We start from the raw sequence: 57671 nt of genomic DNA on the forward strand, positions 1-57671 counted from the left end.
GCTATATAGACATGCTTTCAAGTTTGGTCGCCATTCCATCTATCAGTTTTGACAATTTTGACCAGAAATACGTTTTGGACTCCGCGAACGCCGTAAAGGCGATGTTTGAAAAAGCAGGACTCACGAACATCCAGTTTTTGATGCCGCCAAGCGGGCGCCCCAGCGTTTACGCCGAGAGCCTTACAAGCCCGGACAAGCCGACCATCCTTTTGTACGCACATCACGACGTGCAGCCGCCCATGAGAGAACCTCTGTGGGACACGCCGCCGTTTAAAGCCACACAAAAAGGCGACCGCCTCTTTGGACGCGGCACCGCTGACGACAAGGCCGGCATCATCGTGCATCTCGCTGCCCTTGAACAGGTCCGCCGAGAACTTGGCGAAAAAGGGCCGAACCTCAAGTTCATTATCGAAGGCGAAGAAGAATCCGGAAGCGCAGGCTTCGAAAGGATTCTCACGGAACATGCAGAACTCTTGAAGAGCGACGCAGTCATTATCGCAGATCTCGGAAACTTCGCCAAGGGGACGCCCTCCATCACGACGACGCTCCGCGGCATGAGCGCCATAAACGTAACGCTTCGCGCAACAAAGGCCCCGCTCCATTCCGGTTCCTGGTCCGGCCCGATTCCAGACCCTGCACAAGCTCTTTGCCGCATGATCGCAAGCCTTACCGACAAGGACGGCAAGATTCTCATCCCGCATTACGAAGACGACATTGTCCCGCCGACCAAGGAAGAGCTGGAATCTTACAAGTCACTCGGCATGACCGAAGAAATTTTCCGCAACGACGGCGGCGTTCTTGAACAAGTAAAGTTGAACGTGCCCGAAGAAGAAATTCTACTTTCGTTGTGGCGCCGCCCGAGCATCATCGTAAGCACAATTGAATCCGGCTCCCGCGTGAACGCCGGAAACGTTTTGCAAGACAGCGCTTACGCCCGCATCGGCATTCGCCTTGCTCCCGGCATGGATGCTGCAAAATGCACCGACATGCTCGCCGACTTCCTCAAATCCCAAGTTCCGAACAACATGGAAATCACCATCGACAAGGAAGACGGTGCCAATCCGTTCACGACCGACACGAATCACCCGTTCTTTAAAAAGATGAGCGAAGCCATGGCGGACGCTTACGCCTCCCCCACCAAGTTCATTGGCTGCGGCGCAAGCATCCCAGGCGCAGAACTTTTCCGCAACACGCTCGGCAACATCCCAATTTTGCTCACGGGCCTCGAAGACCCGGAATGCAATGCCCACGGCGAAAATGAAAGCCTTTACCTGCCCGATTTCGAAAGCGGCATCGTTGCAGAAGCGCTTTTCTTTGCATCCATTTCGTAAGGAGGATCTATGAAACGTAAAAGACTCGTCGTACTGACTGGCGCTGGAATCAGCGCCGAATCTGGACTTCGCACGTTCCGCGGAAACGACGGCATGTGGGAACACGAAAACATCGAGGACGTCTGCACGCCGGAAGCCCTTCGCCGTGATCCGAAACGCGTCAAGGATTTTTACAACTTCTTGCGAAAGGGCCTCCCCGAGCACCAGCCGAACGCGGCGCACATCGCGCTTGCCAAGCTCGAAGAGCGCCTCGGCGACGAATTCTTGCTGGTGACGCAGAATGTCGACGACCTCCACGAACGTGGAGGAAGCAAGCGCGTTTTGCACATGCACGGCGACTTGATGAAACTCCGTTGCACCCAGCACGAGCATGAATTTGAATTCACAGGTGAAGAAACAATGGACACCAAGTGTCCCATTTGCGATAGCCCCGTGCGCCCGGACATCGTGTTCTTTGGCGAAACGCCTTTGTACATGGACGAGATTCAGGAAGCCTTGATGAACTGCGACGAATTTGTCTACATCGGAACAAGTAGCGTCGTATATCCGGCCGCAGGATTCAAAAGTTTTGCACACTCGTATGGTGCGAAGGTCACCTGCTTAAACCTCGAAGCGCCTTATGGCGATCCGTACACGGACGTCGTCATTCAAGGGAAAGCGACCGAAGTCGTGCCCAAATGGTGCGAAGAATTCAAATAGAATTGCGCTCGAAATGCACGAAAAATGCGCGGGACAACCCGCGCACTTTTTATTTCTTTTCTGGTGTTTTTGTTTCCGGAGTATCGTCCTTGATCAAGCGCACATACGATTGCGAATGTGTGCTGAACGTTACTCGCCCAGGGAAAATTTCAAAGCAGAATTTATCTTCGGCAGTCCAAAAATGGCTAAAGTAATTATTGCTGATTCCCGTATTACTTTTAACTGGAGTCGCTTCAAAACCAAGGTTATCGGTCGGAGTCACGCTGCACTTTTCCCAGCCCTTGCGGGACATGAGCACACTCGACGGATCACCACAGCCCAAACTTGCTGCCGTCTGAGTCAATATTTCAAAATCTTTTTTCTTGGGAACGCGCCAGCCCCTTACAGCACAATACTTGTTCACCGCATTCCATTCATACACACCTTCACCGGCATACCCAACGCACTTGTACTTCAAGGGTTCCTTCATCCACACTTGGTTACCAATCCTCACGGTCTTATAGACCTGACCATCGCGAGGGTCGATAAACTGCGATTCGTAAAGATTCGGAGAAAGCGAGAATCTTTTTTGCCAAATGTACTCTTGCAAGATATCGAGCATTTGCGCACAAGGTTCAAAAGAGAGTCCTAAATCCACGCAAAGACGTCTTTGGCAAGCTTCCAACACTTCTTGCTGTTCGCCATCCGAAAAACTTTTGACTTCGTACATGCTTGATGGAATTTGCTTTAAAACAAGCAAGAACAAACGGTCCTTGGCATCAGCAAATTCGGGAGCATTCAAATCACGCAGTTCTTTTTCCAAAGTCGATTCGTTTGCAAAAATGGAATCACCGACTTTTTGTACAAGAGCATCACACAAAGTCTTGACATCTTTTTGCGCCACCTTGACCGGAGGGCGAACTAATTTGGCCCCGCAGAACGGGCAATTTTCCATTTTATCGATTAAAGCATCAAAATCCTTTAGATTCTTATGACACTCTTTACAGAACATAACGTTCTCCCCGAAAAGATTCTCGTATTTTCAATGATAATATTAAAAAACGAAAATGAAAGGGATGTAAAACTTATGCAAAAAACGATTGCAAGGCGGAGTTACTTGGCGCAAAAGCAATAAGCGAAATGGTCCGCTTCGGCAATTTTCGTCGGGAGTTCGGCGGAAAGGCATTTTTCGCGAACATCGGCTGAAGCCTGAGCGCATTTGCAGCAACGGTCCGCAAATCGGCAACCCTTCACAAAGTCCTTCGGATGCGGCACGGAGCCTGGAATCGAAACAAGCGTACGCAGGTCGCTGTGGCTTTCGGGAATAGCAGCCAGCAATCCTTGCGTGTAAGGATGGAGTGGGTGGTTAATGACTTCGCGGACAGGACCTTCTTCGACTATGCGGCCGGCATACATCACGGCAACACGGTGAGCGTACTGCGAAACGATGCCCATGTTGTGCGTAATAAGGAGAACTGCGGTTCCCGTTTTCTCGGCCATTTCCTTGAGGACGGCGAGAACTTGAGCCTGCACAGTCACATCCAAGGCCGTTGTCGGCTCATCGGCAATAATCAATTTGGGCTTTGGCAAAAGAGCCATCACGATGCAAACGCGCTGGAGCATGCCACCCGAAAGTTCGTGCGGGTAAGAATTCAGAACACGATCAGGATCAGTGAAACCGGCAAGACGGAGCTGCTCGCGAATAATCGCGAGAGGATCAGACGTTTCATCTTGGATTCTATCGGCCTTCGGCCTCCAGAATGACATGCTTGTAAAACGTCGTTGCGGCAATGATGTAGATTCTTGAACAGAACTCGTCTTTTCGTTGTCACCCTGGAGCGAACGCGATAGGGTCCATGATGGCTTTTGACTGGAATATTTAAAGACTTCGAGAAGTTGTTTTTTTATAGTGACGACGGGGTTCAGCGCTTGCATCGGTTCCTGGAAAATGCAAGCAATTTCGGAACCGCGAACGGATTGCAAGTCTTTGAGCGGGAGCTTCACCAAGTCGTGGGCATCTTGAGCCTGCGTATCATTCGCCCCCACATCAAACAAAATCTCGCCGTTCACAATTTTTGCGCTTGGCCACGGCAACAAGCGCAAAATGCTCATCGCGGTCACGCTCTTTCCGCAACCGGACTCGCCCACCAGCGCAAAAAATTCGCCCGGGAAAATGTCGAACGAGACGCGATCCGTCACTTGCAACGGCTGTTTGTCATCACGCGAGTTGCCGTTCTTGTCAAACCCGAACGCCACTGAAACATCTTTAACGCTTAAAACAGGATTAGACATATCTATCTCCCGACTTCGGGTCGGTTGACGACTCCGCAATCGACTTAATAACGCTACCAGAACTTCTGAAGTCGATTGCTCCGCGCTTCCACGGTTCGTCAATACGAGCCGTTCCAGCTTGGCATGGACCATTCAGTCGTATTGCATTAAACATATCTATCCCCCGACTTCGGGTCCATTGCATCCCTCACGCCTTCGCCGACGAATGTCGTGAGCAAAAGCGTCACAAACAGAGCGGCGACCGTGCTCACGGAAATCCACGGAGCATAGAGGTTGTTGAGCCCCTGGCTCATGAGTTCGCCCCAGCTCGGCGTAGGCGGCTGGAGTCCAAAACCCAAGAAGTCGAGCGACGTGAGGCTTCCGATTCCACCAATCAACGTGAACGGGAAAAGCGTCACCACGGGCGTCATCGCGTTCGGCAGGATTTCCTTGAAAAAGATATGGCGATGGCCAAGCCCAAGAACCTTTGCGGACATCACGTACGTCATGCTGCGGAGCTTCAAGAATTCCGCGCGCATGTAGTAGCTGAGCGAAAGCCAGTTGAACGCCGCCATGATGAGAATCAAAAGCCAGAAACTGCGGCCGTAAATACTGCCGATGAGAATCACCACGTAAAGCATCGGAAGCGACGACCAAATCTCGATCATACGTTGCATGCCCGTATCCCAGAACTTTCCGAGATAGCCTTGGATGCCGCCAATAACAATGCCAAGGAAAGTTCCGAGCACGGTCAAGAGCAAACTAAAGCTGATGCAAATGCGGAACCCGTGAATCAAGCGCGAAAGAACATCGCGCCCATTGCTGTCCGTGCCGAGCCAGTGCTTTGCGCTTGGCGCAAATGGAGGGGTTCCCTCCTCGCTCAGATCCGCCTTCAGCGGATCGTGCGGCACTGGCGGCATAAGCGTCCACATCTCGGGGCAGCCTCCAGCACGCGGGAATCCGTCTTCTTCGTCCTGCTTACATTCTGCGACATCTGCAAAAAGCTTTGCGTAATCCTGTTCCGTCTTGTATTCGCCACCAAAGTCCGCTTCGCTGTAACGCGCAAACGCCGGGAAATAACTCTTGCCGTTATAACGCAAATAGAACGGTTCATCATTTACCGTCCACGGACTCGTGAGCGAAAGCAAGTACGCCACCACCAAAATCACAAGCGACCAAAAGGCGCGCTTGTTCTTGCGGAAGCGCTTCAGGCGATTCAAAGTTTCTGTCGAAAGTCTAAGTTTCATAGATTAAACAAGGTTCGGCACATTTTTTGCGGCAGTCCCGACAGCGGCAAGCATTAAATACTCGACTCGATAAATTCCTTGCGGAACGTTCCGTTTCCAAGCAAAATATCAATCGGCAGCTTGTGGAATTCGTACTCGTACGGAGGCTGCTTCCACGCAAAATCCTTCGGGTATTCGTTGAAAATATACTGCAACAACTTCACCGCCATTTCAAAACTGCGGAACGAATTGCGGTCAGTCACGTGAATCTGCGCACCGCCACAAATCTGCCCCGCGCCCTTGTGGAACGTCGGCTGGAAGTAGTTTTCGCGGAAATACACGCCCGGGAGCTTGAGCCCGTTCATGTACTTGCAAAGCTTAACCGCATCAATAAACGGAGCGCCAAAGATTTCAAACGGGCGCGTTGTGCCGCGACCTTCGCTCACGTTGGTCGCTTCGAACAAACACATGCCCGGATACACAATTGCAGTATCGAGCGTAGGCATGTTCGGGCTCGGCAAAATCCACGGGAGTCCCGTTTCGTCAAACCACATGCGCTTATCGTAACCATCCATATGCATCACGTAAAGTTCGCACTTCGGGAATCGTTCGGCCTTGAACTGTTCGGCAAGTTCGCCAATCGTTTTTGCATGGCGAGTGCGGATGCTATGCAAGCCTACAAAGCTCGTGTAATTGAGGTCGAGCACCGGGCCTTCTTCGTCTACGCAGTTGATCGGATTCGGACGGTCCACCACGACCACCGGGATTCCCGCCTTTTCGCAGGCCTTCATGCAAAGGAAGAGCGTCCAGATGAACGTGTAATAACGCGCGCCCACATCCTGCAAATCGACAAGCATCGCATCCACGTGCGAAAGCATTTCTGCGGTCGGTTCGCGATGTTCACCATAAAGGCTGTAAACCGGAATATGCAATTCCGGGTCTTCGTAGCCTTCCCATTCAATCATGTTGTCTTGCGTATGCCCCTTGATGCCGTGCTGCGGGCCAAACAAAGCCGAAAGCTTAAAGAGCTTGCCGTCCAAATCCTTGAGCAAGTCAAGCGTATAACTCAAATCGGCACAGACCGAAGCCGGATGGAGAACCGCACCCAGGCGCTTACCACGAAGCGCTGCCGGAAAACTTTTTTCAAAATGAGAAAGAGCTAACGTAACCATGTTTTTAAAGGTAGTAAAACCACCTTTAAACGCCAGCCGCTTCAAGCCGTTTCACATGGCAATATGCAAGTTCTTTTGTCCGCTCGTCACGCAAATGCAGGCTGGAGCCCTCGCAATAGCGCCAATACTTGCAAGTTTTGCATTCGCCAATTCTAGCCCATTTGCGGTCACGCATCACCTGATAGCGGTTCTGCCATACATCCCACAAGTCATCCTTGTAGATATTCCCTTGAATGTAATCCCCACGCAAGCTCGGGCATGCCGAAATGCTTCCATCGCACAGCACCGACGCAATATTGACGCCCGCCCAGCAAAAGAACGGATTATCGCGAACGGCCTTTTCGTAACTGCCGAGAAAGCCTTCGCAATCGTAGTTCACATTCATGAGATTTTGCTTTTTGGCTTCACGGATAAATTCAAAGACTTGACGAAATTCCTGATTCGTAAGTTGGAATAGCGGATTGTCTTTTGCACGACCTTTTGCAAAGACATTCGAAACGCGCCAACGCTTGACGCCCAGATTTAAAAGCAAGTTATAAATTTTGGGCAATTCCTTAAGGTTCTTGCGATTCACGCAAGTCATCACGTCAAACGTAATGCCGTCCGTATGCGCAGCCATGTTGATGGCACGAACCGCACGTTCGAAGCTATGCGCATTGCCGCGGAAATGATTATGATTTTCTTCAAGGCCATCAAGGCTAATCGTCAACGCGCGCAATCCGGCATTCATGAGTTTCGTATAACGTTCCGGATTTAAAGCAAGTCCATTCGTCACCATTCCCCAAGGATATCCGCGCGACTTGATTTCTTTGCCGATTTCTTCGAGATCGGCACGCATCAATGGTTCACCGCCAGTAATCACCACAATAAAATTGTTAGGATCGACATGAGGAGCAACACCATCCAAGACGCGCATAAAATCTTCGCGTGGCATGTCCGGAATCGCTTCAGCAACGCAGTCGCTCCCGCAATGCAGGCAATGTAAATTGCAACGCAGCGTACATTCCCAAAAAAGGTATGTCAGCGGATGAGCCTTGATTTGGCTATGACGATAAAGGCGATGCGCTTCAAGCGCAAGAAACTTCTTAAAACCGAGATGCATACGGAATCAATTCCGAATTATTTATCTTTTCCGCAAGAGCCGTCAAACGCGCAAGGAGGGCCATAAAGAACAACAGTCTCATCAATTATAAGGGTATTATAATGAGCCTGAAATTCAGCTTCGTTGTAAACCTTGCCATCACTGCATGTATAAACTTTATCTTTTATATAAACAACACCATATTTGGCCGTAACCACGGGCTTGTAAACTACACCATATTTTGCAGTAACTTCAGTCGGATCGCTCGTTGCAGGAACATCTTCGGCATCAGCCGTAGATTCAACGCACGTCACCCCATCGGTACATTCATAAACTTTGTCGTCTTTATGAGCCGTGCAAGTTTCCTTATCCATATAAACACCGTACAAAGGCACGACTTCTATTCCGCCACTGGAGCTTTCGGCAATCGGAGAGGAACTTGAGGATTCTACGGAACTCGATGATTCAGCAGAGGAACTCAACTGTGCTTCCGAAGAACTAGACTGAACATCCGAAGAACTTGAAGACTGAGTTTCGGCAACCGAGCTTGAACTTGCATTTTCTACAGACGAGCTCAAATTTTGGCCATTGGTTGTACTTGAACTAGAATCCTGGATGACAGGAGCCACAGGCGATGCGGTGTTATCGCAAGCATTCCAAAAGAACGCCGTCAAAGCAAGTAGAAATTTTCTCCAGTGTTTATACATTTTGCAGCCTCCTTCAAAAGCCATTCAACCACATCATTAATATAAACAAACAAGCATGCGTTTTCAATTGTGGATAGACCTCTTCAGAACGTTTTTTTTGTCAAAAAATGCCCCAAAAAGCAAAAAATTTCCACGGATGTATTATATAGGCCTTTTTTACTTGAATTCCGGAGCAATCGTCAATACAAGGCTCAAGCCATGCCAACTGTGGAAAGCAAACTGCACGCGGAACAGATACATATCCGGTTTGCGAACGCGGACACCAAATCCCCACGAATTGTAAAGATTGTCCTTTGACCAACCATTTATCTTATCACTAATCATAGCGTATTCGTTAAACACGACGCCATCGACAAGTCGGTCCACCGGCCAACGGTATTCTGCAGAAAGCCCAAGCACGAACGGACTCATCCATGCATCCGTATAGCCGCGCAACGGGAATCTCGCATTCAAAGTCGGGAATGCCGAATACGGAGCGCCGCCCTTTTCCATTTCCCACATTCCCTGGAAGCGGAACTGGAAAGCAAGCACACGATGTTCAAAAAGTGTTTCGACCAAATTTTCAGGGCGCCACACACGTAGCACTTCATTCAAAGAAAAGTCCGTATAGAATTTTCTCGTCTTGCGGCCCTCTTTTGCCGAAAGCACATACTGGTCCGCCCGTCCAATGAAGAAATATATCTGGTAAAAGGCATCGACACTCACATAGTCATGGTTCTTGCCGCCATCTTTAATTGCTTCAGAACGGTCCAAATCAGCCAAAGTCAAATCTTTAGCATTGATTCCTCCATACTTGCCCGTCAGCACATACGAGGCCTTTATACTTAGACGCTGTCCCCGTGACGGAGCAAATGGGAAATCCAGGTTATCAAACACCAAGTTCACATAGAACGGTATTTCAAAGTGACTTTGATACAGACCGCGATCCACAATCGGGTATTTCGGGTCATCCAGCACAGAATCCTTCGTATCCGTAAAATCGGCTTTATGGTAAATAAACTCCGAACCTATACTCAAGTTCAAGTTTCTAGATTCCGTAATCGGGAACCCCAGTTGACCGCTAAAATTATACGTCGTGTCAGCCTGCTTAAACGATTCCTTGGAACCCGGTAAAATAAAACCATTGTCACGATCCATGTAAAGGTTAAAACTCATGACACCATACAGTTTTTTACCGAAAAGCGACTGTTTCGAGTAGCGCAGTTTCACATCCAAATCGCTATTCGCATAATAATGGCCTTCAAATACCCCATAATCCCCTTGCTGGAAAAGATTCCTGTGGCGGTAGCACATACCGATCATCGTGGAACTCCCCGGCTTGAGGTTAAACACCGGATAAATCAAGATATTACGATTTTCACCGAACGTAATGAGGTCCACCGCCTTGTCAGCAACACCATTATCGATTGCATAGTGCAAAGGGGCCGCCAACGGATAGACCAACATTCCAAAAACAGGCTGGATAACATGGATAAAGGGCCACGAAACAACATCAAGGAACGACATGGAACTTGAAGAAGTATCTTGCACGGCTTCGCGCGCCTTCTTCGCATGCGCTGGAAAACACAGCACACCTACAAGCACCAGTAATGTCACCAAACGTTTCATTTTCCCTTTAATATATAGTTATATTAAGGATGATGTTTTCACTCTTTGCAAAAATTATCAAAAAATTAGCAACCTATCCTAAGATAATCCTTACGATTTTCCTCACGATAGGACTTTTAAGCATTTACCCTATCTCGCATTTACGTTGGGACTTGCAATTGCAAGATACCATTACAAGTGCGCGTGAACCCAGCAACGTCCAAAAAATTGAGGACGAATTCGGCGGGCTCGGGAGCCTCATCGTCATTCTGCAATCCGAGGATTCAGTTGCGAATTACCACATCGCAAAAGACCTCGCGCAAAAAATGCAGCAAAACCCTTCGGTGCATTTTGCAGATTTCGAGACCGATATTGATTTTTACAAGAAGAACAAGTTCTTGTACGCGAGCGAAAACGATATCGATATCATGGTGCACCGCATTGAAGAACTCAAGCATAGCTACATCATGAAGAACAATCCGCTGTTCATAGACCTCAAAAGCGCGATAGATTCCATCACGCAAACGACATCGGAACAGCGCGAACAACTCTTGAGCGACCTCGAAAAGAAATATTTCGACAAGCTCGCCGTAAGCCATTCCAACAAGACCGGAACCATCCGCATTGTAGAGATCTATCCGACCCATTCTATTTCGGATTTGCAGGCAAACCGTAACTTGCTTTCTGACGTCAAGACGCAACTAGAAAAAGAAAGCAAGCCAAGCGATTTACGTGTCCATTTTGCGGGAAAAGTTTACGAATCCATCCAGACCGGAAGACGCCTCTTGCCCGAAGCGAAGATGGTGGGCATCGTCACCGCAGTCCTAATTATTTTACTTCTCATCTTGCATTTCTTTAGGCAGCCGCAACTTATTTTTATTTCGGCATTGCCGATTGCAACGCCTATCGTTACGACGCTCGCATGCTCCTACATTTTTTACGGACGCATCAACCTGTTTACACTTTTGCTTGCGATTGTTCTCCCAGGGCAGGCTTTGCAAATCATCAACCACGTTCTTAACCGTTACTTCTTGGAACGCGAACAGAACTTGAGCCCGCAACTTTGCATCGAAAGCGCACTTCTTGGCATTGGGCCTTCGACCGCTGTTTCCAGTTTTGCATTTGCCGCCTTGTTTGCATGTCTCATCTTGATTCCTCTGCCGGGGCTTCAAGAACTTGGCGTTCTCGGTTCCACAGGGTGCATCTTGAACTGGGCCATCACATTGCTTTTCTCTACCGCCCTCTTGCAAGTGACTCAACGCAAAAAACCTTTCTCGATTAGGCATGCGCAAATTCATTCGGAATACAGAATTTCGATGCTTTCCAATCGTGTAAACTGGATCATTTTTTCGATTATCATTACAGCAAGCCTTGTCGGGCTTTACATCGGCGGAACTAGAATCCATATCCGTAACGATTTTTCGGCAACAGAAATCAATTATAAAGATCCTGTCATCGATTCATTGATTGCAGAAACGGGATTCTTGAACAAGACCCCCATCATCATCATGCTTCCGGACAAATCCGAGAGCGAATTGCTATTAGAACAATTTAACAAGCTCAAGGAAAATGGATCCATTTCAACAGTCAATTCCATATTTACGCTGGCACAGTTTTCCCCAAACTTGCAACAACGCAAAATGGAAAAACTTCGCCAACTGCACAACACAGTAACCAAGGAATTCCGCGAAGCGCTTTCCAAGAGCGAACTGGAAAATCTTGAAAAAGTGGAACAGGCGCTCGAATTCGACGAAGGTGACGAATTTGAACCGCCCGAATACATCGCCAAGAAATTCCGCGATAAGCAAGGAACCCAAGGCAGGTTTGCCTTCGTTTTCACGGACATTCAAGAAAACTACGGCAGCGAAATTACAAAGCTATACAATGAGCTTCACCAAATTAAGGGTATTCAAAACGGGACATACCTCATTGCAGGAATCCCCATCACCCGCGCCATATTCTTAGACCGAATCACGAACCATATTCGCAGGCCATTACAAGCAGGCGGAGTACTCGTGTTCCTGTTCATGCTCGTTTATTACAACCGCTTTAGCCGCGCCTTGTTTACCGCACTCCCGTCTGTATTTGCTGCAAGCTGGTTCTTGGCTGCCCTCAACGCGTTTGACGTGCAAATTTCGGCATACAGCGCACTCACCTTCCCTATCTTGATTGGCGCAAGCATCGATGGATCCCTCCAGTTCTTCACCGCTTATTACGAGAAGCAAAAAGGGACCGCGCTCACGATTCTTAGGGACAAGTTCTTTACGATTTTCCTCTCGCAGATGGCAGCCTTCATCGGTACTTACGGCATGCTCGTTTCTTCCCATCCGGGGCTTCGCAGCATGGGTTACGTCTCGTTGACAGGCCTTATCTGCATATTCATCTCCCAATTCACCATTTTCCCCCTCATCGCTGGATCGCTCGACCAATACCGTCTGAGACAGAAGAAAAAAAAGGAAGCTAAAAAATGAAATCGCTTTCCGATAGAACACAAAATATCGCAGCATCGCTCACCGTCGCCATCGACACGATGGCAAAACAGATGATCGCAGACGGCAAGGACGTCGTAAGTTTAGGCGCAGGCGAACCCGATTTTGGAACTCCGACCCCCATTCAAGATGCAGCAATCGAAGCTATCCGCGCAGGCAAGACACGCTATACCGCACCCGTCGGGATTTTGGACGTGCGCAAGGCCGTTGCAAAGAAATTGGAAGAAGAAAACGGTCTCCATTACGATGCATCGCAAATCATCATGACTAGCGGTGCAAAGCACGCCGTGTTCAATGCACTCGCCGCCTTGATTAATCCGGGCGACGAAGTAATCATCCCCGCTCCGTACTGGGTTACCTATCCGGAACTTGTGAAATGGCTCGGCGGTACGCCAGTGTTTGTTGAAGCAGGCATCGAAAAGAATTTCAAGATTGACGCCGAAGATTTGCGCAAGGCTTGCACGCCGCGCACGAAGGCGATTCTTTTGAACAACCCGTGCAACCCGACTGGCGCTGTTTACAGCAAGAGCGAACTCGAAGCGCTCGCCAAAGAAATTGTCGCACAGGACATTTACTGCATCTCGGACGAAGTTTATGAATACTTTGTCTACGATACGGAATTTACGAGCGCCGCAGTTTTCCCGGGAATGGCAGAACGCACCATCGTGATTAACGGCTTTTCGAAATCACATTGCATGACCGGCTGGCGAATCGGTTACGATGCCGCCCCCGCTCCGATTGCAAAGATTATCGGCAAAATCCAGGGACAGGCCACGCACCATCCGAGCAATGTTGCACAGTATGCAGCACTCGGTGCGCTAAACATGGACAAGAGCAATGTGCACGCCATGCAGGCAGCTTTCCGCAAACGCAGAGCCTACATGCTCGAACGTACATCGTTCCTCTCGACCAAGCCGCGCGCACCCGAAGGTGCATTCTACCTATTTGCCCCCGTGAGCGATTACTACGGCAAAAAGACACCGGATGGCAAGGTGATTGCAGGCTCGATTGATTTTTGCAGCGCACTTTTGGAAAGCAAGGGCCTTGCAATTGTACCAGGCGCCGCTTTTGGCGACGACACTTGCGTTCGATTCTCGTACGCCGCAAGCGACGAAAATCTCGCAAAAGCTTGCGACCGTTTTGAAGCGTTCGTGAAAGAATTACAATAACGGGAAAACGCGATGTTTCCATTCCGTCTCGTCAATCCAGACCCTTCGAAACCATTTACCATCGGGCGCAAATCGGATAACCTTTTGCAATTCGATAACCTGATGGTTTCGAGGTATCATGCGGTTCTGAACTTTACCGACGGCAAATGGAATTTGCAGAATTTATCCCAAAACAGCATTACCATGCTGAACGGGAAAGATGTAAAAACCGCCGCCATTAACGATGGCGACGTGATTCTCATCGGACCGAGGCAGTTGCGAGCGACGCTCCGCGGAAGTGACCTTACGCTTCTCGTGATGGAGCGAGAAACCGAAAGCAACATGCAAACGATTCCTCTTTCGGCCGAATGGAGAGAAGTCGAAATACCGGGAATCGGCAAAGCCCGCGCTTCTAGCTACGCCCGCGAAAAACATGCCGAAATCAAATTTGCAAAAGCAATTGTAGACGAAAGCGGCAAACGCACGCGCACGATTACAATTGCAAACGGCGATGCATGCCGCTTTGAATCAGCCGTAATTGTTTTTCGCAACAACAACTTGCTCATCGAGGCTTCAGCAACAGGCTTTGATGTTTTCGCGCAAAACGTGAATGTCTTTGCCGGCAAAAAGCAATTACTAAAAGGGATTGATTTCGAACTCCCCGCAGGCGAGATTCTTGCGATTATCGGGCGTTCCGGACAAGGCAAGTCTTCACTTTTAAAGATGATTCAAGGCATCAACAGTTGCGACAAGCAAAGCATTGTGCGCATCGGCGGTGTCGATTACCGCAAAAGCGAGATTCGCAGACGCATTGCAATTCTGCCGCAAGACCCGCCGCTCCGCCCGGAGCTGACCGTCGAGGAAACTATTCTCGACGGTGCTAGGTCGTCGATGGACGTTCGGAACTTCAAGCAAGATGCACGCGCGAGGCTAGAAAAGTTCTGCGAACTTTTCGGGCTGAGCAACCGCCGGCAGAACCTCGTGAAAACGCTCAGCGGCGGCGAAATGCGCCGCGTAGCCCTCGCGCGCGAGCTCATGGGAAGCCCAGGCCTCGTTATCCTCGACGAACCGCTGTCGGGTCTTGATCCGTACAATTCAAGAATCCTTTGCACGCACTTGAAGCAGCTCGCGTTCCTCGGCCATACGATAATCCTCACCACGCACAGCTACGAGGCCTTGCAGATTGCAAATAAAGTTCTCGTACTGCACCAAGGCGAAGAAGCGTTCTACGGAACCATTCAGGCCGCATACACGCATTTCAACACGACCGACCCGCAAGCGCTCCTCACAAGCATCACGCAAAGCAAATCCGCCGAGTGGCGTGCATCTCAAGCCGCGTCGCGAGCTACCGAAAATTCGAGCAACGTCAAAAAGAAAGAATCCAAGTACTTCTTTGAACGCACCAAGCTCCCCCGCAATTTTGCTTACACCGTGTACATCACCGCCAAGCAGTGGTTCCGCGACAAGGGCCGCATTGCAGCGCTTTTTGTGCAACCTGCGATTATCGGATTTTTGCTTTCGCAGATATTCTCCGACCAATCCTCCCTTTGGACTGTCGCTTTTGCAATTATCCTTTGTGCCAACTGGTTTGCGCTCTCTCTTTCCATCCGCGAAATCGTGCAGGAGAAAGACATTCTCCGCGACAAGTTCCGCCGTGGCGTTTCGGCAATCTCGACACTAACAGCAAAATGCACGCTTCCTGTATTTTTTACGCTGATACAGACAGCCATTGTCTATGCGTTTATCAGTACCCGCATTACCCCCACCCCAAATATTGCGCTTATCGCTAGCATTTTCGCCTGCATCGCCATCCCCGCAACCACCGTCGGGCTATTCACGAGTACACTCGCCAAGAACACGAGCCAAGCGAACGCCTTCTTGCCGCTACTCATCATCCCGCAAGTTGCCCTCGCCGGAGCCCTCGTGCCACTCGACCAAATGCAGCCCATTGGCCGCGCGCTTTCCAGCGTCATCTGGTCACGTTACAACCAAGCGTCGCTCCTCAACATTTTACTAGAACGAAAAGACGACATTTTTAATGCGATTTTTGCCATCGCCATCGCTCTTAGTTTCTATATTGTAACTGCAATTTTACTACACAAATTAAAGAAGCCAAGATGATACGTCCAGAACAACCGCTAAATTTTCCGTACCCCTTTAACGAAAACTACGAACTATTGGGAACGCTCGGCAAAGGTGGAATGGGCTATGTCTACAAGGCTCTCGATAAAAGGCTAAACCGCGAAGTAGCCTTCAAGATTCTCGACTCGACCTCCGATGTCGAAGCTATCAAGCGTTTCTATCTCGAAGCGCAGGCCATGAAGGAACTCGACCACCAGAACATTGTTCACGTGTTCGACTTTGGTCAGCAGGGCAACCAGCTCTTTATTTCGATGACTTACGTGCAAGGTATTTCGCTTGCCGAAATTTTGCAAAACAAGAGCAAACTTTCGTTTGAGGCCATTGAAGTCATCATCAAGCAAATTGCACGCGGTCTCCTTTACGCGCACAGCAAGGGCATCGTCCACCGCGACGTGAAACCCTCGAACATTATGCTCACGCGCGATAACCGCGTCTACATCATGGACTTTGGCATTTCGTACATCCAGGAGATGGAAAAGGAACGTCTCACCCGCACCGGCATGACGATGGGCACGCCCGAATATATGTCGCCAGAACAGTGCCACGGTGACGAAGTCACGCTCCAGTCCGACATTTACAGCATGGGCGTAATCCTTTACGAAATGACTTGCGGACGCTTGCCGTTCGAAGGCAGTCGCCCTGTGGAAATTGCGCTCAAGCATGTGCAGGAACCGCCTCCAGCTCCAGAACTTTTCCGCGAAGACATCCCGGAAGGTCTTTCAGAACTTATCCTCAAGTGCTTAAAGAAAAAGCTCAACGAACGCTTCCACGACATGCAGGAATTTTTGGACGAATGTGACCAAGTATTCCCGCAGCACGATACGCCTCACCAGAACGCCTCCATTGCTCGCAAAACGGGATCGCAGCGTCGCGTTGCCCCCTCCATTGTAGAATCGGCAATAAACTTCGGACGCAACCTGGCTCCGCACAAACTTATCATCGTGGCTTTCTCGGTACTCTTCCCGATTATCGTTATTTTGCTCATGTTGCTTATGTTCACGCACAAGCCCATGAACACACTGCACGAACTCGAATGGAGCGAAATTCTAGGCAATCACGAGACTAGAGCAATCGAGCCTGAAAATTCGAAAGGCTACCCGCTATCGAACCTGACCGATGGAGACCTTTCCACCGCATGGCTCAATAAAATGCCATTAAAGCCATTGAATCCTGTACTTGCCATGTACTTTGACAAGAACACTCTCATTACGAATATCGGCATTGCCATTGGCTACCAAAAGTCCATCGACGACGCCTTCGGTGACCGTTTCCGCATTTTCAAAAAGCCCCGCACAATCACCGTTGAAACAAAGGATGGCTTTAAGCAGCGCCTCCATCTCGAAAACATCAAGGGAATGCAATACCCGAACATTCAAACAGTCGAAACAACCGAACTCCGGTTCTACCTCGACGATGTTTACGAAGCAGATAACGACGACTATGCAATTTCGGAAATCCGCCTATTAGGCATGGAAGTGAAATAAATTCTCCGTCATCCTGAGCAACGCGAAGGATCCAGTAAAATTCTAATATTGCAAATCAAAACTTAACTGGATTCTTCAGGCTTCGCCCTCAGAATGACGTAATAAAGACCAACAGTGTCATCCTGAGCGAAACGAAGTGGAGTCGAAGGATCTATGAAATTAAAAGGGGAGCAAATGATTTCGAAGAAATCACAGAACAAATCCAAGGGTAATTTTATCGAGACTCAAGCAGTCGCATTCTTGATGCGCGAAGGCTATGAAGTCGTGGCCCGCAATTATGCTTACCACGGCGGAGAGCTCGATATTGTAGCCCGTGATGGCTCCACCCTCGTATTTGTCGAAGTCAAATCCGTATGGAACAATCAACAGGGAAATCCCGCAGCCCGCGTGAATGTGCTCAAGCAAAAGAAAATTTGGCACACGGCCTGCCATTTTTTGGCAACGCAAAAAGAGATTGCACCCAAAGGATTTGATGAGCCATGCCGCTTTGATGTTCTGAGCGCCCGCGCTTACCAACAACCGCTCCAATTTGCCCATTACAAGAACGCGTTCGAAGGTTCACAAGTCATTCCGACTGTTTAAAACGCAGCTTTCGCACAGACTTTGTAAACACTAAGAAACATAACAACCTATTTTCAGATTATTCTCATTTGTATCGCAAAACACTACTTTTTGCACCCCCTAATTTTCTAAAATTAAGGTGTTAAACATTTCACCTGCGAAGTTTATTATGCGTTATTCGTTTGTAAATAAAAAGAGTTCCCTCGCCCGCTTGACTGTTGCATTCGGGCTTTTTTTCCTGTTTTCTTGCGCCGGTAACACACCCGATGTAAACACCACGCCCACGAACGAAGTTTCGGGCAACACCGATGGTTCCTATTACGATGATGAATCCTCGGAAACGGATTACACATCCGAAGAACCAGTCGCCCCGAGAGCAACCGGCGGCACCATCGAAACAAGCGGCTATACATTCACCGCACCCGACAATGGTTGGACAATCATCGGTGGCGAGGATAACGCCCCCTATGAATTCTATAACCCGCAAACAGGCCGCCGCGCTGTTCTCGTCGAAGTAACACTCCCCGAGGGCGAACCGTTGCGACTCATGGACCGCGCCCAAATCGAAATGCAGTCCTTTGAATCGAGCGGCAAAAAAGCATCGCTTGCCGAGACTTATCCCGAAGAAGCATTCGGCACCACCGGCGCATTCTTCGATGTTGCAGGCAAGCGCTACGACACGCCTTACGAAGCTGTCGGTCTCGTCATCGGTGCCGGTAACAAAGTCTTTACGCTCACGCTCTCCGCCAACGATGTTCAGCTTACGGCAGGCGCCCTCAAGCAAGAATGGAAAGAATTCTTCGCAACATTCAAACTCAAGGACGTTGTAAAGGAAGCAGTCTCGGAACTTTCTGACGAACGCATCACGCAATACTCTAGCGCAGACCTCGGCTATTCCTGGAGCACCAAGGATACGCTTTGGCACAACTGGACCGGAGTCGCCAAGCAGAACGAAGACCCCGATTTAGTGCTCAGCAACAAGAAAGAAGATATTTCCTTGTTCGTGTATGGAGCCATCGTCCCAAGCGAAGAAGTCAGCCAGCAAGACATGTTCAAGGTTCTCCTCAGCCGCCTCGGACTTTCAATGAACGATCCGTCCATTGAAGTTCAGCGAGTCAAGGTCGGTGACCGCTACGCTCAGGAATTTACCCTCACCCGCGTTGTCAACAACTTCGACTTCTACTACACCGGTCGATTCTTCTACGACAATGGCCGCGGCATCCTCATCGCGACATGGACTCAAGGCATCAATAAAAAGAAATACGTCTCGGTGATGAAGAACGCTGTCGAAGGCCTCAAGGTTGGCGCCATGCCGAAAATGGCAAGCGATGATGAAGCCCGTAAAAAACAGAACAAGTTTAATGCAGCAGTCATGAGCCAAGTGGGTATTCTCCGTTTGCTCGAAGACCAGCCGTTTGTGGCCCTCAGCTACTTTGAACGCGCCAACAAGATGGATCCGGAAGAACCGCTCTACCTCATCAACTGCGGATTTGTGTACCAAATGAAGGAACTCTACGGTCCGGGCATCAGCTACTTTACAAGCCAAATTGACCTTGTGCGCAAGAATGGCAAATTGCTCTCGATTCTCGGCGAAATGTACGAAGCACTGTTCGACTATGGTCACGCTCGCGAATGTGCCGAAGGCGCCCTCCGCTACACCCCCAACAATCCAGAATACGTCATCAACCTGAGTGATGCACTTTGGGGCCTCGGACAACGTCATCAGTCCCTCATCGTCGTGCAGCGCCTCTTTGACACACAGCCCAGTTCCCGTCTCGGAGTCTATCTCGCCAAGACCTACATGGGACTTGACCAATACGCCGAAGCAGTTGATATTTTGTACGGAGTCCGCGGACGTTTTGGCATGAGCAAGGATTTGGGCGAAACACTCATGGACGCTCTCATGTTCCTCGGCCGCTACGAAGAAGCTCGCGCCATCAGCGAAGAAACGCTCGCCAAGGCAAAGAACGACTATAAAATTTGGACAATGCACGGCAAAATCCTCTTCTATAGCCGTAACTACCGCGAAGCAGAAAAGGCTCTCACCAAGGCTCTCTCCCTCCGCCCGGATAACGAAGATGCCAAGAGTTTCCTTTCTGCAACCAAGGCTTATCTCGGCAAGGCAGACAACCGCACGCTTCAAAAGCCGATTACCCCAGTCGAAGATCGCACCGCTGACTTGAAGACGCTTCTCCGCCCGCAGGCAAAGCAGACCGCTGTCGAAGGCGACTTCCCAGCTGTAATCCATTACCAAAAAGAAGCCCTCAAGGCAGAAAAAGGCGCCAATTGGGTTCGCAGCGAAGAAATGCTCCTCGAAGTCTTGGACCAGCGCGGTGCAGCCATCTATCGTGAATTCACGTTCGACTTCTTGCCGGGCTTTGACCGCATTTACCTGAACGCACTCGAAGTTTACGACAGCAATTGGAAACTCAAGCAGAAGGCTACACTCAACGGAGCCTACATCACCTACGCGACAGAAATCGGCGGTGGCAATGAATCACAAACCGCACACTTCCCGCTTTCTGAAATTGCTCCGGGTGACTTCATTTACATGCAATTCAGCCGCACGAATCTCCAGAACAAGGGCATGATTCCGTACACCAACTACGAAAGTAGCCGCGAAGTGCCTGTCGGAGAATCCGTCTTCCGTATTTACGCCGACACAACACGCTTTGTCACTGAAGAATACGGTCCGCTCGAAAAGACCGCCATTAAGGGTGGCATTGAATGGAAGATTGAAAATCCCGTGATTGTCCGCAAGGAACTTTACATGCCCGTGTACCGTGACTTTGGCGCAGGCCTCATGCTCACGGGTAAGCAAGAATGGCGCGACGTTGGCGACGATTACCAGAACCTCATCAGCCACCAGTTCAAGCAGGCCGTCAAGGTTCGCGAGCAAGCGTTCGAAGTGCGCGGCAACAAGATTGGCGATGAAGCCGTCAAGGCTATTATCAACTTTGTCCGTCACGACATCCGTTACCGCGATGTGCGTTTCGGCGGTCACAGCCTTATTCCGCAAACTGCAGAAGTAACCCTCAAGGAACACCGCGGCGACTGCAAGGACATGGCACTCTTGCTCAAGGACATGCTCGAAGCCATCGGCGTCAAGAGCTACCTGACGGCAATCCACCTCACCGAAGAAGGATTCTCGCACTTGCCGACCATCCAGCAGTTCAACCACATGATTCTCTACATCCCGAAGCAGGGTAAGATTAGCGAACGCTGGGTCGATGCTACCGACAAGACCGGAAACGATCGCCCTGTACCGCTTGACATGGAAGGCAAAGTCGCCCTCGTCATCGATGGAGACCAGAGCCACGTTGTAACCACCCCGATTCTCGAAGACAATCAGGAACATCAAATTGCAATCCAGCACGACCTCTTTATCGGCGAAGACGGCAAATGCGAATTCCGCGATTCCGTGCAGCTCCAAGGCAAATTCGCAAGCGCCATCCGTAACAAGTTCTTTGGTCGCGATGTGAAGGACCAGGAAAAGCTCTTGGAACAGTTCCTCGCCGCAGGCGTACCTGATGTAAGCATCGGCAACATCCGCATCGAAAACCTTGAACAGTTCAACAAGCCGCTGATTATCGTGAACACATACTTATCCAAGGGTTACTTCGGTCAAGGCGGTTCCGAACTCAAGGGACGCTTCCCGAACGTGTGGGAAAGAAGCCTCTTTAAGCTCCCGAAAGTTGCAAAGCGCCATCACCCCATCCGTATGCCGCACGAAACTATTTTCAGCTTTAAGTTGAACATCAAGACAGCAAGCGGCCACTCGGTGACCATCACCGAAGCAAAACCGCTCAACCATACTCCAGACTACGTAAGTTTTGAAAAACAGCCGAAGTCCAAGGCTTCTAGCGGAATCAAGTGGACTACGTTCGCGCTCTACGCCGATCCGACCGAATACGAAAAGATTCGCGAAGAATGGAATTACCTCTTGAGCGAAACGAGCCCGATGATTACAGTGAAGTAGGAGTCACAATGCGCGCATTAATACTCTCTGACATTCATGGTTCAGCCTTGGCTGCAAGGCAAGCATTAACGTTCTTTGATAAGTTCAACTGCGACAAGATTATCTTGCTTGGCGACACGCTTTATCACGGGCCTAGAAACCCGCTCCCGGCAGGCCACGGCCCCATGCAAGTCGTCGAAGCACTCGCGCCTTATAAAGACCGCATAATTGCCGTCCGCGGGAACTGCGATGCCGATGTAGATTTGATGATGCTCGATTTTTCTATCGAAAACGAATACAAAGTCATCGAGGACAATGGTTTCCATTTATTCCTGAGCCACGGGCACATCTTTATGCCGGAATGTTTCCCGAAAGATGCGCTGAACGCCATCGAATCTACGGGTGCGGCGCAATCCTCAGCGCAGTCGACAATGCAGTCTAAAGCCGAGGCAAATAAAAAGCCGCAAATCGATGCCTACCTGTTCGGCCATACGCACGTCTGGAAACTCGAAAAGAACTTCCGCGATGTTCTCATGGTCAATCCCGGTTCTACAAGCCTCCCCAAAGGCGGGAATCCACCGACCTTCGGATTCTATGAATGTACGCCAGCAACAGCAAACGAGCCTGCACATGCGAAATTCAGCATACACACGCTGCAGGACGGCTCGGAAATTAAGTCCGTGACTTTATAGAAATACGAAACGGAGATGCCCGATCAAGTCGGGCATGACAACAAAAAGGAAATGTTTTTTACTGTCATGCCGGCCATAGTGCCGGCATCGCCTTTTATACCGTGTAAGATGATCCCGGAATAAAAGCAACCAAGGCGAACGCTGCGAAAATGCACGCATTTTCATAGCTGAGCCGAAGGGCTTTATACTTGTACAAATCCGGGGTGACAATGCGGGCATAACTATGCAGGGGGTATGGCGCACCACCTGCTATTTTTTTCTTACATTTGAGCCATGGTTTTAAACGTAATTTGGCTCGTCTTTTTCTTTGGTGCATTTATCGCATGCATCGTCCAATGGCTCGCATTCGGTGACTCCGGCATTTTCAATAAAGCTATTCTCGGGGCATTCGACATGTCTAAAACGGCTTTCGAAATCGCCCTCGGCCTCACGGGCATTTTGAGCCTTTGGCTCGGCATCCTCAAAATCGGAGAAAAAGCAGGCGCAGTCCAGATTCTCGCCAAGATTGTCCAACCGCTCTTTTCGAGACTTTTTCCGCAAATTCCAAAAGGACATCCGGTTGTAGGCACCATGCTCATGAACATCAGCGCGAACATGCTCGGCCTCGATAACGCAGCAACTCCGATGGGTCTCCAAGCCATGAAGCAGTTGCAAGAGCTCAACCCGAACGAAGACAAGACCGTCGCAAGCGATTCGCAAATCATGTTCCTTGTTTTAAACGCAAGTGGACTTACGCTAATTCCTGTTAGCATAATGACTTACCGTGCCCAGCTCGGCGCCGCAAACCCAAGCGATGTCTTTTTGCCGCTTTTGCTTTCCACATTCTTCAGCACCATCGCAGGTATTTTCGCACTCAGCTTTTTCCAGAAAATCAAGCTCAAGGATCCCGTAACCGTCGCATGGCTCGGCGGCATCAGTGCATGCGTCATCGCCATCATGTTCTACTTTAGTCATCTCACCGCAGAAGCTATCGGCACAACGAGTCTCTTTATTAGCGGAATTGTTCTATTCGGCATTATCGTTGCATTCCTCGGCCTCGCCTGCTATAAGAAAGTCCAGGCATACGAGGCTTTCGTGGAAGGCGCAAAAGAAGGTTTCAATACAGCCGTAATGATTATTCCGAACCTTGTTGCAATTCTCGTCGGTGTTGCAGTATTCCGCGCAAGCGGAGCCATGGATCTTGTAATGAATGGTATTTCAGCATTACTCGGCCTTATCGGAGTCGGAAACGACGTTGTACCCGCCCTCCCCACCGCCCTCATGAAGCCCCTCAGCGGTAGCGGTGCCCGCGGCATGATGATCGATGCCATGAAGAACCTCGGCCCGGACAGCTTTGCAGGCCGTCTCAGTTGCATGTTCCAGGGAGCTGCCGACACGACATTCTACATCATAGCAGTCTATTTTGGTTCCGTGGGCGTGAAAAAGACCCGCCACGCCGTCACATGTGCCCTCATTGCAGATGCTGTCGGAGTCATTGCGGCAATCATTATTGCCTACATATTCTTCCCACCAATCCACTAGTATTTGTAATCAAAATCAAGCGTTCTAAAATGGAATACATCCAAAACATATAAAAAAAATATTTTTTCCCTTTTATGAAATTTTTATTTACATTTAGAGCACTAATTCGGTGTATAATGTGTGGACATTAAGGGGCGGAAATGGACTACGTCATTTTCAGTAGCGTATATAAAGATTTTAGGGATGCTATTCTTGATAATGTGCCTGATATTTCAGCATTGATTAAGCGCGTTTCCAGCGCGATTCCTCCAGTTTGCAATATTCTAAACATTGGTTTCATCAAAATTAAACTTATAGCCCCAAGCTCCATTATATCCAAAGAAGGATTAAACGAAGAAAGAATTGTTTACGAAGATACCACCGGTTACGAGCAGTTCCCCTTAATCCAGACTTATCGAACGGGTGAAAATGGAATGGCCACCATCGAAGTCCGCGCCAAGAAAAACCACAAATTTACAACACCAGAACTCCAAGCTGCAAAACTCGTCTGCGACGACCTTTTCATCATGTTTGGCAGAGCTCGCCTTATGGGAGCAATCCACTATGCAAGCCAAACAGACACCATGACAGGCGCCCCCAACACGGCAAAACTTGTACACCACAGCATTGAGCTTAAATCCAAAAACAAGCTGCAGAATTTCAGCGGCATTTTTATCAATCTCAAGAACTACAAGTACATCAACCAGTCCAAATCCCCCGCTATTGGAGATAAGGGTATTACCATCTTTACGCATACAGTCATGGCAATGTGCCACGATGACGAAATGATTGCAAGACTGGGCGGCGACAACTTTTTTGTTCTTGTCAAAAAAGAGAACAGAGACGAATTCATCAAGAAATTGACCTCGGTGAACATAAACGTTCCGATACCGCAATCACAACCTATCCCGCTTACGCTACAAAGCCGCATGGGCATTTACGATATCCAGCCCAATGATTCGATGAACGAAATCATGCATTGCAGTTCCGTTGCGCTAAACGAGTCCAGAGTCCATCCCGGAAACGACATCGTCTTTTTCACAAGAAACATGCTCGACAAAGCCTACCACGAAAAGGAAATTTCTTCGCTTTTCCGCGAGGCTCTGCGCCGCAAGGAATTTATCGTCTATTACCAGCCCAAAGTGTCCGTCAAGGATCAAAAGCTTTGCGGTTGCGAAGCGCTTGTGCGCTGGAATCGCAATGGCAAAATAATCGCTCCCGTTGAATTTTTGCCGATTCTCGAAAAAGAAGCATCCATCTGCCAGCTCGACTTTTACGTATTCCGCAAAGTATGCGAAGACATCCGCTCCTGGATTGATGCAGGCATGGAACCCGTCCGCGTTTCTTCGAATTTCTCAAGGCACCATCTGCGCAACCCGCACCTTATGGAAAATATCTTGAACATCATGAAGGAATTCAAGATCGATAGCAAGTACATCGAAATTGAACTGACGGAAGCCTCCGATTTTGAAGATAAGGTTTCCATGCAGAAATTCGTAAATGGACTACGCGAGAACAACATTAACGTTTCTATCGATGACTTCGGTACAGGGTACTCCACATTCTCCGCCATCAAGGACTTGAACGTCAACGTCATCAAGCTCGACAAGTCGCTCCTCGACCACATTGGAGACGAAACACACCACGATGAAGTTGTCATCAAGAACATGGTGAACATGATCAACGAACTGAACCTCGAAGTCGTAGCCGAAGGTGTCGAAAACAGCAAGCAGCTAGATTTTCTACAAGACGCAAAATGCTCTACGATTCAGGGATTCCTTTTCGACAAGCCTCTCTCTAAGGAAGAATTCGAAAAGAGACTTTTGAACAAAATCACTTACACGCACATTTCCTAGAAGAACATCCAGACGGCCATCCACAAAACGATAAGCCCGAATTCTATTTCTCTAGAAATTCTTGCCATAAAGCAACAACCGAGAGCAATTTCGGCAATGGCGGCAAGGCGTATCCACGGGGCTTCGGCCCCCGCTTGACAAAGCGAGACATTCCCTACAAGTTCCACCCAAAGCCAGAATGTTTGAGCAAGCACCATAAAGCGCCTGCGGTTTTCGCGAAGTCCGGTCGTAAACACACACAACGCAAGTGCTAGCATACGGAACGGATAATTTTCAAGTACAGGGTTAAACAGATTCCCAACAAAGACCGTATAAAGGCAACTTGTCAGGACAATCAAGAACATCACGAGCGTAATGCGGAACATTCCCTTCATTTTCCAAAGGAACGCCGCAAAAATCAGGCACAAGAGGCATGCCACTGCATTTGCAAACATGCTCATTTTCGATTTCCCCTACGCCTTTTTACGCCAAGATGCACAAAGGGTTGCAAACAGACTAACAAGCAGCTCACGTACGCCCCAAACGGGCCAGCAAGAGTAATCCAGTCCGAAGAAAAATAGCCATACGTTACTGCAGCAAGGACTCCACACAGCACAGGCAAACGAACCACCTTGAATTCCGGAGCCGAAAATGGAGAGTAATACTTTTTCTCTTCCACATCGGGCACTTCGCCATCCGAGTTGCCGCTTTCTTCGCCCATCAGGATTTCATCGTTTTCAAAGAACCGCGAAAGCAAAAAACGCACGCCAAAGAACAAAGCGACAAACAGCGTACCCCCTGCAAACATAAGACTTGCATTGGCAAAATTCGCGTTGGCGAAAAAATGATAATCGTTGTGGTTCACCACGAAATCGCACTTTAGCAAAATACCGAACAAAATACTCAAGACAACTAGCAGGCGTCCCCAGAGGTTTTCGCGAACAACCTCAAAGAACAGCAACTGCGGGATAGCGCAGGCAAATATAAACGAAGCAAAACTGCCCCCGCCCTTCAATAAAATCAACCAAAGGAACAACAGCGACATAAACCAGCTACAGAGCATCAGAAATCGCCCAATCATACGGTTGTAGTAATTCTCGAACGAAAGCAGTATAATCGAATTGGCAAGCCCCATATAGAATACACACGCAACAACGTTCACTGGGAAAAACGAGCCCTGCCATACGGAATTTTCAAACTGCGCAAAGCCAAGCGCAAAAGACGAAACCACCCAAAACACCGTCGGAAGGATAATCCATGCAAGCGGCCGCCTAATCTTTGCGAGTTCCTTGCAGAGCGCCAAATCTTCAGCCGAATCCGCCGCCACAAGATGCGTCACAAAAAACAAAAGCGAGATAAAGCCTACAATACCAATGCTATACACTCCGCTATCGATCATGATTGAGTTCGAATAAAGCATCGCAAGCGCAATAGCGACAACAAGGCTGCACAGGGAGCTCAGTTCCAACAAAAGCGACGTACGCCGGTGGATTTTCACCTTCATGATGAGCAAGAATGCCGAAAGGAGAACACCCGCCTGGGACATTCCCATCCAAAAGATGAAGAGTGTCTTGGGGAATTTCCAGTTACCGCCATTATGCAAAAGCAAATCAACCGAACCATCCCAGAACGTGCCGCCTACAGAAAGCAGGAGCAGCAAGCATAGCGCGATAAAAACAATTGTAACGACTTTGTTGTTCATTGTTAGTTACACCAAGAACGAACCTCCCCCTCTACAATATATTTTTTTATTTTTGATGTCGTTTTTCGCATTTTCAAAAAAGCGACTTTTCATGAGCACTATAGAGATTATCATTATCGCGATTGTCGAAGCGATGGACTGTTTTGCGGTCGCCATTTCGACCGGGCTTTGCAAATCGGGAATCAAGCGCTCGCGCGCAGGGCTCCAGGCTGTTTCTTTTGGCGTTTTTCAGGGCGGCATGACCATGCTCGGATACTTTCTCGGGAGCTTCGCGGAACGCTGGTTCAACACCGTCGGAACACCGATTGCCTGCGGAATCCTTTGCATTTTGGGCGGTCGCATGATTTTTGGAGCCATCAGGGGTGGCGATGAGGCGGTCTCGTGCAAGCACTTAAGCCTCACGAACATTTTGCTTTTGTCCATCGCCACAAGCATCGATGCCTTTGCCGTTGGAATTTCGTTTGCTTTTATGAGCGTCAACTTGAGTTTTGCCGTAAGCGCCATCGCATTTGCAAGTTTTGCAGCAGGGATTATCGGTTTTGAAATCGGACGACATACCGCCAAGCGCTTTAAGACGAAGATTCCCGAACTTATCGCAGGGATTATCCTCATTGCCATCGGCGTGAAGATGTTTATTTAGCAGCCACTCTTTCTATATTGCGTTACATGAGTGAGCAGAAAGATATTGACCGTACCCGCTATTTTGAATTAAAGAAACAACTGGAAGAAGCTAGCCGTCTTTATTACAAGGACGGGGTCTCCCCCATGAGCGACCAGGATTTTGACTTTGAGCTCAAGGAAATGGAAGCACTCGAGGCGAAGTATCCGGAATTGCGCGGCAAGGAATCACTCACGCAACGGGTCGGTAGCGACCTCACCAATGATTTTGCAAAAGTCGCACACGCCGTGCCGATGCTCAGCATTGCAAACGTGTACAGCGAAGAAGAAATGCGCGAATTTGTGAAGGCTGCGGAAGAAGGAATTGCCGATATCGAGAGTTCACTGGATCCTTCGACTCCGTTACACTCCGCTCAGGATGACAAATGCGCCGGGAATGACAAACACAACAGCGCGCAGGGTGAAAAGCGCGCGACGTGGATATGCGAGAGGAAGATCGATGGGGTTAGCCTTTCGGTGGTTTACGAGAATGGTCGTTTGAAGCAGGCGGCGACTCGTGGCGATGGTGCTCAGGGCGATGATGTGACGTTGAACGCCCTCACGATTGCAGATATTCCTGAATATTTTGACGCGAAGAAATTGAAGATTGACCCGTCGGAGATTCCGCTGGGAACGTTCGAAGTCCGCGGTGAAGTCTACATGGAACGCGAAGCATTTGAACGTTTGAACGAGCAGTTCATCTTGGAAAACAAGAAGACATTCCAGAACTGCCGCAATACGGTTTCGGGCTCGCTCAAGCTCAAGAGCGTTGCCGAATGCAAGACGCGCCCGATGCGCTTTTTTGCATACCACATTCCGCAAAGCAACAACAAAACTCACGAAGAGAACTTGAAGCAGCTCAAGCGTCTCGGTTTCCATACGAACGATTATTGGACCGCCGACACGGTCGATGAAATCATGGCGATTTCTGAGAAGATTGGAGCGAGCCGCGACAGTCTCCCGTTCGACATTGACGGCATGGTCGTGAAGCTGAACGATTTGCAACAGCAGCGAGAACTCGGCAGCACAAGCAAGAGCCCGCGCTGGGCCATCGCTTACAAGTTCAAGGCAGAACGTGCCTACACACCGCTTTTGTCTGTAGAATTTCAGGTCGGTCGCACCGGTGCCGTGACGCCTGTCGCAAATCTCTCACCCGTGCGCCTCGCAGGTACAACCGTGAAGCGCGCCACCCTCCACAACTTCGACGAAGTGGCAAGGCTTGACTTGCACTACGGCGACACAGTCGGCGTAGAGAAGGGTGGCGAGATCATCCCGAAAATCACCGATGTCAAGCGCGAGTTGCGCCCCGCAGGAGCCTCCCCCGTCGTTGCCCCCGAAAAATGCCCTGTGTGCGGTGAGCAACTCACGCACATCGACGGCGAAGTGATTCTCCGTTGCGAAAACATGCACTGCCAAGCGCAAGTGCAATGTTTGTTCGAGCATTTCGTAAGCCGTGAAGCGATGAACATCGAAAATCTCGGCCCCGCACTTATAGCAAGCCTCCTTGCCACCGGCAAAATCAAGCGAATTCCGGACCTTTACCGCCTTACGCTCGAAGACCTGGAATCGCAGGAACGCATGGCAAAGAAAAGCGCGAAAAACGTCTTTGATGCCATCGCCGCATCGAAACAGCGCAGCCTCGAAAATCTGTTGCATGGTCTTGGCATCCGCTTTGTCGGCCGCACCAGTGCCCGTAACATCGCAAAGCATTTCCGCACGCTTGAAAAAATCCGCACAGCGACTGTCGAAGAACTGCAAAACGTAACTGACGTCGGCGAGCGCATCGGAAAATCTGTCTACGAATTCTTCCACACGCCGCTTTACACGAACGAAATTGACGAACTCGTAGCGCTCGGACTCCCGACGGAATTCAAGGGCGTTGTCAAGACTTTATTCCAAGGGCAAACGGCGGTCATCACGGGAACGCTCCCGAACATGGACCGCGATGAAGCGCGCAAGCTCATCGAAGAGAATGGCGGCAAGGTCTCCGGTTCCGTCAGTAAAAAGACGAGCTGGGTTTTGGCAGGCGAAGCGGCTGGTTCCAAGCTCACCAAGGCAAACGAGCTCGGAATTCCCGTGCACGACGAAGCATGGCTTATGGCGCAAATTGCTAACGCCGACGAAAGTACTAACGAGGATGCCGGCAATTCAGCCGATAACAGCATCCCCGCTGATGCCGCGAGCAATACAGCAAAGTCCGCTGAAGATCAAATGACGCTGGATCTCTAGTCTTTAAGGCAGCGGACGTTGCAATTCGAAGTCGTTTTCTGAGCGTACTTGGTCAAATCAAATTCATCATGGCGAAGCATATAAATGTATGCAGAGCCTTCTTCATTCATGTCTGCGCTACAGAAATATGCCGAAGTCAATCGACCTGTAAAGAATCCATTTGCAGTTCGGTGTCCCGCATAGATTCCCGTAAAGCCAACAAGATCATCACCGACATGGACTATGTTATCAAATTCCTTGGGATCACTACTTAAAAGAACTTTTCTCGCCGAATAAGAATTGCCGTGGAACCATAAATTGACAAAAACATTGAGTTCATCCCATTCTTTATTAGACGGGACATGGAATCCTTCCGGGCATACATTTTCCACCTTGGCGCTAGCCCCAAGAATACCATCCCATTGATAAAGTCGCCCATACTTTTCGCAATATTCAAGAGAGTCGCCATAGCACCAGCTCGGTTCCACTTCATAGTTCAAGTTTTCGGCCATCCATACTTGATTACCGATTCCAATCGTCTTGTATTCCGAATTGTCGCGGCTATCCACCAAAACACCCTTTACAAGCGAATCTGTCGAATATTTCCACGTGAATTTGTTGCAATAATAAATGGAATTTTGATACTGGTGGTACCCCACATGATTAGCATTACAGCCATAGCCCAAAGTATATTCCATTTCGTTCGAATAGCCCATTTCTCCATTATTGCAATAGAAATAGAGCGTAGAATCGGTTTTACCACGGCGAACTTCTTCCTTTTCACCACACGGATTTGCGATTTTTTCCAGTTCCAGTACAGAACCCGTTTTATCAACATCTGTCGCCTTGCGGAATTTACCATCGACACACACCACTTCAACAGTTGAGTCATTGGGTAGTTTTTGAACAATACCTATCTCACATTTTAGATTACGAGACCAATATGCAATATAATCTTCCTCCGTACCCGTAGCAGCCCAATACAGATAATTTGGATTATCTTCACTCACCTTGCATACAAGATACGAAGGTTTTCCCATGGTCTCCGAAACGAGAACCATACCAAATCTTGAAGAAACACATGCAAATCCTTGTTCAACGTGAGCACTGACCCATTTTCCCTGAAGCGAATCATAGGCATAAGAAAACGATGTAAAATTCGCTTTTATCACTTCACCATCATGACCTTTTTCAATACCATACAATTCCTGAAAAGTACCGTTCGGACATATCCAGCCCGTATCTTTAGAGCACATGTAAGGTCTTTCAAAATAGCGGCTCAAAGGATTTGTAACCTTCTTTACTTCCCCATCGTTCTTGTCGGAACATTCTCCAAGACCATTTGTCTGTCCGAACACATAGCCACTCAGCTTAGTAACAAGGTAATCTGTTTTAGGAATAGACTTTACCCATAAATTTCCTTCTATCATATCAGCATATTTCGTTTTAAACGTATCGATTTTTGCTGAATCCGTTTCAAGCATCCAGAACACAGCAGTATCAGAGCTCAACTGGCTAGAAAGTCTTGTATAGGGGATACGCGAAAGCATTTGCCATACGGCTTGAAGTTCCGCATCTTTTTCGTTCCCTTCAATTTGATTAGACAGTTTAATATCAAGTGAAGTGGACAACATATACTCCATAATTTCATGCTGAGCGGTTCTTTCAGCAGAATCAGAAGGTATTCCCTTTTTCATCAAGTAGAGAATCCTGTTGTACTCCATATTTGTCATAAAATTCACATAGACAGAATCCACCCTGCTCAAGTCTGCAAAGCTCCAATATCCGCTTCTCGACATTTTATTCCTAACACACATTACAATATTAGACGATTGTAATTTGAGATTTTCAAATTTGAATACATTCGGATACGTCACATATGTTGTAAATTCGCGACCGGTCCAAGAAGCACTAGAATCCAGTTCATACAAAGTCACTTCGTACTTAGTGCCACCCCTATCAATAGAATTATAATCTTCACTTGAAATAAAAGACGCAACTCCAACTAATTTGTTTAATTCATATTCAGGAGCATTATCTTCGCTTTCGATATTAACACCTTTAGATACTTCACTACAGCCCATCAAAGCAAGCAAACAAAGCACTATTCCTAAAACATTCAGTTTCATATTCATCTCCCCTACTTCAATGGTTCCTGCTTTGGAAGGTTTTCATCGCATTCACTCATGTCAACAGCAGGCAAATAATATCCATAAGAATATTCGCAACGGTAGCACTTGCGTCCACTCTTTCCATAGCGATTCAACGTTTCTTTCGTACAAGCAAAGCCGACACCACTTTCGGCGGCACTAGCCTTAGTCCATCCAACAGAGCCGTCGTACATGCGCCCCCACTTGTAATAATCATCCGTACAATATGTTCCTTTAGTCAAATGGCCCGGAAGTGTATCGCCCACAGAAGAGTTCAGAACAATCATGTCCAAATCATAGCATCCATTTCTAGGAAGGGTCCACCCTAATGTATCGCAATACAGGAACTGCGTCTTGTTAGATTCGGTAGCCTTGATTTCATGATAGTTTTCCGCAGAGCAGTTTCCGAGATTATACTTCTTCTGCCAGATGTTATTCAAGTATTCCTTAACTTTGTATGCATCGGTTTTATAGCCGAATCCAGGCACGAAATCATCGAACTTATCGCAACTTGAATTATGATTAAAATAATACGCATAGCTCCAATAAGTCGAGAACAGCGAATCCGTCAAAACATCTTCTTTCAACAATTCGTCAAGTCCACCAGATTTCCACACATAAGTCTCGTTAAGGACATTCACGCCCAACAAGTAGTAATTGTAGTCCCGCAACGTCGAAAGATTCATCTTGCTAAAGTCTTCGTGCAAAGAATCGAGCAGGAACAAATCCGAAATTTCTTTTTGCAGCAAAGCCATCGACGAATCAAACGAAAGTCCACGATCAATATAGCGCTTTAAACGTTTCGCCTGCATATGCGTCAAAAGGTTCACGCTTATCGAATCGCCTTTACGAACATCCGCATAAGCTTCTAGAACCTTCCAGTTGGTCATCGGTTCTGTTTCATTCGCATCATAGCAATTGGAATAGAAATTGCCATTCACTTCAAGGTAAACATAGGGCTGTGTAAGTTTGACATTCTCAAGGGAAAAATGCCCCGAATAATCATCCACAAAACCATGGTACGCCACACCTGTTTGCGAAAGCGTGCTATCGACTTCACGCAAAACAACCTCAGTCATCGAATAACCACGCGTTCGATCAACATAGCCAACTATAGTCCGGGTATCCTCTTTTGCGCTTTCCACTTGCGGAACATTCGACGGAGAATCGTCACTGCAAGAGCTCAAAAAATTGCCCAAGCCAAGGATCATTGCAATGATCGGGATATACTTAATTCTGCAAAAAATATTCATTTAATTCACTCTCTTCCAATGATGTATAAAATAGAAATTTCAATAACCAAAAAAGCCCCCTCGTAAGAGGGAGCCCTTTATTCACAAACTGAATTTATGCGTTAGCGAATTAGCGAACTGCAATGCGCTTCGTTGCAAGAACCTTACGGCCTTCAGCGAGACGAACGATTACAGCACCCTTGCCCGCAAACCTAGACATATCGAGGCTCATAGAAGCGCCGGAGAACGTTTCAGAGAGGAGCATGTCGCCACGAACACTGAACACCTTAACAGACTTAGCACCGTTAGAGGTTGTTGCAATGCTCAAGGTGTTGTTGAAGAATGCAATGTTAGCCTTAGTTTCGACAGCTGCTGCAATAGCAGTCGTGCCATTGTCGCGGCCAAGAGCCTTATTAACAACAGTGGCATCGCACGGAACAACAGACCACCACCAAGTTTGGTTGGCTTCTTCGTTAATCCACTGCGGAACGCCTTCACGAACGCGATCCGGATTCATGGTATAGCACTTGCCGGCTGCCATGTTCCTCAAGCCAGAATTGTAGCAGTTCTTATCGTAATCACCCTTGCCGTTCACGAACTTGATGCACTTGGAAACGACAATTTCGCTAGAGCTTGATTGAACAGAACTGGAGGATTTTGCGCTAGAGCTGGATTGAACAGAACTGGAGGATTTCGCGCTGGAACTGGATCGAACAGAGCTGGAGGATTTCGCGCTGGAGCTGGATTGAACAGAGCTAGAGGATTTTGCGCTAGAGCTAGAAACAACAACTTCACCGCAAGACGTTTCGACCCACCACCAAGTTTGGTTGGCATCATCGTTAATCCACTGCGGAACGCCTTCACGAACGCGACCCGGATTCATGGTATAGCACTTGCCGGCTGCCATGTTCCTCAAGCCAGAATTGTAGCAGTTCTTGTCGTAATCACCCTTGCCGTTCTTGAATGCGATGCACTTGGAAACGACAATTTCGCTAGAGCTGGATTGAACAGAACTGGAGGATTTCGCGCTGGAACTGGATCGAACAGAGCTGGAGGATTTTGCGCTGGAGCTGGATTGAACAGAGCTGGAGGAAGCAACACTGGAGCTAGATTTGACAGAGCTAGAGGATGCAACACTGGAGCTAGAAGCGATAGAGCTGGAGGATTTCGCGCTGGAGCTGGAAACAACCACTTCACCGCAAGACGTTTCGACCCACCACCAAGTTTGGTTGACATCATCGTTGATCCACTGCGGAACGCCTTCACGAACGCGATCCGGATTCATGGTATAGCACTTGCCGGCTGCCATGTTCCTCAAGCCAGAATTGTAGCAGTTCTTGTCGTAGTCACCCTTGCCGTTCACGAACTTGATGCACTTGGAAACGACAACTTCGCTGGAACTAGAAGCAACGGAGCTAGAGGAAGCAACACTGGAGCTAGATTTGACAGAGCTAGAGGATGCAACACTGGAGCTAGAAGCGATAGAGCTGGAAGATACAACACTGGAGCTAGAAGCAACAGAGCTGGAGGATTTCGCACTGGAGCTGGAAACCTCTTCATAGCAAGGAGTTTCAAACCACCAGCTTCCATCAGAAGCATCCGTAACAAAATAGCCAAATAAAACACTACGAGGATGATTCGGGTTCAAAACATAGCACTTTCCCTCTTTCATGTTATCCAAACCGGACTTATAACAGTATTTTTCAACGTCGCCAACATTCCCCTTAAACTCAATACATCTTTCAACAAGATTTGGATTGTCAGAGCTGGAAGAAGACTCGATAAATGGTTCATTCTTGTCGACATTAAACGTAACATATTCGTGATTTTCGGACTCTTTGATGCCAGAAAGAGCAATATTCGCATTATACCCATCATAAAAGACAAACTTATTGAATTCCGTTACATTATCCCATCCCGGGAACGGATCACTATCTGAGCCATATCCGCTTGTTCTGGGAACAGCTTCAATAATATCAGCACGCAAATGGTTGCCATCAGCATTAATTCCATTATTATTCCAAACTCTCGCATCATAATCGATATGCCAAATCAACATCCCCGAATTCGGCAATTGAGCATCCCAACCTTTCATTGAACGATATTCAAGCAAATACATTTCATCTGGATTATTCGGATTAGTAACGCTATATGCTTGATTGTCATCTATTTTATCCAAGCGCAACGAACCGCTCTCTTTGATTTCCTCAGGAGTCAGCCAGCCCATCGACATTTTTTCGAATGCGGTATAAAGCACAGGCGCACAATTCGTCACGTGGTCCACATTACTAGGGCAAAGATTATCGCCATTCGCCATAACGCTCCAATAGCCAACACTTTCTCGATTACTCGTCTTATTCACATCATACATATCATTCAGGCCAAGAAGATGACTAAACTCGTGGATAAAAACGCCGATTCCCTCCAAAGCAGTCGTTGTGTTATCGTAAGCATACGCATGACTAGAAATTTCGTTTGAGCAAGAATAGTTGCCGATATTAGATCCACTTCCCATGTGAGGCCAAACAGCATCCGATATGCCCGAACCAGCCGAACTCGGACCTGCAAAAATCACAGATGTATACACACCATACAACGACATATCAATTCCACCCCGATCGAGCAAATTCATAGCTTCCCGTATAGGAGTCGGATCAATTTGTCCATAAGATGCGCGTGTTTTAGAAAGCGTCACTGGACCATAAACATCAAAAATCGGGCGGAATTTTCCATTCGAGTTCTTTATAAAGTAATCTCTAACACTTCCGGTATTATGATACTTATTATACCCTTCCTTATTCAGATACTCAGTAAATTGAGCCTTGGGGTCAGCGCTTGAAAACTTCACATCTTGATATTGCGCCAGAATGACTAGCACATGGACTTCACCGCTCTTATTGTAGTTGGGTAACCGCTGTATCGTAGATTTGGCAAATTTCGGTTTTTCATATCCAAAATTTTCTGCAATTTGAGCATTTTCACGCAACTTCTGGTAAATCAGATTTTGATTAAGACCTGCAAGGTATCGAATCTCGGTTTCGTTGCGTTCGCCCACATTTCGAGCGTACACTCCCGAAGATTTACCATTCTCATCTGCATAGGCATAAAAACCTAGAGCATCCTTTTGCAAGATGTAGCCATCAGCAGTTTCATAGAAATTAAACCGCTCATCGCCAACTTGACGAACCACAAGAATTGATCCATCAGGCTGTTTCATCGGAAAAGTGGCGTTGCTTGCAGGAATTGCAAAACTTTGCGCAGCCAAGAACAACAATAGTAACATAATCTGAATAATTTTCATTTTCTCCCTCCGTTTTATTTGAAATTATTACAGCGATACTTTATTCTATTTGTTGCAGACAAATATAATTACGTTTTTTAATTATTTCAAGGCCATTTAAACGTTTTTGCCTGTTTGTCACCAATTAATTAATCAAAAGCGTTTACCCCCCCCCAAAAAAAAGGTTTCCTCTTTCGAGGAAGCACATTTCACGAAAAATATTCATTTAATCTACTCACTTCTATGTAGTATAAAATAGAAAAATAGACATACAAAAAAGCCCCCTCGTAAGAGGGAGCCCTTTATTCACAAACTGAATTTATGCGTTAGCGAATTAGCGAACTGCAATGCGCTTCGTTGCGAGAACCTTACGGCCTTCAGCGAGACGAACGATTACAGCACCCTTGCCCGCAAACTTAGACATATCCAAGCTCATAGAAGCGCCGGAGAATGTTTCAGAGAGGAGCATGTCGCCACGGACACTGAACACCTTAACAGTCTTAGCACCGTTAGAGGTCGTTGCAATGCTCAAGGTGTTGTTCATGAATGCAATGTTGGACTTAGCTTCAACAGCTGCTGCGATTGCAGTCGTGCCATTGTCGCGACCGAGAACCTTTTCAATCGGCTTGATCTTGTCGTCGATGAGAATAATCGGTTCGTCATCGCAAGGAACTTCCGTCCACCACCAATCCTGAGTGGCAACATTGTTGATCCACTGCTGCTTGTACTGACCATCAGCAATACGATCCGGATTCAGAGCGTAGCACTTGCCTTCTGCCATTTCGAGAAGACCGTCGTTGTAGCAGTTGATGTCGTAGTTGCCAGAGCCGTTCACGAATTCGATGCACTTGGAAACGACAACTTCGCTAGAGCTAGAAATCGGTTCAACAGAGCTGGAAGATTCTTCGCTGGAGCTGGATTCTTCAACAGAGCTGGAGGATTCTTCGCTGGAGCTGGAGAGTTCTTCGCTAGAGCTAGAAACTTCTTCAGAGCTGGAGGATTCCACACTAGAGCTGGATTCTTCAACAGAGCTAGAAGATTCTACGACGGAGCTGGAGGATTCCGGTTCGTCGGAGCAAGCAGTTTCAACCCACCACCAGGAGTCAACGGCTCTGTTATTGATCCAGAGATCGTTAACCTGACCGCGTTCCGGGTTGAGCATGTAGCACTTGCCTTCTGCCATGTCGTTAAGACCAGCGTTGAAGCACTTGCCATTGTAGTTGCCAGAGCCGTTTACGAATTCAACGCACTTGGAAACAACGACAATTTCGCTGGAGCTGGATTCTTCAACAGAGCTGGAAGATTCTTCGCTAGAGCTGGAGACTTCTTCGGAGCTGGAAGAAACTTCTTCGCTGGAGCTGGAGACTTCTTCAGAGCTAGAAGAAACTTCTTCGCTGGAGCTGGAGATTTCTTCGGAGCTGGAAGAAACTTCTTCGCTGGAGCTGGAGATTTCTTCAGAGCTAGAAGAAACTTCTTCGCTGGAGCTGGAGACTTCTTCAGAGCTGGAAGAAACTTCTTCGCTAGAGCTGGAGACGATGATTTCAGCGGTGCACGGAGTTGTAATCCACCAATATTTATTATAACCACTCTTTTTCTTCGTCACATCAGTGCTATAACCCTCATATCCTCTACCATGCGTAGATTTTACTTCCGGGTTGATGGTATAGCACGTGTTCTTAGCCATATTCTTCAAGCCAGACTTATAGCAGTTATCTGCAACATTGTTTTTATTGATGGTTTTGCCATTATAATCGATGCAGAGTTCAACGATTTCTACCTGAACGCTAGAGCTGGAGACATCTTCAGAGCTGGAAGATTCTTCGCTGGAGCTGGAGACTTCTTCAGAGCTAGAAGATTCCACGCTAGAGCTGGATTCTTCGACAGAGCTAGAAGATTCTTCAACGGAGCTGGAGGATTCTTCGCTAGAGCTAGAAAGTTCTTCAGAGCTGGAAGATTCTACACTGGAGCTAGAGACTTCTTCAGAGCTAGAAGATTCCACGCTAGAGCTGGATTCTTCAACAGAGCTAGAAGATTCTGCGACGGAACTGGAGGATGCCGGTTCGTCTGCGCAAGGAGTTTCAACCCACCACCAGGCGTCAACGGCTCTGTTATTGATCCAGAGGTCGTTAACCTGACCGCGTTCCGGGTTGATCTTGTAGCACTTGCCTTCAGCCATGTCGTTAAGACCGGCATTGAAGCACTTGCCATTGTAGTTGCCCGAGCCGTTTACGAATTCAACGCACTTGGAAACAACGACAATTTCGCTGGAGCTGGAAACCGGTTCAGCAGAGCTAGAAGAAACAACTTCGCTAGAGCTGGATGCCGGTTCTTCGGAACTGGAAGAAGCAACTTCGCTGGAGCTGGATGCCGGTTCTTCAGAGCTAGAAGAAACGACTTCGCTGGAGCTAGATGCCGGAGCAACACTGGAGCTGGATTCTTCGACAGAGCTAGAAGATGCCGGAGCTTCAATGCAATCCGTTTCGACCCACCACCATGTCTGGGATGCAAAGTTGTTAATCCACTGCGGATTTTCAAGCTTGCGATCCGGATTCATAGTATAGCACTTGCCTTTCACCATGTCGTCAAGGCCGGCATTATAGCAATTATCGCCATAATGACCAGTGCCATTCACGAACGGAATGCAAGGGGCGCCGTCTTGAGCAAAAGCCATAGCAGAGGCTACGCCCAAGAGCAATGATGTACTCTTAATGTTTTTCATTTATTTGCCTTTTTTAGTTTATTTTAAGGTTGAATAAATGTAGTAAATCATTTATACATAATAACAAAAATCATACAACAATTATATCATATAGATACAAAACCGCCAAATTTGCAAAATTTCGGCATTTTCAGCACCGCTGTAATTTTATTTTTACAGCTTGAAAAGTCTACAATTTCGTTTAGATGTAAAAACAAGTTCACATAAACCCAAACAAATATTTACAAACAAAGATTATTCAAAAAAGTTCATTCAAAACAGACAAAGCGTATAAAAATTCAAACAAAAGCAAAAAAAAGTCCGAGAACTGACTGTTCCCGGACTTTTTCCTATTCACAATTTAGATTAAATGACTTAGTCTAACTTAATCTTCTTAAGGACTGCGGAATTAGCGTTCTTGACACGCACAACATAGAGACCGCTCGGAACGCCATTCAAGGAGATGGCGACAGTGCCCCTTGCGTCCTTATCGAACGACTTCAAAACGCTACCTGTCACAGAAATCAGGTCAACATGAACTTTTCCGTCAGTTTCAAGCTGGAGCGTTCTGCCCGAAAGCGTCATCTTCGGAGCGTTAGTCACCGCTGTAGGCAAGGCAATCGTGCCATTGCTAGAGCTAGATTCCACAGAGCTGGAGCTAGCCGGAACAGAGCTCGAAGAAACCGGGCCCGCAGGTGTTGCAGCGGCAAGATTCGGCATGTTGCCCGAAACGAGCAAACCGTTCAAAAGTTTGAGAGACTGGTTGAAGTAATTTTCATCACCAAGAGCGACGGCTTCTTTCCAGTATTCGTCAAGCTTAGACTGGTATTTAGCATCCGAAATCAAGGCCGTCATAAGAGAAGTCACAAACGTGCTGTTGTGATCACTGCCGAGACCGCCAGACGAACGATTAACCGATCCACTCATGCGCGAAGCAGACACTGTAGAAACAAATTCAGCCATTTTCTTGTCGAGAGCAAGAGCTCGCTGGTCACCATGCCAGCAAACGGCCTTGGCGTTACGCCACGGAGCGCGGGAAGCATCGTAGCTGTATTGGTCATCTTCGCTCTTGCCATTTTTGTCAGTCCAGTCATCGATAAGGCCGGTCGTAACTTCTGCAGAGCTAGCTTCATACAACTTCATGTTGGCATCGTAAGCAGTCTTGTTCCAGAAATCGGCATTTTCAGTATCGACCAAAGCAAAAAGCGGCATGTAAGCCGGGTCAAAATAGCCCGGATTCTTGCGGTTGTAACCGGCATCGCCCCACTTGTCGCCCGGCAAATGCAAACCGTTCGATTCGAATTCGAACTTTTTCATGGACTGAATGAGTTTCTTGGCATCTTCCTTGTACTTTTCATCGCCAAACTGATAGTAAGCCATCACGAGAGCGGCTGCAGCATCGATATCGCCATCGAGAGCGGCACCTTTATCGTAAGCCTGGTTGAGATTACCGACCTTCCACACCATCAGGCCGTTTTCGTTCATCATCTTTTTGTAGAAGTTCCAAATTTTATCGAATTGCGACTGATAGCTCGTAGTGTTGTCGCTAAAGTAGACCATCAAAAGCATGCCGTAACCGACACCTTCCGAGAAGTATTCGTTGGAACCCGGGTTAGAACGCACACCGGCCACATCGCCTTCTTCGTTGTACATGGTCTTGAGCCAATAAGCAAACTGGGACTTCAATTCTTCGGAAGCCTTAGCCTTGTCGCTCAAAAGCGTTGCGTTTCCACCATAATCGGACATCTGCGGAAACGGGAAGTTCACCTTAGCCTGAGCAAGACCAAAAGCAAAGAGGCCTGCAAGACCCAATTTTGCCAAACAATTCATACACAACTCCTATGCCCAATGGGCCGTTAAATCCATATAAAAATAAATTTTTAACAGCCAAATTTATATTATTTAACACATACGTTTTAACGATTTGTGCGGTCCATCACGACAAAAAACGGGTCATGATACGCCACGTGCCAATTTTCGGCAGAATCAAGCGTGGCAATCAATTTATCCCAGCGGGCATAATAGCGGAGCGGTAGCACAACGCGGTCCATGTTCTGCAATTCTGCTTCATGGAGGAATACACGCGGAGATTCTGCATACCGCAGGTAATTTTCGAAAAATTCCGCTGTTTTGAGGATAAAACGACCATCGATATACGTAGAATCGGATGGATTCACAAAAGCCAAATAGCCCCCGGCGCGGTCATCATTGAAAAGTCTCCCCGAATGCGGATGCGATTTCATCCATTCTGCAGCAGCGACTGGAACGCGCTGGTACGCCACCATGGAATCATAAGCCAATAGCGATTTCACCCAAAGCCCAAAGAGGAACGCAATGAGGAGCATAGGAAGTAGCGCATAGAGAGCCGACCGCTTACCTTCGGCAGAACTCAAACGAGCGAAGAATCGCGTTTTCAAGGCGACCGCAAAAAAAACAGGCAAAAAGAGCACAAAATTGCGTTCGGCAATAAGCGCAAGAACAGCCGTTACAACAAGGCAAAAAGGCTGCAAGCGGCAATCCAGTATGGCCTCGGTCCGTTCCGTCCTTTGCCAAACCAACCGCCCCGAAGAATAGGGTGATTTTCGAGAATACCACTGGACACACGCCAACGCAAGCCCCGCAAGAATAAGAACAATCATCAGCGCTGATTGCAATACATTCTCCCCCGCCATCAAAAGCGTTATGGGAGAGCGATTTTCAGCAATTTCACTTGCAAAAACGGCAGCAGAAGGAGAAAGCCCTACCAAACGATCAAACAATCCCACCGGATAAATGAACAAGTGCGGACCATCTCGATGCAAGAAGGGCATTACAAGCATAATCGCGACAAAAGCGAGTTGCCCCCAATACCTTTTATAATCCAATTTTTTCCAGCTCCAAACAACCATATTCCACACTTCAAACTCGAACGCGAACACCGTAAATGCAAAAAGCAACCCAAGAATATACAATCCCTGAAATCTGCACCAGAACCATTGAATGGCAAGAATCAACAAAGCCGATGCAATTAACCTTGCTTTATAAATTCGAACGCTATACTGATGTTCCTCCCCAAGACCTTTATGGCGAAGGTAGTGACTTTTCCCAGCTGTAATAAAAAGCCACGGCAAAACGTTCCAGTAAATGCCGAGGAAAATCAAGCTGAAAAGTACCGGTCGGATTTCAAATTGATAACGGAAAATAAAGAGGATTACCGCAAAAATTGCAAAGCAAATAATAGATTGCTTCACCCCTACGGGGTTCGCAATGACGTTGTCTTGACGAGTTCGTACCGAAGGCCACAAGAACAGTGCAAAAACGAGGCCCCACAGAATCGCCTTAAACGCAACGAGCAACCTCGCACCACCGAGGTTGTACACAAAAGCAACTATTTGCTGAAAATACTCGTGCACATTCACGACAGGCTCACGAACCGGAGTCCATGTAGTCACCCATTCGCGTGCACAAGCCAAATGCCACCAGATATCGGTATCTGTCAGCGGAAACACTGCAAAAAGCGCAACCGCTATAGACACCAATACCAAAAGCAACATCATCTAGCGCCTACTTCGAAGATTTCCCCGAATCAATCGACTTGACAAATTCATTCAAACGTTTCGAGAACTGTATTGCACCATCTTTGTTCAAATGGTCATAGTCGTTTGCCATCGAAGAGGGGTAATCATGGTCGCCAAACTTATTCTCGTCAAAGACAAAGAAATTCGACTTGGCCTCTGCAAATTCATTGATTTCATCAAGGATTTTCTTAGCATGGCTACGGAGCATGCCATGACGTGAATAAGCACCCGTCTTCTTATATTCCGGGCTCACCGGGAAAACGACACCGATTACAACGATATTGCGTTCCTTGGCAATGCGTACAAGGTCCTTCAGCTTATCAATATCACCCGTGAAAATTCCCAAGCATTGATCCAAGCTATGTTTGGCCAAGCACATGTTATAGTTCGTGTCTACAACATCATTCATGCAAACACTCATCGTATATTTCGAAAGGCACGTATTTTGGTCTTCATCCACAAGGCAATTGGACAAATTCTTATTGAACAAGCAGTTACTCCACGTAGAATCCGGGTCAATAACGACATGTCCGTTTTCATCGGCCCAGCCTCTATTATCCGAAGCCGCATACCAGCCGCGTTCCTTAATAACCGACTGCGCCTCATCTACGGCATTTTCCATGACGAGATCCACAAACGCATTATCGACTCCGTCCGGATAAAATTCATGTTTTTCGTCATATACAAAGCCTAGGGCATCGCCCCTGCACAAATTAATATCCATGCGTTTATCAATATTATACCACAAATCAATATCAAGACCCACAGCAACATACTTTACCTTGGATGCATGATTCACAACATAATTTTCAAAAAGGTAATGGATACAATGCATGTCGCACGGAACGACACCCATATTCATCGCCGAAACGCTCATTTGTGATGGATCAAAGCCTGCCCACATGTGCGAATTGCCAAGCCCGATAAATTCTACGGAATCCTTGAGTTTCCAGAACATCGGCATTTTGTGAGAAAGCAAATAGTTTGTTTGGTTCCCTGCCGAAACGTAGACACCGACGCTATCGGCATCCCAATTCGACGATTCCGAAGAATTACCCGTAGAAACCCAGAAACACGGATGCCAAATTTCTTCACCCTCGACAAGTACCGTCACCGAGCTATCCTTGGTATTCACCAAAGCAATTTTTTTGTGAGCGCCATCAGCATTAGCAAGCGTTACGACGGCAACATTTTCGTCATTCAGCACCCATTCACTATGGTCAAACGTATAACCCGACGGAGCCGCAACTGAAGAAACAAGCTTACCATTATTATCGGCAATAAGCAAGCGTTCGTGAGTACGGTACTTTTCACCAACAAACGTGCGACCCGTTTCTCCGCCAAAATCAAGGAACAACGTACGCTTGCTCTTTTTATTCAAAGAAGCATTGCAAGCTTGTTCGCCATTATACCACAAAGTATCTTTTGCATCCGATTTTGCAATCGAGCCCTTAGCAGCCACACGAGCGCGGAGCACGCGAGCACCTGTCACCGTCAACGATTCGTCATCACTAATACCGCCATGGTAAGCGCCATCAAACAATTTTTGCGGTTCGCCAAATTTTCCATTGGCAAACTTCACCTGCCATGTCGAAGCCGATTTAAATACGGATTCATCTTTGTTGTTACCGGCATCAGTTACATAGACAATCACCGTATCGCCATTTTCGAGAACGCGCCAGCGCGGAATCGCAGCCGATTTTACATCAAGCTTAACAAGATTGGAACCTTCGGCATTTAAGTCACGGACATAAACGCTAGAGGCACCGCTCAGGCCTTCCTCTCTCGTGCAGAAAGCAACGCGTTTTCCGTCCGGAGAAATGTCCGGGTGATAAACATCAATTGTATCCTTGATTTCTACAATTGTCGGCGAGACTCTTCTAAAATCAACAAACACCAAATTCTTGGTATTGTAGTTCCTAAACGCAAGTTTGGACTTTGAAGTTCCAAAAAGCGGCGTGATATTCTGGGAGCTAGCGACAAGGGAAAGATTAGAAGCAACCGCAGAACCCGATGCATCGAGCCAAACCGGATTTTCGATTTTTCCATAAGCCAAGCGGAATCCCAAATAATCCGAGGCGCTCGTTCCCGTCACGGTATAGACGTCGCCACGAGCATACAAGTTTATATCCGAAATTGCGGTTCTGTAATTTCCGCCCTTAATAACGCGTTCGCCAAGATTACCGCCATCGGCACCGCCCACGTAATTGGTAATTGACGTATCGCGGAAATTTCCAAGCCAGTCGTTCACCCATTCGGTCACGTTACCGAGCATATCGCACAAGCCGTTTTCATCTTTTTTCGTGCAAACTTCGTGCGCCTTAGAACCTGAATTTTCGACATTCCAGCTCTTATAAACATTGAACGACAAACCGGCAGCAAAACTCCATTCTGCTTCAGTCGGCAAACGGAACGCTTCAACATCCGGCTTAAACACAAAGCCATTCAAGAGGTTGCAATGGCCATTTTTGTCAAATTCTGCAGAGGAATACGTATAAGCAGTATCCATTCCAGCGGCTTTGCTTTTGGCATTTGCAAAAAGAACGGCATCGTAATAGGTCACGTTGACCGCAGGCAAAGATTCCTTTTCGCAATCCAACTTGACACCGCCTTTTTTGTCCATCAGCGCATTAAATTCGCCACAAGTAACTTCATGCTTGCCTAACTGGAAATCATAAGTGAACTTGACATCCATTTGCGGGCGTTCATTCGCCTTTGCGGACTTGGAATTTGTCCCCAATTCGGCAACTTTGCCCGAAGAACGGATTAATGCAAAATCTTCTTGCAACGTAACATCCGAACAATTTTCCTGCGAGCTGCAAACGAGCGATGAGCCCATTTCGGTCTGCGTAGGAGAATCGTCCGAACAAGAAAGTAAGAAAGAACCAACTAAAAAAGATGTACCGACAAAGACTGCTTTTTTCATTCCTAAAAAATACAAATTTATATAGGCAAAAGCAAATTATTTCATCGTCCGTAAAAGCGAATCCAAGCGTAATGTTACCTTACTTGCGCCCTGAATACTAAGATGGTCCGTATTCAAAGCACATTCATCGCCATAGTCATGATATCCGTTTTTATTTTCATCCAACAAGCGGAAATGCGGATATTCGCTTTGGTACCTGTTCAGAGAATCCAAAACAGCCATCGCTTTAGAACGGCGCGGACCATAACGGCCCCAAGCACCGGTTTCACGATACCCAGGATTCTGCGGGAACACAACGCCGACAACCTTAACACCCAAAGGGGCCGTCTTGATTATAAAGTTTTTGATGCGTTCCAAATTCCACTTAATCTTCGCATCGCCCGTAGCGCCACCCCAGCTAGAATCGAATTCTACCGTAGCAGGGCCCCAGGCAACGCCGTTATCACTGAAAAATCCTCGAGTCGGTTCATAAATCGTTCTTGCAATTTCTGAATACTGGGACGATTCTTCCACAGCATCCAAGAACCAATCCGGAATACCCGACACCCAAAAACCGTGGTTTGCATCATACACAAAGCCCGGCGTATTCGCCATCAAAATTTCCGTATATTCCGACGAATTGTGCCAAAGATCCAAATCAATAGAAACTACAATAAATTTCAGTTTCGACAAATGATTCAGCCCATAATTTTCGGCAACATACAGGGATGCGTTCATGTCGTTACCCGAATGCCCCGTATTCAGTGCAAAACCCGAAGTAAGAGCCGTTACCATAAGGCTGTTTTCGGTTCTAGAGCTCCCTACACACAAGATTTCAATATCATCTTTATACTTCCAGAGCATCGACATTTTATAGCCAAGCGATACGTGCGCCCAGTCCTGTCCATCCTTAAAGTAGACTCCGGCGCTATCAAGGTCGATGACGATATCGTCCCCCACATTCATTCCTTTTTTCACCCATAAACTCGGGTGCCACAATTCATCACCTTCCACAAGGTCAATGACACTATCATCCAGCAAATTAACCATAACGATTTTCGGATGGGCACCATTCACATTCGTAAGCGTTGCAACAGCAATGTTGCCTATTCCAGAAGCCCATTCGCTATGATCAAATGTAAAGCCGCTCGGAGCCCCCACAGAGTGAACCAAGTTTCCGCTCGAATCGGCAACCAACAAACGTTCATGCGTTATGTAACTTGTACCCGCAAAAGTTTGCCCCGTGACTCCGCCAAAATCAAGGAATAAAGTCCGCTTACTGCTATCCTTGGCAAGCGAAGCATTGCAAGCCTGTTCACCGCCATACCAGACTACATTCGTTCCAATCGCAGGTGATTGCCCATTCAGTGCAATATGCGCACGCAAAAGTCGAGCGCCCGTGACAGCAAGCATATTATCTTCGCTGATTCCGCCATGGAAAGCGCCATCCATTAACTTTTCCGGCATGCCGAACTGACCATTTGCAAATTTCACTTGCCATGTCGAATTTGTCATAAACACAGCATCATCCTTATTGTTCCCGACATCCGTTACATAAACAATGACAGTATCACCATTGGGAAGAACGCGCCAGCGAGGAATTGCCGCACTCGGCACATTCAATTTCACCAGATTCGAACCTTTTGCATTCAAATCGCGGACATAAACTTCTGATGTTCCTGCAATACCTTCAATTTTTGTACAGAACGCCACACGTTTACCATCTGGCGAAATTTCGGGATGGTACATTTCAAGCGTATCTTCAATTTCGATTACAGAAGGGACCGCGCTAGAAAAATCGATATAGGCCAAATTTCCAGTAACATCATTGCGGAATGCAAGTTTCGCCTTGGATGTACCAATCAAGGAACGCAAAAGCGAAGCATTTGCAAGCGCGGTAATTCTACTCGAGGCCGCATTACCATTAGAGCCCATCCAAACAGGATTCGGAATTTCACCGAAAGCAAGACGGAAACCGACGTAATCAGCTCGAGTCGCCGAAGTCACGGTATAAACATCGCCGCGATTGTACGAATTAATGGTTTTCACAGAATTACGGAAGCAACCGCCTTTGACAACTCGAAGTCCCAAGGTGCCGCCATCAGGAGCGCCAACATAATTCGTCAAAACAGTATCACGGAAATTTCCATTCCAATCATTCACCCACTCCATTGCATTTCCAATCATATCACAAACTCTTGCCGTATTATTCGTTCGGGAACAGACTTCATGGAGTTGGTAATCCGAATTTTCAGCAACCCAGCCTTCCGCCGTATTCCAGTTTGCGCCTGCGACAAGCACCCATTCAGCTTCGGTCGGCAAACGATAAGCTTTCTTTTCGGGGTGGAAAACAAAGCCTTCCAAATTGGTGCAATGATTTTCTGCATCGAATTGCGCATTGGCATAAGTGTAGGCCGTATCGAATCCTTCGGACTTGCTACGTTCATTTGCAAAAAGCACCGCATCATAGTAAGTCAAATCCGTCGCAGGATTTTTTCCATAAAGGCATTTCAAGGTAAGGCCAATTGCGGGCTTCATCAAAGCATTAAATTCATCGCAACGAACTTCATAACGGCCTATCGAAAAATCGTAGTCCAATTCGACCCTCATTTGCGGGCGTTCATTCGATTTTGCGGATGCATCATTCGTTCCCAAGCGAACAGCACCCTTACTTGAAATGCGCAACATTCCAGATAGGGAATCTACCGCAATATTTACATCTGGCCCATCTTGCCAAGATGCATGATTGGATTCAGTACATGCGCATAAAAACGCAATTAAAAGAATAAGAAAACATCTCATACTTGCTCCCCTTGCTAAAATATTTACTTATCTAATTTTAATTCAGACAATAATGAATCTAGCCTTCTTGTAAATTGTTTTGCGCCCAACGTACTCAAATGATCGACGTTATACGCCATTTCGTTCGTGTAATCGTGCGCGCCAAATTTATTTTCATCAAACAAAATGACATCCATTGCCTTTACAGAATCAATAATGTCCATGGCATAGCTGCGTTTGGGGCCATAAACGCCAAACGACCCAGTTTCGGCGTAGCCCGGATGTTGCGGATATACAGTCACAACAACCTTTATTCCCAATGTACGTGCAACCTTGATGACATACTTAAAGTACAGGTAATTTTCTTCAAAGACCGGTGAATTCTTTGGAGAATCCGTAGAATCCTTCAGGAATACAGGGAATCCCCAACTATTATCCGGCAGCAAGAAGTCTTCTAGCGTATAGGGATGTTGGAGTGCCGTTTCAGGACGCGGAGTCACCTTCACGGCATCGACAAAATGTTCCGGCAAACCGTTGACCCAGAATTCATGATTTTCATCGTACTTGAATCCAGGCACTTTATTGTAAATAACATTGATCCAAGTCGAAAAACCATCATACCACAAGAAGTCTGGAGACATTTCAAGAACGAGAACTTTTAAATTCTTGAGATGGTTCAATACATAATGGATAAACAGGTAAGACATTCCTGTCATCTGCCCTGCAGAATAAGCCATATTCAACATGTGATGCGACTTGATGCTTTTGTCATGCAAGGCAAACATTGTACGCGAAGAACCAAGAGCAACAGCGGTAATGCTATCACGTTCTTCCCAGAAGCGCTGCATTTTCACGCGAAGTTCCAAGGCACTGTAATAAGCGCTCGACAAATAATAAACGCCGGCACTATCTGTATCAAGTTCTTCGCTGCTGTAATTGTTTTTGGAATGCCACAAGCACGGATGCCAAAGTTCTTCGCCCTCGACAAGCGTTTTCACAGAATTGTCCGACAAGTTAATCAACACAATCTTTTCATGAGCGCCACTCGCATTTGCAAGTGTCGCGACAACATAGTTTGTACCGCCCAAGACCCATTCCGTATGATCAAACGTATAGCCTTTCGGGGCAGCAACACTCTGAATAAGGTTGCCCTTTACATCGGCAACGAGGAGACGTTCATGAGTGCGATAAGACTGCCCCACAAATTCTGCTCCAGTCTTGCCGCCAAAATCGAGAAACACGGTTCTATCGCTACCATCGTTAGCAAGAGACACATTGCAAGCCTGTTCACCGCCATACCAAACCGTATCAATTCCATTGAACACAGTCTTTCCTCTCGGGGCAACACGCGCACGCAAAAGCCTAGCACCAGAAACCGCAATTTGCTTTGTCAAACTCACGCCACCGTGATAGGCTCCATCAAACAGCTTTTGGGGCTTTCCGAATTTTCCATTATTGAACGGGACCTTCCAAGTGCTCATTGTTGCAAAAGTGGCATCATCCTTATTATTTGCAGCACTCGACACATAAACGATTGCCGTATCGCCATTTTCTAAAAGAGTCCAACGCGGAATGGCCGCATTTTCAACTTCCAACTTGACCAAGTCAGAACCTTTAGCATCAAGGTTTCGCACATATACACTCGACGGTCCATTCATGCCTTCGACGCCCGTGCTGTAAGCAACGCGTTTTCCATCCGGTGAAACATCCGGGTGGTAAGCTTTCTGCGTATCGTCAATTTCGACAACAGAAATAACACCACTTCCAAAATCAATAAAGGACAAGTTACTTGCAAGGTCATTACGGAACACAAGTTTCGATTCAAATGTTCCCGTAATTCGCTTCATTTCAAAAATAGCCACTTGCGATTTTACAACGGATTCCTTAACAGAGCCGTTTTCATCGAGCCAAGTCGGATTGGGAATTGCTCCCAAAGCAAGCCTAAAGCCGAGATAATCGCCCTTTGTCGAAGATATGACCGTATAGACATCGCCACGACTATGCAAGTTCGTTGTAGAAGGTTCGTTTCTATAGCTTCCGCCTTTTACAACACGTTCACCAAGGCTACCTTCATCGGCTCCACCGACAAAATTCGTTACAGGTTCCTTCTTAAAATACGTGAGCCAGTCATTGACCCATTCCAGGACATTCCCCGCCATGTCATAAACGCCAATTTCATTTGCAGGAGATGTACCCACGTCGTGGAACTTGTATTCAGAATTGATGCTATTCCAACCCTTTTCAGGATTCCAGCCTTGACTTGCCACATAAACCCATTCGGCTTCGGTCGGCAAGCGGTATCCCTTTACATTTTCATGGAATACAAGACCCGTTAAGTTGTCACAACTCCCCGACGCGTCAAAAGATGCACTGGTGTACGTATAAACGGTATCGAGTAAATCCTGCTTACTTTTGGCATTCGCATAAAGTACAGCATCGTAGAACGTCACATTCGTTATAGGGCTGTTATCGCCATACAAGCCTTCGCACTTGGCAGCAGCATCCTTACGCAAGGCATTATATTCACCGCAAGTGACCTCATGTTCGCCAATGTAAAAGTCATACGTAAAAAATGATTCCATCTGAGGCATATCGCTCTGACGGGCTCCACTCACATCGGTACCCAAGAAGGTGGATTGCCCATGAGCATCGACAAAGACAAAACCTTTGATTGGCACAATATTTTTTTCAGGTTCATCGTTCACGGGAGAACCACTGTTATCGCTACATGCGCTTAACAGTGCAAAAATGAACATGAAAAAACTAAAGTACCTCATTTTTTACTCTCCCAGGACAACAACAGGTTATTCAGCCGAGAAGTCAACATGACACTACCGCCATAGCACAAATGGTCTTCATCTACGGCCATTAAGTTCGTGTAATCATGTTCACCCATTTTATTTTCATCCATCACAACAAAATTCGGGTATTCTTTATTCAGCGATTCGAGTTCGCTAATCAACTTTTTCGCAGAACTGCGGCGCAAGCCATAACGTCCAAACGCACCCGTTTTCGCATAGCCCGGGCTCTGCGGGAAAATAAGGCCCACAACACGGATATTTTTCTTTGCAGCAGCCTTGATAATGGATACAAGAGCGGCCTTGCTATCGTCAATCAAATTCCTATGTTCATCGAGATAGCTGCTATCCTGTTCAATTTCAGGTTCATCACGCCACGAATGGCAAATCGCATTCGCATAGCGGCCACGATCTTTCATGTAATGGCTTTCATCCGACGAGCCCACAGCACTTTCGGTATATTCCAACAAGCCTTCCGGATAGCCATCGCTCCAGTAATCATGATTTGCATCATAGATGTAGCCAGGATAATTCAAGAAATCCGTATAGAAAAAGTTATCGCCATCAGGGCCATCTACTTTATGCCAAAAATCAATATCAAGCGAAACAACAATATACTTGAGATTCTTCATGTGCTTCAAAATATAGCGGTCCAAGAAATCTCGGGACATGTAAATGGAATTGGGCGTTTGTCCAAAATTCACGGCAAAGAATCGCTTGTCAAACAGCGAAGGCGTTACGCCAAACATCGGTCGCGACGAGCCCAAGATAACCACGTTCGCAGAATCGCGATACTTCCAAAGAAGGTTCATCTTGTAGCGCATGATAACAGATTCCCACTTGTCCGAAGGGCGCAAATAAACGCCTGCACTATCAGGATCAAGTTTACTCTTTTCGGGAACATAAACCTTTTGGCTCCAGACACTCGGGTGCCAAAGTTCATCGCCCTCCACCAAATCAGTCACGGTTCCATCGCCCACATTTATAAGGACCACTTTTGCATGGGCACCATTGGCATTCGTAAGCGTTGCGACGATAAAGCCGCCATTAGGCTCCGGACTTGTATAATTCAAAACCCATTCCGCATGGTCAAAGCTATAGCCAACCGGAGCCGCAATCGTCTTAATCAGTTTACCTGTGCTATCGGCAATCAGCAAACGTTCATGCGTTCCGTAGCTTTCCCCCACAAAATCGGCACCGGTCTTACCGCCAAAATCGAGGAACGAGACGCGTTTGGTACCATCATTGGCAAGCGACACATTGCAAGCCTGTTCCCCGTTATACCACACCGTATCGCGACCATTCGCAAGCGATCCATTTGCACCAGCAATACGCGCACGCAGCAACCGCGCGCCCGTCACGGCAAGTTTATTATCGCCAGAAATCCCGCCATGGTACGCACCATCAAAAAGTTTTTGCGGAGTTCCGAAACGACCATTGGCATACTTCACCTGCCAAGTACTCTTCGACTTGAACGAGGATTCATCCTTATTGTTTCCGGCATCGGACACATAGACAATCACCGTATCGCCATTTTCAAGCACTCGCCAACGCGGGATAGAAACATTCCCTTTCACATTGACTTTCAAAGGCTTTGCATAAACAGTCGAAAGCGCACGGATATAAGCCTCGGATTTTCCCGAGACACCTTCCATTCCCGTGCAGAACACGACAAGCCTTCCATCCGGAGAAATATCGGGATGGTAAGAATCAATCGTATCAGAAATTTCAGTAACCGAAAGCGTTCCGTTGACATAATCGACAAACGCCAAGTTGCCAGACACATCGTTACGGAACACGAGCTTTGTACGGTACGTTCCCAGATTATCCTTGATAAGCGTAGCACTTGCCATCGGGATGATTCGGCTATCACGCGCCTTGCCGTCGCGCCCCATCCACACCGCATTCGCAATTTTTCCAAACGCAATACGGAACCCCAAATACTCCGACTTTGCAGCCGACGTCACGATATAGACATCACCGCGATTGTAGAGTTTTATTGCCGACGGTTCATTGCGGTAGCTCCCGCCCTTAATAACACGTTCGCCAAGAACGCCGCCATCAGGGCCACCCACGTAATTCGTAATCGTCGTATCCTTGAAATAGCCAAGCCAATCAGAAACCCATTCCTTTACGTTTCCGCCCATATCGCAGAAATCTCCACGAAGGCGTGGGTACGAGCATACTTTTTGCGGTTCAAACCCAGAATTCTGGGCATTCCATTCACCGGAGGGGTTCCAGTCACGATCGGCAGCCATCAACCATTCCGCTTCGGTCGGCAAACGGTAAGCATCCACTTCGGGGTGAAAAACAAGCCCTTCCATTGAGATGCAATTCCCGTTGGCATCAAAAGCAGTCGAGGAGTAAGTGTAAGCGGTATCGTAGCCTTCGCGCTTGCTACGTTCGTTCGAAAACAGCACAGCATCGTAATAGGTCACTTTTGTCACAGGCAACAAATCTGAATTTTCGCCATTGCAACGTTCATCAAAAGTAGTCCCCATAATAGACTTGAACTCGGCACAAGTAACCTCGTGCATGCCCATGGAAAAATCATAATTCAAAGCAGCACGCAACTGCGGGCGTTCACTCGCCTTTGCTGCCGAAGCATACGTGCCCAAATACGAAAGCGTTCCGCCGCTCGAATTTCTGACCTTCGAGGCTTTGATAACAATCAATCCGTCATGGACATTATCATTTTCTACAGGAGCATTGAGCCAAACGTGATCACCATAAAAAGTGTCACAACCAGCAAGAACGAGCAAAAACGGTACTAAAAAAAGTACCTTTTCAAGGAAAAAAGGATGTGCAAAATACTTAGACATTTTCTCCTTAAAAATAGCTTTTTAGGCTAACCCAAACCACTCGTTCTCTAGCCGTTTTCCCCTTAAAAACAGCCTTTCATCAATTAAAATAAGTAATCAAAATGGATTTGGCAATCTATTTTTCGCTATAGTTTGATTTGCATCAATTCCCGGATATTCGGGGAAAAATTCTTCTGCCATGCGGTACCACGTGAGCGCGCGCGGAATGTCTGTTTCGAGGTAGAGATTGCCGATATCAAAAGCCGCAAGACCTACGAACTGTCGCGCTTCGAGCGGTTTAAATTCAAGACCGGTCCATCGCCCATCCTTGTATTTTTCGCGATATTCCGCATCTGTGTACGAATACCCTCGGAGATTCGGCTCCAAATTCACCAAACTATCCGCAAAATGATAGCGTAAAAAAACATGCCCCGGGAGGAGAATGGCGTCGAGATGCAAGCCGCGCGATTCCGCCACCATGAGCGCAAGCCACGAAAGCCCCATGCAACCGGATTTTTGATTTTCGAGAACGCGAAGCGGGAGCACAGACTCTTTTGCAATAGCAGCCTCGCCTGCCCCTGCAAATTCGATATTCCAGAATTCCCATAGCAATTTTTTGAGGGAACCCAACGTATCGCGGGAAGCGGCAACACTGCTATCAAAAAATGCAAGGCCCTTACTCCAATCACTGACGGAATCCAAGCAAGAAGGCGCACGCTCTTCGAAAACGCACGCCATTTCGCGATAGCTCATTTTATCGAAACGTCCGCTCCAAAGCAGAAGCGAAAGCGCAATCACGAACGCCGCAAGGAACAAAGGCCAGAAGAAACGCGCGAGCATAAATGCGCCGAAGACGCTACAGTCCGTCCCATTCCATCGGGCTTTGCCAGAAGTCGCGAGCAGTCATCATGTAAATCACAAGACGCTTGCTTAGCATGTCCTTCTTCATTTTCTTTAAGCGGGCACGGACACCAGGGCCGCCGCCCCAGCTCGTAAGCACTTGCACATCGAGCCCTGTTGCATACGCAAGCAAGGAACCCGGGCCACCGCTCTTCTGGTCCACAGATTCAAACACGCCCGTGAACGAATCGCCCATCAAAAGAATCGGTGCATTTTTGCCGCCCTTGTACGGCTTGTCGCCCTTGTAGATTTTCATTCCAGCAAGAGTGTCAGCCGGATATTTAGACTTTTCCTTATCGGCCAAGTGAGCGACCAAATCGCCTTCGCGGAGCACGACCGTATCCTTCATCACAAGGCTACCCGGTTGCGGGTTCGCATCAGCATACCAGCTGTACTGCGTCACGCGAGTTGCAAGCAGTTCCATCGCGGCAAGCATACCCGGCAACGCCCAATGCGTATCGTAACGCTGGTAGCTGTAATGAGGCGGTTCATCGCCCATGCGTGCAACCATCAATAACGGGTAAAGGTCCAACACATCAATGCCAGCAGCAAGCATTTCGCGGATAAATTCACGACCGTTCACATTCACGCACAAATCTGCAGGAGTCCCCTGCACAAGTTTGTCCGCATAAATTTCTTCTTTTACAGGAATCGGCACGACCAAGAGCTGAACGTTCATCGAATCCAGATACTGCTTGAGTTCAACCATTCGCGGGAGCGGGTTGTGAAGGCTATCCTGACCGCTAATTTTATCCGCAACGAGGTAGTTTGCATTACGGCGGAACCAAAGCATGCCGTTGTCAGACCAGGCATTCTGTTCCTTCGGGAGTTTTGCAAGTTTTTTCTTTAACGCTTCGCGGAACTTCTTGGTTGCAGGCGTTGCAGGGCAACTATTTTCAAGCGATGCAAGCGTTTCCAAACGGGCATAGGAACTCGTATCAAGCGTAAGGTTTACAGGTACAACTTCACCTGCAGCAGCCAAAGAATCTGCAACAACGGCAGCACGCAACTGTTCATCCGTCAAGCGGAATGCAGGCACTTCAAAAGCAACCCACATCGGGCTACCCATCGGGTTACCGCGCATCACGGCAAATGGACGATTTGCACGGGAATTTTCCCAAATAGCGCCTGGAGTATGTTGTTCCAAATCGGTATTCAAAGTCGGGTACCAATACGATGAAAGCGTGCGAGCCCAGTTCATCGCTTCTTCGCTATTCATTTCGGCAGTCATGTAATAATTCAAGACCTCAGCCGATTCGCCACCCGAAACAAACTTGAGTTTTCCGTAGAACGGAGCGCGGCCAGTCCAAACAGCAGGCATCACTTCGACCCACCATTCGATTTTGCCCTGATTATCACCCGTTCCGGGCACACCCCACAAACGGCTCACCGTCTGGAAAGCACGGAACACATCGGGCTCATCCCATTTAACCGCTTCGACTTCGTTCAAGGACTTTGCAAGCGAGTCATCCCCCGTTTGCGCATAGAGAATCTTTGCAAACGGTTCCCATGCAATCGGAGCTACACCCGCGACAGCCTCAGGCTCGTATTCCGAAATTGAATCGAGCATAGGGAACGGATAATCAGCAAGTTTTGCATTCGCGTTCTTGCCCGTGTAATTTTCAGGTTTTTCATCCATACCCGCCATGCGGATAGGGTTCGAAAAATACGCCGCGAAATCAAGAGCCGCAAGTGTCGGCTTTTCGACGACGCGTACCTGTTTATCCCTGTCGAGCACACGCATTTCGAATACGGTTACTGGAGCCGCATAAGTCGGAATGTGTACTGCCGGGGCTACAGATTCAGCAGCCTGCACAGAAGGATTGACAGACGGTGCAGCACAAGAGGCCGCAAGGAGCATGCCGGCCGAAAGCCCAGCAAAGCAAAGAACGGATGTAGATATTTTTTTCATTTTCACGTAAGGAATTATAATAAATGTTTAGCTATTAGTTATTGGATGTTAGTCAATAGTTACTTGTTACTAGTTACTAGTCGTTAGTTATTTGTTGATTTTCTGCTATTGGCTAATTGATCTTTTTGCAACGCAAATGGATTGACTTCGAAAAAAATTTTGCGGTCTTGTAATCCCCATATTTTCTAAATTATATATCATAAAAAAACAAGGAGTCTTTATGCCGTC

36 protein-coding genes (2 of these 36 only partly in view) are annotated in these 57671 nt (G+C 47.6%); 14 read left to right on the forward strand and 22 right to left on the reverse strand.

Annotated features, from left to right (window positions below):
• Both BUQ91_RS06780 and BUQ91_RS06785 read left to right on the forward strand, forming a co-directional pair.
• Positions 1 to 1331, forward strand: the 3' portion of a protein-coding gene (locus BUQ91_RS06780; protein ID WP_074208620.1) for a M20/M25/M40 family metallo-hydrolase. It extends 43 nt beyond the left edge of the window; the window shows 1331 of its 1374 coding nt (coding positions 44-1374); the start codon falls outside the window, past its left edge; it ends in the stop codon at positions 1329 to 1331.
• A gap of 9 nt (positions 1332 to 1340) precedes the next feature.
• The gene (locus BUQ91_RS06785) at positions 1341 to 2030 is read left to right on the forward strand and encodes an NAD-dependent deacylase (RefSeq protein ID WP_074208621.1); all 690 of its coding nucleotides are present in this window, start codon (positions 1341 to 1343) and stop codon (positions 2028 to 2030) included.
• Positions 2031 to 2079: 49 nt separating this feature from the next.
• Here the strand turns inward: BUQ91_RS06785 and BUQ91_RS06790 are convergent, their stop codons facing one another.
• From BUQ91_RS06790 to BUQ91_RS06820, 8 genes are all read right to left on the reverse strand, one after another.
• Positions 2080 to 3021: an FISUMP domain-containing protein gene (locus tag BUQ91_RS06790; RefSeq protein ID WP_074208622.1), complete on the reverse strand. Its 942-nt coding sequence runs from the start codon at positions 3019 to 3021 to the stop codon at positions 2080 to 2082.
• A gap of 101 nt (positions 3022 to 3122) precedes the next feature.
• Positions 3123 to 4301 (reverse strand): ABC transporter ATP-binding protein, encoded by a 1179-nt coding sequence (locus BUQ91_RS06795; RefSeq protein ID WP_083601167.1) that lies wholly within the window; start codon positions 4299 to 4301, stop codon positions 3123 to 3125.
• Positions 4294 to 4455 (reverse strand): hypothetical protein, encoded by a 162-nt coding sequence (locus BUQ91_RS15680; RefSeq protein ID WP_175566612.1) that lies wholly within the window; start codon positions 4453 to 4455, stop codon positions 4294 to 4296. Before BUQ91_RS15680 ends, BUQ91_RS06795 begins: the two co-directional genes overlap by 8 nt.
• Positions 4448 to 5527, reverse strand: coding sequence for an ABC transporter permease (locus BUQ91_RS06800; RefSeq protein ID WP_074208624.1), 1080 nt, complete (start codon positions 5525 to 5527; stop codon positions 4448 to 4450). Before BUQ91_RS06800 ends, BUQ91_RS15680 begins: the two co-directional genes overlap by 8 nt.
• Before the next feature lie 53 nt (positions 5528 to 5580).
• Positions 5581 to 6678 carry an exo-beta-N-acetylmuramidase NamZ family protein gene (locus BUQ91_RS06805; RefSeq protein ID WP_074208625.1) on the reverse strand — a complete coding sequence of 366 codons (1098 nt, stop codon included), beginning with the start codon at positions 6676 to 6678 and terminating at the stop codon, positions 5581 to 5583.
• Between the two features lie 25 nt (positions 6679 to 6703).
• On the reverse strand, positions 6704 to 7780 hold the full coding sequence (locus tag BUQ91_RS06810) for a TIGR04133 family radical SAM/SPASM protein (protein WP_074208626.1): 1077 nt from the start codon (positions 7778 to 7780) through the stop codon (positions 6704 to 6706).
• A 17-nt stretch (positions 7781 to 7797) separates the two neighbouring features.
• On the reverse strand, positions 7798 to 8466 hold the full coding sequence (locus tag BUQ91_RS06815) for a hypothetical protein (protein WP_072827119.1): 669 nt from the start codon (positions 8464 to 8466) through the stop codon (positions 7798 to 7800).
• A 156-nt stretch (positions 8467 to 8622) separates the two neighbouring features.
• Positions 8623 to 10074 (reverse strand): BamA/TamA family outer membrane protein, encoded by a 1452-nt coding sequence (locus BUQ91_RS06820; protein ID WP_072827118.1) that lies wholly within the window; start codon positions 10072 to 10074, stop codon positions 8623 to 8625.
• Between the two features lie 29 nt (positions 10075 to 10103).
• Here BUQ91_RS06820 and BUQ91_RS06825 point away from each other — a divergent pair, with 29 nt between their 5' ends.
• From BUQ91_RS06825 to BUQ91_RS06865, 9 genes are all read left to right on the forward strand, one after another.
• On the forward strand, positions 10104 to 12524 hold the full coding sequence (locus BUQ91_RS06825) for an MMPL family transporter (RefSeq protein WP_074208627.1): 2421 nt from the start codon (positions 10104 to 10106) through the stop codon (positions 12522 to 12524).
• Positions 12521 to 13711: a pyridoxal phosphate-dependent aminotransferase gene (locus BUQ91_RS06830; protein ID WP_072827116.1), complete on the forward strand. Its 1191-nt coding sequence runs from the start codon at positions 12521 to 12523 to the stop codon at positions 13709 to 13711. The genes BUQ91_RS06825 and BUQ91_RS06830 overlap by 4 nt, the downstream gene beginning before the upstream one ends.
• A 12-nt stretch (positions 13712 to 13723) precedes the next feature.
• Complete coding sequence (locus tag BUQ91_RS06835; protein WP_074208628.1) at positions 13724 to 15811, forward strand: ATP-binding cassette domain-containing protein; 2088 nt, start codon at positions 13724 to 13726, stop codon at positions 15809 to 15811.
• A complete protein-coding gene (locus tag BUQ91_RS06840; protein ID WP_074208629.1) occupies positions 15808 to 17316 on the forward strand; it encodes a serine/threonine-protein kinase in 1509 nt (502 codons plus the stop codon). The genes BUQ91_RS06835 and BUQ91_RS06840 overlap by 4 nt, the downstream gene beginning before the upstream one ends.
• A gap of 174 nt (positions 17317 to 17490) precedes the next feature.
• Entirely contained in the window at positions 17491 to 17898 is a 408-nt protein-coding gene (locus BUQ91_RS06845) for a YraN family protein (RefSeq protein ID WP_254842271.1), read from the forward strand.
• 148 nt (positions 17899 to 18046) lie between these two features.
• Entirely contained in the window at positions 18047 to 21856 is a 3810-nt protein-coding gene (locus BUQ91_RS06850; protein ID WP_074208631.1) for a transglutaminase domain-containing protein, read from the forward strand.
• An 8-nt stretch (positions 21857 to 21864) separates the two neighbouring features.
• Positions 21865 to 22527 carry a phosphodiesterase gene (gene yfcE, locus BUQ91_RS06855; protein ID WP_074208632.1) on the forward strand — a complete coding sequence of 221 codons (663 nt, stop codon included), beginning with the start codon at positions 21865 to 21867 and terminating at the stop codon, positions 22525 to 22527.
• 273 nt (positions 22528 to 22800) lie between these two features.
• Positions 22801 to 24048 carry a nucleoside recognition domain-containing protein gene (locus BUQ91_RS06860; protein ID WP_074208633.1) on the forward strand — a complete coding sequence of 416 codons (1248 nt, stop codon included), beginning with the start codon at positions 22801 to 22803 and terminating at the stop codon, positions 24046 to 24048.
• Between the two features lie 140 nt (positions 24049 to 24188).
• Positions 24189 to 25883 carry a bifunctional diguanylate cyclase/phosphodiesterase gene (locus tag BUQ91_RS06865; protein ID WP_074208634.1) on the forward strand — a complete coding sequence of 565 codons (1695 nt, stop codon included), beginning with the start codon at positions 24189 to 24191 and terminating at the stop codon, positions 25881 to 25883.
• Here the strand turns inward: BUQ91_RS06865 and BUQ91_RS06870 are convergent.
• The gene (locus BUQ91_RS06870) at positions 25880 to 26323 is read right to left on the reverse strand and encodes a hypothetical protein (RefSeq protein WP_074208635.1); all 444 of its coding nucleotides are present in this window, start codon (positions 26321 to 26323) and stop codon (positions 25880 to 25882) included. The two genes, BUQ91_RS06865 and BUQ91_RS06870, sit on opposite strands and share 4 nt — an antisense overlap.
• Positions 26320 to 27564 carry a hypothetical protein gene (locus BUQ91_RS06875; protein ID WP_074208636.1) on the reverse strand — a complete coding sequence of 415 codons (1245 nt, stop codon included), beginning with the start codon at positions 27562 to 27564 and terminating at the stop codon, positions 26320 to 26322. Before BUQ91_RS06875 ends, BUQ91_RS06870 begins: the two co-directional genes overlap by 4 nt.
• A gap of 91 nt (positions 27565 to 27655) precedes the next feature.
• On the opposite strand from BUQ91_RS06875, the gene BUQ91_RS06880 reads away from it, so the two are divergent.
• A complete protein-coding gene (locus BUQ91_RS06880) occupies positions 27656 to 28204 on the forward strand; it encodes a manganese efflux pump MntP (protein WP_074208637.1) in 549 nt (182 codons plus the stop codon).
• A gap of 26 nt (positions 28205 to 28230) precedes the next feature.
• Positions 28231 to 30450, forward strand: a complete 2220-nt coding sequence (gene ligA, locus BUQ91_RS06885; RefSeq protein WP_074208638.1) for an NAD-dependent DNA ligase LigA — start codon at positions 28231 to 28233, stop codon at positions 30448 to 30450.
• On the opposite strand, the gene BUQ91_RS06890 is transcribed toward ligA, so the two are convergent.
• The 12 genes from BUQ91_RS06890 to BUQ91_RS06945 all read right to left on the reverse strand — a co-directional run bounded on the left by BUQ91_RS06890 (position 30447) and on the right by BUQ91_RS06945 (position 57443).
• A complete protein-coding gene (locus tag BUQ91_RS06890) occupies positions 30447 to 32558 on the reverse strand; it encodes a fibrobacter succinogenes major paralogous domain-containing protein (RefSeq protein ID WP_074208639.1) in 2112 nt (703 codons plus the stop codon). The genes ligA and BUQ91_RS06890 overlap by 4 nt on opposite strands.
• Before the next feature lie 11 nt (positions 32559 to 32569).
• On the reverse strand, positions 32570 to 33832 hold the full coding sequence (locus BUQ91_RS06895) for a hypothetical protein (RefSeq protein ID WP_074208640.1): 1263 nt from the start codon (positions 33830 to 33832) through the stop codon (positions 32570 to 32572).
• Positions 33833 to 33941: 109 nt separating this feature from the next.
• Positions 33942 to 37112: a M6 family metalloprotease domain-containing protein gene (locus BUQ91_RS06900; protein ID WP_074208641.1), complete on the reverse strand. Its 3171-nt coding sequence runs from the start codon at positions 37110 to 37112 to the stop codon at positions 33942 to 33944.
• A gap of 313 nt (positions 37113 to 37425) precedes the next feature.
• A complete protein-coding gene (locus BUQ91_RS06905; protein WP_074208642.1) occupies positions 37426 to 39810 on the reverse strand; it encodes a hypothetical protein in 2385 nt (794 codons plus the stop codon).
• Positions 39811 to 40164: 354 nt separating this feature from the next.
• Entirely contained in the window at positions 40165 to 41619 is a 1455-nt protein-coding gene (locus BUQ91_RS06910; RefSeq protein ID WP_074208643.1) for a glycosyl hydrolase family 8, read from the reverse strand.
• Positions 41620 to 41705: 86 nt separating this feature from the next.
• Positions 41706 to 43325: a hypothetical protein gene (locus BUQ91_RS06915; RefSeq protein ID WP_074208644.1), complete on the reverse strand. Its 1620-nt coding sequence runs from the start codon at positions 43323 to 43325 to the stop codon at positions 41706 to 41708.
• A 7-nt stretch (positions 43326 to 43332) separates the two neighbouring features.
• The gene (locus tag BUQ91_RS06920; protein ID WP_074208645.1) at positions 43333 to 46272 is read right to left on the reverse strand and encodes a TIGR02171 family lipoprotein; all 2940 of its coding nucleotides are present in this window, start codon (positions 46270 to 46272) and stop codon (positions 43333 to 43335) included.
• A gap of 36 nt (positions 46273 to 46308) precedes the next feature.
• Positions 46309 to 49053: a TIGR02171 family lipoprotein gene (locus BUQ91_RS06925; RefSeq protein ID WP_074208646.1), complete on the reverse strand. Its 2745-nt coding sequence runs from the start codon at positions 49051 to 49053 to the stop codon at positions 46309 to 46311.
• 23 nt (positions 49054 to 49076) lie between these two features.
• Complete coding sequence (locus BUQ91_RS06930; protein ID WP_074208647.1) at positions 49077 to 51809, reverse strand: TIGR02171 family lipoprotein; 2733 nt, start codon at positions 51807 to 51809, stop codon at positions 49077 to 49079.
• Positions 51806 to 54652, reverse strand: coding sequence for a TIGR02171 family lipoprotein (locus BUQ91_RS06935; protein ID WP_074208648.1), 2847 nt, complete (start codon positions 54650 to 54652; stop codon positions 51806 to 51808). Before BUQ91_RS06935 ends, BUQ91_RS06930 begins: the two co-directional genes overlap by 4 nt.
• 96 nt (positions 54653 to 54748) lie before the next feature.
• On the reverse strand, positions 54749 to 55471 hold the full coding sequence (locus BUQ91_RS06940; RefSeq protein WP_074208649.1) for a transglutaminase family protein: 723 nt from the start codon (positions 55469 to 55471) through the stop codon (positions 54749 to 54751).
• Positions 55472 to 55487: 16 nt separating this feature from the next.
• Positions 55488 to 57443, reverse strand: a complete 1956-nt coding sequence (locus BUQ91_RS06945; RefSeq protein ID WP_074208650.1) for an alginate O-acetyltransferase AlgX-related protein — start codon at positions 57441 to 57443, stop codon at positions 55488 to 55490.
• Between the two features lie 220 nt (positions 57444 to 57663).
• Between BUQ91_RS06945 and BUQ91_RS06950 the strand changes: the two genes are divergently transcribed.
• Positions 57664 to 57671: the start of a TM2 domain-containing protein gene (locus BUQ91_RS06950; RefSeq protein WP_072827088.1), read on the forward strand. The gene runs 184 nt beyond the window's last position; only the first 8 of its 192 coding nucleotides appear in the window; its start codon is at positions 57664 to 57666; the stop codon falls past the right edge of the window.

Origin of the sequence: Fibrobacter sp. UWB11, from assembly GCF_900143015.1 — a bacterium.
In the GTDB taxonomy this organism is placed as follows: Bacteria; Fibrobacterota; Fibrobacteria; order Fibrobacterales; family Fibrobacteraceae; genus Fibrobacter.

Bases quoted from the DNA above. Each gene is read 5' to 3' on its own strand.
- BUQ91_RS06920 (WP_074208645.1), bottom strand. From the start codon at position 46,272: ATGAAAAAAGCAGTCTTTGTCGGTACATCTTTTTTAGTTGGTTCTTTC.
- BUQ91_RS06800 (WP_074208624.1), bottom strand. From the start codon at position 5,527: ATGAAACTTAGACTTTCGACAGAAACTTTGAATCGCCTGAAGCGCTTC.
- BUQ91_RS06810 (WP_074208626.1), bottom strand. From the start codon at position 7,780: ATGCATCTCGGTTTTAAGAAGTTTCTTGCGCTTGAAGCGCATCGCCTT.
- BUQ91_RS06785 (WP_074208621.1), top strand. From the start codon at position 1,341: ATGAAACGTAAAAGACTCGTCGTACTGACTGGCGCTGGAATCAGCGCC.
- BUQ91_RS06845 (WP_254842271.1), top strand. From the start codon at position 17,491: ATGATTTCGAAGAAATCACAGAACAAATCCAAGGGTAATTTTATCGAG.
- BUQ91_RS06795 (WP_083601167.1), bottom strand. From the start codon at position 4,301: ATGTCTAATCCTGTTTTAAGCGTTAAAGATGTTTCAGTGGCGTTCGGG.
- BUQ91_RS06875 (WP_074208636.1), bottom strand. From the start codon at position 27,564: ATGAACAACAAAGTCGTTACAATTGTTTTTATCGCGCTATGCTTGCTG.
- BUQ91_RS06890 (WP_074208639.1), bottom strand. From the start codon at position 32,558: ATGAAACTGAATGTTTTAGGAATAGTGCTTTGTTTGCTTGCTTTGATG.
- BUQ91_RS06805 (WP_074208625.1), bottom strand. From the start codon at position 6,678: ATGGTTACGTTAGCTCTTTCTCATTTTGAAAAAAGTTTTCCGGCAGCG.
- BUQ91_RS06935 (WP_074208648.1), bottom strand. From the start codon at position 54,652: ATGTCTAAGTATTTTGCACATCCTTTTTTCCTTGAAAAGGTACTTTTT.
- yfcE (WP_074208632.1), top strand. From the start codon at position 21,865: ATGCGCGCATTAATACTCTCTGACATTCATGGTTCAGCCTTGGCTGCA.
- BUQ91_RS06930 (WP_074208647.1), bottom strand. From the start codon at position 51,809: ATGAGGTACTTTAGTTTTTTCATGTTCATTTTTGCACTGTTAAGCGCA.
- BUQ91_RS06815 (WP_072827119.1), bottom strand. From the start codon at position 8,466: ATGTATAAACACTGGAGAAAATTTCTACTTGCTTTGACGGCGTTCTTT.
- BUQ91_RS06820 (WP_072827118.1), bottom strand. From the start codon at position 10,074: ATGAAACGTTTGGTGACATTACTGGTGCTTGTAGGTGTGCTGTGTTTT.
- BUQ91_RS06915 (WP_074208644.1), bottom strand. From the start codon at position 43,325: ATGATGTTGCTTTTGGTATTGGTGTCTATAGCGGTTGCGCTTTTTGCA.
- BUQ91_RS06910 (WP_074208643.1), bottom strand. From the start codon at position 41,619: ATGAATTGTTTGGCAAAATTGGGTCTTGCAGGCCTCTTTGCTTTTGGT.
- BUQ91_RS06940 (WP_074208649.1), bottom strand. From the start codon at position 55,471: ATGCTCGCGCGTTTCTTCTGGCCTTTGTTCCTTGCGGCGTTCGTGATT.
- BUQ91_RS06825 (WP_074208627.1), top strand. From the start codon at position 10,104: ATGATGTTTTCACTCTTTGCAAAAATTATCAAAAAATTAGCAACCTAT.
- BUQ91_RS06945 (WP_074208650.1), bottom strand. From the start codon at position 57,443: ATGAAAAAAATATCTACATCCGTTCTTTGCTTTGCTGGGCTTTCGGCC.
- BUQ91_RS06905 (WP_074208642.1), bottom strand. From the start codon at position 39,810: ATGAAAAACATTAAGAGTACATCATTGCTCTTGGGCGTAGCCTCTGCT.
- BUQ91_RS06925 (WP_074208646.1), bottom strand. From the start codon at position 49,053: ATGAGATGTTTTCTTATTCTTTTAATTGCGTTTTTATGCGCATGTACT.
- BUQ91_RS06880 (WP_074208637.1), top strand. From the start codon at position 27,656: ATGAGCACTATAGAGATTATCATTATCGCGATTGTCGAAGCGATGGAC.
- BUQ91_RS06895 (WP_074208640.1), bottom strand. From the start codon at position 33,832: ATGAATATTTTTTGCAGAATTAAGTATATCCCGATCATTGCAATGATC.
- BUQ91_RS06860 (WP_074208633.1), top strand. From the start codon at position 22,801: ATGGTTTTAAACGTAATTTGGCTCGTCTTTTTCTTTGGTGCATTTATC.
- BUQ91_RS06830 (WP_072827116.1), top strand. From the start codon at position 12,521: ATGAAATCGCTTTCCGATAGAACACAAAATATCGCAGCATCGCTCACC.
- BUQ91_RS06870 (WP_074208635.1), bottom strand. From the start codon at position 26,323: ATGAGCATGTTTGCAAATGCAGTGGCATGCCTCTTGTGCCTGATTTTT.
- BUQ91_RS06790 (WP_074208622.1), bottom strand. From the start codon at position 3,021: ATGTTCTGTAAAGAGTGTCATAAGAATCTAAAGGATTTTGATGCTTTA.
- BUQ91_RS06850 (WP_074208631.1), top strand. From the start codon at position 18,047: ATGCGTTATTCGTTTGTAAATAAAAAGAGTTCCCTCGCCCGCTTGACT.
- BUQ91_RS06900 (WP_074208641.1), bottom strand. From the start codon at position 37,112: ATGAAAATTATTCAGATTATGTTACTATTGTTGTTCTTGGCTGCGCAA.
- BUQ91_RS06840 (WP_074208629.1), top strand. From the start codon at position 15,808: ATGATACGTCCAGAACAACCGCTAAATTTTCCGTACCCCTTTAACGAA.
- BUQ91_RS15680 (WP_175566612.1), bottom strand. From the start codon at position 4,455: ATGTTTAATGCAATACGACTGAATGGTCCATGCCAAGCTGGAACGGCT.
- ligA (WP_074208638.1), top strand. From the start codon at position 28,231: ATGAGTGAGCAGAAAGATATTGACCGTACCCGCTATTTTGAATTAAAG.
- BUQ91_RS06865 (WP_074208634.1), top strand. From the start codon at position 24,189: ATGGACTACGTCATTTTCAGTAGCGTATATAAAGATTTTAGGGATGCT.
- BUQ91_RS06835 (WP_074208628.1), top strand. From the start codon at position 13,724: ATGTTTCCATTCCGTCTCGTCAATCCAGACCCTTCGAAACCATTTACC.